General features: G+C 34.7%; 45 protein-coding genes (2 of these 45 running past the window's edge). 22 read left to right on the top strand and 23 right to left on the bottom strand.

What is annotated here, in order from left to right; all coding sequences use genetic code 11:
* Both arsN2 and ACQUQZ_RS06835 read left to right on the top strand, forming a co-directional pair.
* Positions 1-350, top strand: the 3' portion of a protein-coding gene (arsN2, locus tag ACQUQZ_RS06830; protein WP_435354089.1) for an arsenic resistance N-acetyltransferase ArsN2. 88 nt of this gene lie to the left of the window's left edge; the window shows 350 of its 438 coding nt (coding positions 89-438); its start codon lies beyond the left edge, outside the window; the stop codon is at positions 348-350.
* Positions 351-549: 199 nt separating this feature from the next.
* Positions 550-1,059, top strand: coding sequence for a SixA phosphatase family protein (locus ACQUQZ_RS06835; protein WP_435354090.1), 510 nt, complete (start codon positions 550-552; stop codon positions 1,057-1,059).
* A gap of 339 nt (positions 1,060-1,398) precedes the next feature.
* On the opposite strand, the gene ACQUQZ_RS06840 is transcribed toward ACQUQZ_RS06835, so the two are convergent.
* Positions 1,399-1,905, bottom strand: coding sequence for a GbsR/MarR family transcriptional regulator (locus tag ACQUQZ_RS06840; RefSeq protein WP_435354091.1), 507 nt, complete (start codon positions 1,903-1,905; stop codon positions 1,399-1,401).
* 375 nt (positions 1,906-2,280) lie between these two features.
* Between ACQUQZ_RS06840 and ACQUQZ_RS06845 the strand changes: the two genes are divergently transcribed.
* Positions 2,281-3,654, top strand: a complete 1,374-nt coding sequence (locus ACQUQZ_RS06845) for an aminopeptidase P family protein (protein WP_435354092.1) — start codon at positions 2,281-2,283, stop codon at positions 3,652-3,654.
* A 73-nt stretch (positions 3,655-3,727) separates the two neighbouring features.
* Here ACQUQZ_RS06845 and ACQUQZ_RS06850 read toward each other — a convergent pair whose 3' ends face one another.
* Both ACQUQZ_RS06850 and ACQUQZ_RS06855 read right to left on the bottom strand, forming a co-directional pair.
* Positions 3,728-4,210 (bottom strand): Uma2 family endonuclease, encoded by a 483-nt coding sequence (locus tag ACQUQZ_RS06850; RefSeq protein WP_435354094.1) that lies wholly within the window; start codon positions 4,208-4,210, stop codon positions 3,728-3,730.
* Between the two features lie 72 nt (positions 4,211-4,282).
* Positions 4,283-5,335, bottom strand: a complete 1,053-nt coding sequence (locus ACQUQZ_RS06855) for a TolB family protein (protein ID WP_435354095.1) — start codon at positions 5,333-5,335, stop codon at positions 4,283-4,285.
* Positions 5,336-5,561: 226 nt separating this feature from the next.
* On the opposite strand from ACQUQZ_RS06855, the gene ACQUQZ_RS06860 reads away from it, so the two are divergent.
* Positions 5,562-7,820, top strand: coding sequence for a DUF5916 domain-containing protein (locus ACQUQZ_RS06860; protein ID WP_435354096.1), 2,259 nt, complete (start codon positions 5,562-5,564; stop codon positions 7,818-7,820).
* Between the two features lie 176 nt (positions 7,821-7,996).
* On the opposite strand, the gene ACQUQZ_RS06865 is transcribed toward ACQUQZ_RS06860, so the two are convergent.
* The gene (locus ACQUQZ_RS06865) at positions 7,997-9,757 is read right to left on the bottom strand and encodes a hypothetical protein (RefSeq protein WP_435354097.1); all 1,761 of its coding nucleotides are present in this window, start codon (positions 9,755-9,757) and stop codon (positions 7,997-7,999) included.
* A gap of 181 nt (positions 9,758-9,938) precedes the next feature.
* Here ACQUQZ_RS06865 and ACQUQZ_RS06870 point away from each other — a divergent pair, with 181 nt between their 5' ends.
* Both ACQUQZ_RS06870 and ACQUQZ_RS06875 read left to right on the top strand, forming a co-directional pair.
* Entirely contained in the window at positions 9,939-11,720 is a 1,782-nt protein-coding gene (locus tag ACQUQZ_RS06870; RefSeq protein WP_435354099.1) for an ABC transporter ATP-binding protein, read from the top strand.
* 22 nt (positions 11,721-11,742) lie between these two features.
* Positions 11,743-12,990, top strand: coding sequence for an alpha/beta hydrolase family protein (locus ACQUQZ_RS06875; protein ID WP_435354101.1), 1,248 nt, complete (start codon positions 11,743-11,745; stop codon positions 12,988-12,990).
* Positions 12,991-13,159: 169 nt separating this feature from the next.
* Here ACQUQZ_RS06875 and ACQUQZ_RS06880 read toward each other — a convergent pair whose 3' ends face one another.
* On the bottom strand, positions 13,160-14,695 hold the full coding sequence (locus ACQUQZ_RS06880) for a hypothetical protein (RefSeq protein WP_435354103.1): 1,536 nt from the start codon (positions 14,693-14,695) through the stop codon (positions 13,160-13,162).
* Positions 14,696-14,859: 164 nt separating this feature from the next.
* Positions 14,860-16,953, bottom strand: a complete 2,094-nt coding sequence (locus ACQUQZ_RS06885; protein WP_435354104.1) for a prolyl oligopeptidase family serine peptidase — start codon at positions 16,951-16,953, stop codon at positions 14,860-14,862.
* A gap of 126 nt (positions 16,954-17,079) precedes the next feature.
* Here ACQUQZ_RS06885 and fdhD point away from each other — a divergent pair, with 126 nt between their 5' ends.
* Together fdhD and ACQUQZ_RS06895 are read left to right on the top strand one after the other, a co-directional pair.
* Positions 17,080-17,913, top strand: a complete 834-nt coding sequence (gene fdhD, locus ACQUQZ_RS06890; RefSeq protein ID WP_435354106.1) for a formate dehydrogenase accessory sulfurtransferase FdhD — start codon at positions 17,080-17,082, stop codon at positions 17,911-17,913.
* A gap of 23 nt (positions 17,914-17,936) precedes the next feature.
* The gene (locus ACQUQZ_RS06895; RefSeq protein ID WP_435354108.1) at positions 17,937-20,225 is read left to right on the top strand and encodes an FdhF/YdeP family oxidoreductase; all 2,289 of its coding nucleotides are present in this window, start codon (positions 17,937-17,939) and stop codon (positions 20,223-20,225) included.
* 107 nt (positions 20,226-20,332) lie between these two features.
* Here the strand turns inward: ACQUQZ_RS06895 and glmS are convergent, their stop codons facing one another.
* The 7 genes from glmS to ACQUQZ_RS06930 form a co-directional block, all read right to left on the bottom strand.
* Positions 20,333-22,171: a glutamine--fructose-6-phosphate transaminase (isomerizing) gene (glmS, locus tag ACQUQZ_RS06900; protein WP_435354109.1), complete on the bottom strand. Its 1,839-nt coding sequence runs from the start codon at positions 22,169-22,171 to the stop codon at positions 20,333-20,335.
* A 145-nt stretch (positions 22,172-22,316) separates the two neighbouring features.
* A complete protein-coding gene (locus ACQUQZ_RS06905; protein ID WP_435354110.1) occupies positions 22,317-23,666 on the bottom strand; it encodes a DUF4270 family protein in 1,350 nt (449 codons plus the stop codon).
* Positions 23,653-24,465 (bottom strand): glycogen/starch synthase, encoded by an 813-nt coding sequence (locus tag ACQUQZ_RS06910; RefSeq protein ID WP_435354111.1) that lies wholly within the window; start codon positions 24,463-24,465, stop codon positions 23,653-23,655. Before ACQUQZ_RS06910 ends, ACQUQZ_RS06905 begins: the two co-directional genes overlap by 14 nt.
* Positions 24,466-24,885: 420 nt before the next feature.
* Positions 24,886-25,212 (bottom strand): FtsB family cell division protein, encoded by a 327-nt coding sequence (locus ACQUQZ_RS06915; RefSeq protein WP_435354113.1) that lies wholly within the window; start codon positions 25,210-25,212, stop codon positions 24,886-24,888.
* Between the two features lie 181 nt (positions 25,213-25,393).
* Positions 25,394-26,671, bottom strand: a complete 1,278-nt coding sequence (gene eno, locus ACQUQZ_RS06920; protein ID WP_435354116.1) for a phosphopyruvate hydratase — start codon at positions 26,669-26,671, stop codon at positions 25,394-25,396.
* Positions 26,672-26,927: 256 nt separating this feature from the next.
* Positions 26,928-27,812, bottom strand: a complete 885-nt coding sequence (locus ACQUQZ_RS06925; RefSeq protein WP_435357643.1) for a YicC/YloC family endoribonuclease — start codon at positions 27,810-27,812, stop codon at positions 26,928-26,930.
* Positions 27,813-28,086: 274 nt separating this feature from the next.
* The gene (locus ACQUQZ_RS06930) at positions 28,087-29,556 is read right to left on the bottom strand and encodes a hypothetical protein (protein WP_435354118.1); all 1,470 of its coding nucleotides are present in this window, start codon (positions 29,554-29,556) and stop codon (positions 28,087-28,089) included.
* A 153-nt stretch (positions 29,557-29,709) separates the two neighbouring features.
* On the opposite strand from ACQUQZ_RS06930, the gene argS reads away from it, so the two are divergent.
* From argS to ACQUQZ_RS06945, 3 genes are all read left to right on the top strand, one after another.
* Positions 29,710-31,485: an arginine--tRNA ligase gene (gene argS / locus ACQUQZ_RS06935; protein WP_435354119.1), complete on the top strand. Its 1,776-nt coding sequence runs from the start codon at positions 29,710-29,712 to the stop codon at positions 31,483-31,485.
* Positions 31,486-31,490: 5 nt separating this feature from the next.
* The gene (locus tag ACQUQZ_RS06940; protein WP_435354120.1) at positions 31,491-32,099 is read left to right on the top strand and encodes a glutathione peroxidase; all 609 of its coding nucleotides are present in this window, start codon (positions 31,491-31,493) and stop codon (positions 32,097-32,099) included.
* Between the two features lie 81 nt (positions 32,100-32,180).
* The gene (locus tag ACQUQZ_RS06945) at positions 32,181-33,059 is read left to right on the top strand and encodes a 1,4-dihydroxy-2-naphthoate polyprenyltransferase (protein WP_435354122.1); all 879 of its coding nucleotides are present in this window, start codon (positions 32,181-32,183) and stop codon (positions 33,057-33,059) included.
* Between the two features lie 57 nt (positions 33,060-33,116).
* Here ACQUQZ_RS06945 and ACQUQZ_RS06950 read toward each other — a convergent pair whose 3' ends face one another.
* A complete protein-coding gene (locus ACQUQZ_RS06950) occupies positions 33,117-33,719 on the bottom strand; it encodes an OmpA family protein (RefSeq protein WP_435354123.1) in 603 nt (200 codons plus the stop codon).
* Between the two features lie 283 nt (positions 33,720-34,002).
* Between ACQUQZ_RS06950 and ACQUQZ_RS06955 the strand changes: the two genes are divergently transcribed.
* Complete coding sequence (locus tag ACQUQZ_RS06955; protein ID WP_435354125.1) at positions 34,003-35,349, top strand: tetratricopeptide repeat protein; 1,347 nt, start codon at positions 34,003-34,005, stop codon at positions 35,347-35,349.
* Between the two features lie 58 nt (positions 35,350-35,407).
* Here ACQUQZ_RS06955 and ACQUQZ_RS06960 read toward each other — a convergent pair whose 3' ends face one another.
* On the bottom strand, positions 35,408-36,148 hold the full coding sequence (locus ACQUQZ_RS06960) for a response regulator (RefSeq protein WP_435354126.1): 741 nt from the start codon (positions 36,146-36,148) through the stop codon (positions 35,408-35,410).
* A 15-nt stretch (positions 36,149-36,163) separates the two neighbouring features.
* On the bottom strand, positions 36,164-37,888 hold the full coding sequence (locus ACQUQZ_RS06965; protein ID WP_435354128.1) for a sensor histidine kinase: 1,725 nt from the start codon (positions 37,886-37,888) through the stop codon (positions 36,164-36,166).
* 203 nt (positions 37,889-38,091) lie between these two features.
* Between ACQUQZ_RS06965 and ACQUQZ_RS06970 the strand changes: the two genes are divergently transcribed.
* The 4 genes from ACQUQZ_RS06970 to ACQUQZ_RS06985 all read left to right on the top strand — a co-directional run bounded on the left by ACQUQZ_RS06970 (position 38,092) and on the right by ACQUQZ_RS06985 (position 43,449).
* Entirely contained in the window at positions 38,092-38,418 is a 327-nt protein-coding gene (locus ACQUQZ_RS06970) for a LytR/AlgR family response regulator transcription factor (RefSeq protein ID WP_435354129.1), read from the top strand.
* A gap of 31 nt (positions 38,419-38,449) precedes the next feature.
* Positions 38,450-40,699 (top strand): fibronectin type III domain-containing protein, encoded by a 2,250-nt coding sequence (locus tag ACQUQZ_RS06975; RefSeq protein WP_435354130.1) that lies wholly within the window; start codon positions 38,450-38,452, stop codon positions 40,697-40,699.
* Positions 40,700-40,724: 25 nt separating this feature from the next.
* Entirely contained in the window at positions 40,725-41,513 is a 789-nt protein-coding gene (locus tag ACQUQZ_RS06980; protein WP_435354131.1) for a hypothetical protein, read from the top strand.
* A gap of 226 nt (positions 41,514-41,739) precedes the next feature.
* Positions 41,740-43,449 carry a hypothetical protein gene (locus ACQUQZ_RS06985; RefSeq protein WP_435354132.1) on the top strand — a complete coding sequence of 570 codons (1,710 nt, stop codon included), beginning with the start codon at positions 41,740-41,742 and terminating at the stop codon, positions 43,447-43,449.
* A 163-nt stretch (positions 43,450-43,612) separates the two neighbouring features.
* Here ACQUQZ_RS06985 and ACQUQZ_RS06990 read toward each other — a convergent pair whose 3' ends face one another.
* A complete protein-coding gene (locus ACQUQZ_RS06990; RefSeq protein WP_435354133.1) occupies positions 43,613-45,388 on the bottom strand; it encodes a tetratricopeptide repeat-containing sensor histidine kinase in 1,776 nt (591 codons plus the stop codon).
* 44 nt (positions 45,389-45,432) lie between these two features.
* On the opposite strand from ACQUQZ_RS06990, the gene ACQUQZ_RS06995 reads away from it, so the two are divergent.
* From ACQUQZ_RS06995 to ACQUQZ_RS07010, 4 genes are all read left to right on the top strand, one after another.
* Positions 45,433-45,579: a hypothetical protein gene (locus tag ACQUQZ_RS06995; RefSeq protein WP_435354134.1), complete on the top strand. Its 147-nt coding sequence runs from the start codon at positions 45,433-45,435 to the stop codon at positions 45,577-45,579.
* 4 nt (positions 45,580-45,583) lie between these two features.
* Entirely contained in the window at positions 45,584-45,925 is a 342-nt protein-coding gene (locus ACQUQZ_RS07000; RefSeq protein WP_435354136.1) for a LytR/AlgR family response regulator transcription factor, read from the top strand.
* A gap of 78 nt (positions 45,926-46,003) precedes the next feature.
* Complete coding sequence (locus tag ACQUQZ_RS07005) at positions 46,004-47,020, top strand: hypothetical protein (protein ID WP_435354137.1); 1,017 nt, start codon at positions 46,004-46,006, stop codon at positions 47,018-47,020.
* A 9-nt stretch (positions 47,021-47,029) separates the two neighbouring features.
* Positions 47,030-48,727, top strand: coding sequence for a hypothetical protein (locus tag ACQUQZ_RS07010; RefSeq protein ID WP_435354139.1), 1,698 nt, complete (start codon positions 47,030-47,032; stop codon positions 48,725-48,727).
* Positions 48,728-48,770: 43 nt separating this feature from the next.
* Here ACQUQZ_RS07010 and ACQUQZ_RS07015 read toward each other — a convergent pair whose 3' ends face one another.
* From ACQUQZ_RS07015 to ACQUQZ_RS07040, 6 genes are all read right to left on the bottom strand, one after another.
* A complete protein-coding gene (locus ACQUQZ_RS07015) occupies positions 48,771-50,540 on the bottom strand; it encodes a D-alanine--D-alanine ligase family protein (RefSeq protein ID WP_435354141.1) in 1,770 nt (589 codons plus the stop codon).
* Positions 50,541-50,749: 209 nt separating this feature from the next.
* Entirely contained in the window at positions 50,750-50,998 is a 249-nt protein-coding gene (locus ACQUQZ_RS07020) for a NifU family protein (protein WP_435357644.1), read from the bottom strand.
* 196 nt (positions 50,999-51,194) lie between these two features.
* Complete coding sequence (locus tag ACQUQZ_RS07025; protein WP_435354144.1) at positions 51,195-52,298, bottom strand: Mrp/NBP35 family ATP-binding protein; 1,104 nt, start codon at positions 52,296-52,298, stop codon at positions 51,195-51,197.
* Positions 52,299-52,336: 38 nt separating this feature from the next.
* Positions 52,337-53,071 (bottom strand): YqjF family protein, encoded by a 735-nt coding sequence (locus tag ACQUQZ_RS07030; RefSeq protein WP_435354146.1) that lies wholly within the window; start codon positions 53,069-53,071, stop codon positions 52,337-52,339.
* Between the two features lie 84 nt (positions 53,072-53,155).
* Positions 53,156-54,136 (bottom strand): GSCFA domain-containing protein, encoded by a 981-nt coding sequence (locus ACQUQZ_RS07035; protein ID WP_435354148.1) that lies wholly within the window; start codon positions 54,134-54,136, stop codon positions 53,156-53,158.
* A 467-nt stretch (positions 54,137-54,603) separates the two neighbouring features.
* A complete protein-coding gene (locus ACQUQZ_RS07040; protein ID WP_435354150.1) occupies positions 54,604-56,109 on the bottom strand; it encodes a CotH kinase family protein in 1,506 nt (501 codons plus the stop codon).
* A gap of 226 nt (positions 56,110-56,335) precedes the next feature.
* On the opposite strand from ACQUQZ_RS07040, the gene ACQUQZ_RS07045 reads away from it, so the two are divergent.
* Both ACQUQZ_RS07045 and ACQUQZ_RS07050 read left to right on the top strand, forming a co-directional pair.
* Positions 56,336-57,421: a sensor histidine kinase gene (locus ACQUQZ_RS07045; RefSeq protein ID WP_435354151.1), complete on the top strand. Its 1,086-nt coding sequence runs from the start codon at positions 56,336-56,338 to the stop codon at positions 57,419-57,421.
* Positions 57,421-57,671, top strand: partial view of a LytR/AlgR family response regulator transcription factor gene (locus ACQUQZ_RS07050; protein ID WP_435354153.1) — the beginning only. It continues 466 nt past the right edge of the window; only the first 251 of its 717 coding nucleotides appear in the window; it begins with the start codon at positions 57,421-57,423; its stop codon lies off the right edge, out of view. The genes ACQUQZ_RS07045 and ACQUQZ_RS07050 overlap by 1 nt, the downstream gene beginning before the upstream one ends.

The raw sequence follows: 57,671 nt of genomic DNA on the forward strand, positions 1-57,671 counted from the left end.
TTGATGAAAGTGTAAAATTATTTGTTCTTCAAAGCGAGCAAGAAGTTATTGGTACAGGTGGCCTTGAACAGATGAATGATTATGGTTTGCTTCGGTCGGTGAGTGTGAAAGAATCAGAAAAGGGGAGAGGTTTCGGACAAAAAATAACACAATCTATCGAAAATTATGCTAAGTTAATTGGTATCAAAGAGTTGTATTTACTGACCAATACCGCAAAAGATTTCTTTGATAAAAAAGAAAACTACGAAGTTGTTAATCGAGATTTAGTACCAAAGGAGATTCAAGAAAGTACACAATTTGCGGGTATTTGCCCTTCATCAGCTACTGTAATGCGAAAAAAACTTGTGTAGATTTTGGTAATGGTAAAGACTAAAATTTTAAAAAAAATTTTGCTGAAATATTAGATCAGAATTGACTGTTTCTTGGATAAGCGAGCATACACAACAAATGGATTTTTTTGTGATGACCTTTGTTTTTAAGAACTTTTTCAGAAAAAATTAAGTTTTTTGTCAGAATGCGTGTACCTTGCATGCACAAACCATTGAATATATGAAAAAAAACCTTTACTTGATTCGTCATGCAACTGCCGAAGATGGTGGTAATACACCCATGTTTCGAGATTTTGACAGAGATCTTATCTCGTCAGGTATCATTGAAGCTGCAAGAATGGGGAAGTTTTTGGCTGAAAAAAACACGCAATTCGATTTAATTATCAGCAGTGCCGCAGAGCGTGCCAAAGCAACCGCAAAAATCTTCGCCGAGCAATTACATTATGATGCAGATGCTATAATATTAGATGAGGCTTTATATGGGGGAGGTGCAAGAACGTATTTGGCAGCGGTAAACCAATTAGAAGAATCGGTAAAGAATGTTGCTATTTTTGGACATAATCCAGATGTAACCTTTTTTTCTGAATACCTCACACGTGCTGATATTGGCAACTCGATGGAGACTTCTGGGGTTGTTGTTTTAGAATTTGAAGATATTAAATGGGCAGAAGTTTCAAGTAAAATGGCAAAATTTATTGCCCACTATTCACCTAAGATGATTCATTCGTAAAATGATATAAAACAATGGCTGAGAATACTTCTAATAAGCGAAATCGGACTATTTTTAGGATAATATTTTTAATTTTTTTGGCAATCGTGATTTATTTTCTCTACGATTTATCTCGCCAAACTACAGCTCCATGGAATAAGAAAAAACAGTTGGAAAGAGCTTTATAATTGAGAACGAAGAATTGAGAATGATTCGTCGCAATAATTTTAAAAGAAAAATGTATAATTCTTAAAACCTAATTCCTAAACACAAAAAAATGCAGTAACTTTCTATCATTGAGCAAGTTACTGCATGACCCCAAAAACTCCAAAAAATCATGACTGCCAAGAGTCATGGGTACTATTTATTAAAGATTTTCAAAAAATTATTGATCAACCAATTTTCTTCTGATTTGAGCATGGCTGTGAGCGAAGTGTCTGCAAAAACAGTAACTTTGCTAATATCATTCACAATTTTTAAGAATTCTTCTTTTTCGGCCGAATCAGGCTTGATTCCTTCTTTCAAATCTTCCATTGCTTCAATCAAAGGTCCGATTTCTCGGCGTCGTCGCTCTTTAGCAATCTGCTTGGCAACTTTCCAAATATCCTTCTCAGCTATGAAATACTCCTTACGTTCGCCAGGAAGGAGTTGTTTGTAAATCAAGCCCCAATCCATCAAATCTCGCAGGTTCATATTTACATTCCCTCTCGAAATTTGTAAATCAGCCATGATCTCATCAGCATTCATAGACTTTGGCGAAAGCAAAAGCAATGCGTGTATCTGTGCCATCGTGCGGTTGATTCCCCACTGGGTGGCAAGCGTACCCCACGTATGGATAAACTTATCTTTTGCTTCTTTTAATTCCATTACTGACATCTTTGTTTTAACTTTTATAATTTTGCACGTAAGCGTATTTGTACCCCAAAGTAAAATAACCTTTTTGAATTTTCAAAATATTCTGAAAGTTTTTTTATTTTTATTTTTTACCGATTATTTGTAGCTTACAAATGTTAACTCTTTGATTGATAGTTGTTTACCCAAAAAATATGCCATAAAGGATTTTATCCCAGAACTTAAAATAGAAAAATATATATAATTATATTTGTAAAAAATATAATAAAACATTGATTGTTTGGTTTGCAAAATCGGAACATTATTCCATCAACCAATAATTCATTTCATTTTATAATGGAAAATTGGCTTTCTTTTACTTATTTCGTGCTATAAAAAAATCGACAGACAATGTTTTCAGTTCAAACTTATACAGAGCGAAGAAATGCCCTTAAACGCAGCCTCGGGAGTGGCCTTGTATTAATTTTAGGTAATGAAGAATCGCCAATGAATTACCACGATAATACCTATCGTTATCGCCAAGATAGTAATTTTTTGTATTTTTTCGGCATTAGTCATGCTGGACTTTCAGCCATTATTGATATTGATTCGGGCGAAGAAATTATCTTTGGGCATGAGTTTACAATGGACGATATTATTTGGATAGGCCCTCAACCAACGCTCGCTGAACAAGCTCGCAAAGTAGGTGTTTATCGCACCGAAACTCCTGAAAAACTGCCAGAAAGACTCAAAAAAGCCTCAAAAGTGCATTTTACGCCACCGTACCGCTATGATAATATGTTTAAGCTAAGCGAATGGCTAAATATCCCTGTGGCAGGTTTGAAAGAAAACGCTTCGGTTGAACTCATCAAAGCCATTGTGGCTTTGCGTTCAATCAAAACAGATGAAGAAATTGTGCAAATGGAAAATGCGGTCAATATTACCCGTGAAATGCACATCACTGCCATGCAGTTGACAAAAGCTGGGAAAAAAGAATACGAAATTGCAGCAGCGATTCATGCAAAAGCTTTAGAAGGTGGTGGAGATTTATCATATCCAATAATTTTTTCGATTAATGGACAAACATTGCATAACCATTATCACGGGAACACAATGACCGAAGGACGTTTGGTTATCAATGACTCGGGAGCAGAGAATGCCATGTTTTATGCAGGAGACATAACCCGAACCATTCCTGTAAGCAAGAAATTTACTGAAAAACAAAAGGAGATTTATACTATTGTTTTGAAAATGGAATTAGCGGGAATTGCTGCTCTAAAACCAGATATTCAATACAAAAAAATACATTTGTTAACTAATAAAATTTTGTTGGAAGGATTAAGAGATTTGGGTTTATTGCAAGGAAATATTGATGAAATGCTTGCTGAAGGCGTGCAAGGCTTGTTTATGCCACATGGTTTAGGACATGCCATCGGTCTTGATGTGCATGACATGGAAGATTTGGGAGAAAATTATGTGGGTTATCGTGAAGGTTTGGAGCGAAGCACGCAATTAGGCTTAAAATCATTAAGATTGGCAAAGGAGTTGGAGGCAGGGAATGTGCTAACAGTTGAACCAGGCATCTATTTTATTCCCGAATTGATTGATAAATGGAAGGCAGAAAATAAGTTTACAAATTTTGTAAACTATTCAAAATTAGATGCTTACCGAGATTTTGGTGGAGTTAGAATTGAAGATAATTGCTTGGTTACTCCAACAGGCTGTAAAGTGTTGGGGAACCCAATTCCGAAGACAGTTGAGGAAGTGGAGGCTTTGAGAGGATGAAATATATCGCCATTGTCTGTGAGGACACAGACAATGGCTTAGTTTGCTTCGATTTAAAAAAAAGCAGGGAGAATTATTTAAAAACCTCTTCTAAATTTAATCGGATACCTAATTTTTCATCAAAAAGTTCTCCTGTCATATAAGTTTTATACTCGTGCTTTGCATGAAAAATATTAATCATTTTAAAAGTTGGAATAACAATCCAACATGATTGTACCCCCGCACCAAAATAGGTATCTAATTTATCAACCAAATCTTGTGTGCTTTGTTTAGGCGAAACAATTTCAATGACACCAAGTGGCGTGTTTTTAACTCTAATTTCATCTTCCAACCAATCTGATGGTTCAGGTTTAAATAAACAAAGGTCTGGAGTAGCTTTTCCTGTACTTAGTTCAAGACTTAATTCAACAAATGTATCGTAAGTGTTTTCGTAATCTCGGGTCATTAAAAATGATAATCTTGACTCTAATCTTGAATGATTTTTGCTTGGCACAGGCTTTCCACGGTCGAGTAAATATTCAGCTTCAACATCGGTTTGTTCCAAAAATGCTGTCATATCTTTAATTGTTTTTTACAAATATAGTATTTATTCGATAATTCAGTGGTTTGTCAAAAAAATATTGGTGTCTCAATCAACCCAATCTGCAATAAATAAATTTGTATCTCTCGTACCGCCATTATTGCGATTTGAACTGAAAATGATCTTTTTTCCATCATAACTAAACATCGGGAAGGCATTGAAATTGCTCTCGGTTGTGATCTTTTCAAGACCAGTGCCATCAATATTGATCATATATAATTGAAAATCATAGCCTCGTTGTGAATGATGATTTGAAGCAAAAATGATTTTATTTCCTGCATGATTAAAGTATGGAGCCCAGTTGGCTTTGCCCAACTTGGTAATTTGTTTCAAATCAGAGCCATCTGCATTACAAGTAAAAATCTCCATGTTGGTTGGAGCAACCAAGTTTTTCTTCAAATTTTCTTTGTATTCAGTTTTTTCTTCTTCACTTGAAAAACGTGAGGCACGGAAAACCAATTTCTTACTATCAGGCGAGAAAAATGCCCCACCATCATAGCCCAATTCGTGTGTGATTTGCTTTACATTTTTGCCATCAATATCCATTGTGTATAAATCCAAATCCCCATTGCGAGTGCTGGTAAATACAATCTTTTTTCCATCAGGTGAAACAGTTGCTTCTGCATCATAGCCTGGCGAATTGGTCAGTTTTTTCTTTACATTTCCCTTCAAATCAGCCACATAAATATCAAAACTATCATAAATTGCCCAAAGATATTTCTTGCCCATGTCTGGTACTGGTGGACAAGCATGGCCGCCCGCTTCGTGTGTACTTCCGAATAAAATTTGCTTACCGTTTGGCATGAAAAAACTACAAGTTGTACGTCCAAAACTGGTACTAATAAAATCAGGACGAACTTTAGGGTCTTTTAATCCTTTCTCCACATCCATGTAAAAAATTTGGTCGCACGAAAGTCCCCAAGCAGGATTATCAGATTGAAAACTTACATATTTACTATCACGACTAAAATAAGCCTCAGCATTATTGCCACCAAAAGTCAATTGGCGAATGTTTTTAAGGTGCTTTTCTTCGGGAGCTTGAGCGAAAGTCAGTGAATAATGAACAGTTATCAGTAAACAGAGAAGCGAAGTATATTTCATGTAGTAAATATTTTAAATAAGTAAATTTTATTGGTTATTCGTAATATCGTAATTCCAAATTCACAATTCTACGAAATGGTATTTTATTTAGCAAAGGTATAACAGAATAAGTTTTTTTTGAAAAATAATTAAGAATGACTCAAAAATATCAAAATTTATTAAAAATGACACATTAATTGTTGTTAAAACAATTAATTTTGTAGGAAAACTCAACAAACCGTCTGATATGCAAAGACTTCTCCTCTTTTTCGCTTTCTTATTTATTTTTCAAGAAAATTTTGCCCAAACAAATCCAGAAAATACTCCTTTACTGGTAAAGAACACTTCCGAAAAAATAAAAATTGATGGGGTTTTGGACGAACAAGCATGGGGAAAAGCTGAGAAACTACCCACATTTTGGCAGTTTTTCCCAAAAGATAGCGTGAAAGCAAAGTATCAAACGGAGATTTTATTAACCTACGATGATAAAAATATTTACATCGGTGCTAAAATGTATTCGCCAGGAAATGCGTATGTGACCCCATCTTTTCGCCGTGATTTTAGAGCAGGTGGAAATGATAATGTGAGTTTTTTATTCGATACATTCAATGATAAAACCAATAGTTTTTTGTTTGGTATGAATCCTTATGGTGTTATGCGTGAGGCATTGTTGTATAATGGCGGTACAGCCAACGAATATTTTAATATGTATTGGGACAATAAATGGACTGCTATTTCTAAAATGTACGATGGATATTGGATTTGTGAGTTGTCAATTCCTTTTACAACATTACGCTTCAAAGAAGGAAGTAAGCAGTGGAACTTTAAGGCCTATCGCTTTGATACTCAAGCCAATGAACAATCAACTTTGATGAGGATTCCTCAAAATCAGATTATCATGAATTTGGGCTATTCGATGCCTATCGCTTTTGAGAAACCACTGAAAAAATCAGGAGCAAATATTTCAATTATCCCTTATTTATCAGCAGGAATTACACGTGATTTTGAAAATCCAAATAATCCTGCGGCAGGTAATAAAATCAATTTTGGTGGAGATGCTAAAATTGGTATCACTTCTGGCTTGAACTTAGACTTGACCGTTAATCCCGACTTTTCAAATGTTGAAGCCGACCGCCAAGTCGTGAATTTGACTCGTTTTGATGTTAATTTCCCTGAACAAAGGCAATTTTTCTTGGAAAATTCTGATCTTTTCACTGGGTTTGGTAGCTATAATACGAATCCATTTGTACCGCCTTCTGGAACACTCGGGCCAGCGGCTGGCAATCAATTGGTTAGTCCGTTTTTCTCTCGCCAAATTGGCATTAGCCTTGATACAGCCACAGGAACGAATGTGCAGAATCGAATTTTATACGGAGCAAGAATCAGTGGGAAAATAGATGATAATTGGCGTGTAGGTTTACTAAATACTCAGACAGCCGCTGATGCGTTTAAAGGCACGCCAAGCATGAATTATTCAGTGGCAGCATTGCAACGGAAAGTTTTTGGTCGTTCAAATATTGCTTTTATATTTGCCAATAAACAGGTTTTAGGTAGTGAATTGGCACAAGGAATTCATGCTTATAATAGAGTAGGGGGGCTGGAATATAATTTAGCCTCAAAAGATAATCGTTGGAGTGGGAAGGTATTTTATCATCAAGTTTTTAGTCCAATTGATATTACTGGAAAAGGTTCTCATGGGTTTATGCTCAATTATAGTGTTCGTAAACTCATTGCTAAATGGTCGCATGATTGGGTAGGAAAGGGTTTTGATGCTGAAGTTGGATTTGTGCCAAGAAAAAACTTTTTTCATATCAACCCAACGATAGGATTCAACCATTTTCCTAATAGTCATGTACTTAACCGAGTAAGTTATGGTGTAGCTTATGACCAATTTAATCAACCAGGTTTGGGCGTAACTGACCGTCAAGCGGGACCATTTTTGTTGTTAGGATTTCAAAATACCTCAAATGTCCTGATGACATTCAATCAAAATTATACTTATCTATTTGCCGATTTTGATGCTTTACGAAGTAATAAAACGCTTCCATCACTCAAAAAAGGCTCAAGTTATACCTATTATAATTTTTCGGTCAATTATGTTTCAGATTTGCGTAAGAAATTAGCGATTGCTTTTCAACCAGTAGTCGGACAGTATTTCGATGGAAATATTGTTAGTTTAGTCGGAAATGCCTCTTATCGCTTCCAACCTTATGGTTTTTTATCAGTTAATTTTAGCTATAATAATATCAAACTTTCGACTGGTAAAAATCAAGTGTATTTGCTTGGCCCAAAACTTGATTTGACATTTACCAAAAGTATTTTCTGGACAACCTATGTGCAGTATAATAGTCAGTTCAAAAATGTCAATGTCAATTCTCGTTTACAATGGCGATTTGCTCCTGTTTCAGACTTTTTCTTGGTTTACACCGATAACTACAATTCAGAAACTTGGATGCCTAAAAACAGAGCTATTTTAGCAAAAGTTACATATTGGTTAAATCTGTAAAACAATTTTCCAAATTGTTCAGCGGCAATATGTCATTGCCGTCGGTTTTAACCGACGGCATTTTAAATAGTAATTTTAACCCAAACCTCTTCTAAATAGTTTAGGCTAAAGCCAAATATGTTTTATTTATCCATTTATCGTCAGCTAAAGCAGACGGCAATGAAATATCCGAAGAACTATGACAATTTAATCTTATGTACAAACGGAGTGATGCCTGTCAAAAAAACGTGCATACCATCGGTACGTAAACTTCCAAAGTGCGATGTGTACATTTCACCTTCCAGTCCACGCAGTTTATTATGTTTGAATGTACCTTCTCCAAATTTAATCGAATCTTTCCCAAATTGATATTCTCCTATTCCATTTTCTAAGGTATAATTATTGAGAGCATCAAGCTGTTTTAAACCAATGAATTGTCCACCTTCTTTGAAGCAAAATTCAATGGTAACTTTTACATTTTCAGCTCCTTTTACCTGAAAATTCAATTCAGCACTTCCATTTTTCTCTTCAATAGCAATAATGGTTTCGATACTTTTAATATTACTTTGGGGACGATTTTGAAAATCCATTTTATTCCAAAATCTACCATCAGTACTTGGCGAATGCTTATAATTTCCATCAGCTCGCTTGAATTTTTCGGGTAAGGGTTGATAATACGGTGCTTCGATTCGTTGACTAAGTATGTATTTTTTACCTTCTTTTTTCACCTCATCGCTTCTAAAATAGCCTGTACTAAAGAAATCAGTTGAAAAACGCATATATTTCAAGATAGCTTCACCTTTTCTAAAACTAAAGAAATTTGGACTCGTTGAACGTCCCGAGCCAATAATAGTTGGTTTGTCTGTTCCTCCGAAAATTGTCAAAGTCGTATCTTCTCTTCTAATTCTTACCAAATTAGTAGTTTTGAAAAACTGTTCAAAATTGGTATTCAACTTGGCAGGTTTTGGTAATACTTTGCGTAATTCTAGGTCTTCTACAAAAAAAGCAAGCATATCTGGCATTGTTTTCTCCTCAAAACCTTTTGTTGCTTCGATTTGCTTGCTGATAGCTGCAAATGTTGCATTATTGTCATGAAGAGCCATGTGGCGATAATCTAAATAAAAAGGTAGTACATCCATGCCAATAAATTGGTCTTGCCGTCTCGAATCATTGGTTACAATTTCTCCGTTGGGTTCAATATAAAAATATGTCATATTGAGGTTTTTTCGCACATAATCATATAGTTTTGGACGTTTCAACAAGCGAGCCATTGTAATGAGACAATTATTAGTTACCTCTCCATAAATCATGCTTCGCTCTAAATAATGCCCATCGGCATCCATAAAAATGTTTTCTGAGAGCCATTCGTCAATTCTTTTTACATATTTTTTATCAGGATACAAGTCATTGATTCGAGCCAATGCTGCCGAAATCACCCAACGATGATTAGGCGTATGTACACCGCCCGTTCGCATGGCTTCGCCTGATTTCAAGATAAAATCTTTTAGTAAACCCTTTACTTCTGATAAAGATGGCATCGTAAGTTTTCTCAGAATTGCATCAGCTACACAAAGCGGCTCTAAAATAAAAGCAGTATCGGGCGGAGACGCTAAATTGCCGAGGTCGAGTGTACCGTCAGTTTTCTGATATTTTATCAAAAAATGCAAAATTTTGCTCATAAAAGGCACTAAATTTTCTTTTTGATAGAAGTATGAAGTTGGTTCAGCCAAAGCTGCTGAAAGATTGGCAAAATCGAAACCCAAACGGCGACGAATGTCGGTTATGTCAGGTTCTAATGCTTTCAAAAGTTTCTCAACTTCTTGATTATTGGCTTTTACAACTTTTTCAAAAAAATGATCATCATTTTCTGCTGACCAAGCAAAATTTGGAGAAAAAGTAAGTAAAGTACCGATTCCTAAACATTGTTTAAGGAATTTTTGTCGAGTAATATTTTGCATATTTTAAGGTTGGAATTTTGCTTGTAAAAGTAGAAAGCCACTAGATGAGTTACAAATGATTTTATGCCTAAAATTGATGTTTTTTGAAACTAAAATTTTCTGAGTAAACAAATTGAAGTAAATTGTAGGCAGAAATCTTTCTGCATTTTGAAGATGATAAATCACGAAACAAGTAACATAAATGAATTCAAAAAATCCATACATATCTCTCTTACAAACGGCTTGGAAATATGCCAAACATGAGCGTAAGCGTTATTTGCTCATTTATGCACTTTTTGCTTTGGCAAATGTCGTTTTTTCACTTAATCCAATTCTTTTTGGCTGGTTTATCAATAAAATTCAGCAAGATTATCACCATACCCTTAAATATACATTTTGGTATGTATTGGCTTATGTTGGATTAAAGTTTTTGGAATGGACATTTCATGGACCTGCTCGTGTGATGGAGCGGCAATTGGCGTTTAATCTGAGTCGAAATTTCCTGCAAGAAATGTACCATCAGGCTTTACATTTGCCTGTCAAATGGCACCAAGACCATCATAGCGGTTCAACTATTAATCGAATACGAAAAGCTTATGAAGCACTTAAAAACTTCTTCCAAAATGGTTTTATGTTTCTTCATGCTCTCTCGAAATTCATCTTTTCGTTTGGTGCAATGCTATATTTTTCACCACTTTTTGGAGGAATTGGCATTTTGATTGGCATTTTTACGATTTGGGTAATTTTTAAGTTCGATAAGCCATTTATCAAAACACTCGACGAAGTAAACGAGAAAGAACATATTGTTTCTTCTACGCTTTTTGATAGTTTGTCTAATATCATTACTGTTATTACACTCCGTCTCGAAAAAAGCATGGAGTCGGGTTTACTTGGAAAAGTACAAAATATTATGTCACCTTTTCGGCGAAATGTATTGATTAATGAATGGAAATGGTTTACGGCCGATATGCTGGTTGGCTTAACTTATGCCGTTATTACATTTGGCTATGTTTATCAAAATTATGAACCAGATAAAGTTTTTTATGTAGGAGGATTAGTTACACTTTTAGGCTTTGTTAATCAATTTACGAGTGTTTTTCATGATGTGGCGTGGCAATATACCGAAATCGTGCAGTACAATACTGATATTCAAACAGCTCGTTCGGTTAGTGAAGATTATCAAAATAACCATCGCCCAGAATCAGCTATTGCTTTGCCCAATCATTGGCAAAAAATAAACATTGAAAATCTGAGTTTTTCGCACCGAGAACTATACGATGAAGGACATGCTCCGCAGAGTCTGCATGATATTTCGATAAAAATTGAGCGAGGTAAGAAGATTGCATTTATTGGCGAAAGTGGCAGTGGAAAAAGTACGCTACTTGCCTTATTAAGAGGGTTGTATGAGCCAGAAACGAATCTTAAATTTACTGTTGATGGGCAACCTTTTCAAATGGCTACTTTGAACGAAACTGTTACTTTGTTTCCGCAAGAACCTGAGATTTTTGAAAATACGATTCGATATAATATTACGCTTGGTTTACCATTTGACGAAGCCGATGTTTGGAAAGTTTGTGACGAAGCATATTTTACAGATACTGCTAAACAATTGCCCAATGGATTAGAGTCGAATATTCAAGAAAAAGGTGTAAATCTTTCGGGTGGACAAAAGCAACGTTTGGCTTTGGCTCGTGGAATTTTGGCAGCCCAAAGCAGTGAAGTGGTATTGATGGACGAACCAACCAGCAGCGTTGACCCTAAAACCGAAGCCTTGATTTACGAAAAATTGTTTGAGACTTTTGCCGATAAAGCTATCATTTCTTCTCTACATCGACTACATTTACTTCGCTATTTTGACTATGTATATGTGTTGAGTCAAGGGAAAATTATAGCTGAAGGAACTTTTGAAGACTTGAAAAATAACAATTCAGCTTTCCAAGAACTTTGGAAGCATCAAGAAGTAAAGCAACCCGCTTATCAATAAATAACCTGAAACTATTGCTACTATGAAAAAACTAACTGGGTTTCTTATGTTGTTTACCCATCTTTGCTTTGGCCAAGCGGCCAATTACGATGAGTCAAAAATGCCACCATTTACGCTTCCCGATGTTTTGACGGCGGTCGATGGACAGAAAATACAAACTGTACCCCAATGGGAGGCTAATCGCCCTGCTTTGCTTAAATTATTTGCCGAAAATGTTTATGGAACTACGCCAAAACTGGCTCTAAAGCAACATTTTGTTGTGACCAAAACAAAAGAAGTTTTTGCTGGAAAAGCTATTCAGAAGCAGGTTTCGATTGTTTTTGATGATTATCCAAATTTAAATCCGATAAATATTTTGCTTTATGTGCCAAAAGAAGTCAAAAATTCACCAGTTTTTATAGGTTTAAATTTTGAAGGAAATCATTCTTTGATTCTTGATAATGATATTCCGATTACAAAAAATTGGATGCTCGAATACATAAAAGATACCACAAGAGTAAAAGACCACCAAGCATTAGAAGGCTCAAGAGGAACAGCAGGCATAGAAACTTGGCCTTTTGAAGAGATAATTTCGGCAGGATTTGCCGTAGCAACTGCTTATTATGGTGACATCGAACCCGATTATGCAGAAGGATGGAAAACAAGCCTAAGAGGTGTGATTGGCAAGCGAGAAACAAATACTTGGGGAGCAATGGGTGCATGGGCATGGGGACTAAGTCGAATGTTAGATTATGTACAAACTGACAAAGACATTGATGGCAAAAAAGCCATTGTAGTTGGGCATTCGAGATTAGGAAAAGCAGCTTTTTGGGCGGCTGCCCAAGATACTCGTTTTGCCGCTTATATTTCAAATGAATCGGGCGAAGGCGGGGCGGCTTTAGCAAGGCGTTGGTATGGAGAAACAGTGGAGATTATAAATAAAAATTTCCCTCATTGGTTTTGTGAAAAATTCAAAACTTATAACCAAAATGTAAATGCTTTACCAACTGACCAACATCAATTAGTAGCATTGATTGCTCCACGCCCAATATATATATCAAGTGCCAAAAGCGACCAATGGTCTGACCCAACTGGTGAATTTTTATCACTCAAAAATGCCGAACCTGTCTATCAATTATATGGCAAAAATACATTAACAGAAGAAACCAGACCGCCAATAAATCAACCAATTGGCTCATATATTCGCTACCATTACCGCTCTGGAAAACATAATATGACTAATTATGATTGGCAACAATATTTGAAATTTGCGGCAGAGGTGGTGAGGTGAAAAGAAAAAATAGAAACGCAGATTTTTATGATTATTTATGATAAATTTAATATTATGCCTCATCATAATATTTTTTCTTTAAAACTTCGGCACAAAGCCCATATTTCACCAAATAAAGGCATAAATATCGGCAGTTGATTCGAGCTTTTTCTTGGTAGTACTATCAACATCAATATTGACACCCATAATCAAGAATTGTTTGAAATACGGCACCTTTTTCTACTTCAAATCCATTACTTAGTATAAATGCTCTACTGGTTTTATATGCTCGATTTACATTTCCAGTTATTTTCTGTGTAGAGTTTAAATAGTCGAGTGAGCCTTCATTTTGGGAAGAAATGCCGGAAATAGTTCTTTCAGACAAACAATTTGGTTGAAAATACCAAAGTTCGCTCCCATAAATTGGGTGATAAGCAACAAAATATAATCTATTATTAAATGCAATAAAATCAGTTGGCCTCGAACTTTCTGTACCTTGATTTATATCCATCAGCATTTTTGTTCCTGCCGATGTACCGTCAGTAAACCAAACTTCTTCACCTTCATTTTCGGTCGTTCCTAAGAAAAAAATACGATTTTGAAAATTTGAGGGTCTCTTTTCTCCACCATTATATAGATTATAATAACCTGATAGAGTTGTTCTTACATCATAGTTTATTATTTTAGTTCCATTGGCCGTTCCATCAGATGACCATAAACATAAACGTTTCCAGTAATCATCTAAATTTCTTGATTCAAAAATTATTTTTTCGTTCACCTGCCCTAAAATACTTACTTCATTTGTCTGATAATTATTTAATTTAACAATTTTTATAGAGTCATTGGAAATGTAACATAATTGTTCGCCTATATACGGCAGACTGCAAACGAAGTGAACTTTATCTTTAAATGTTGTAAAATCTTTTATCAAGCCCATATAATGGCCTTCATTTGGAATATAGTAATTCAAATTTTTCCAAGTGATATAACCATTGTTATCAATAGTACCCTTATCTAAATAATAAAAATATCCTGAGTAGGATGAGACATACATTTCATTTTCTAAAAAATGAATATCATAAATGTGTGAACGTATCAATTGTACTTGATTATTTCTTATTCTATAAAGATATCGGGTTAAGCTTGGATCATTATAAATAACACCAACAAAATAAATGTCATTCTTATAATAGCAATGTTTCTCAATCCATAGATCATTCGGTGTCGAAAACATAGTTTCAGAAACACCACTTGCTGTTGGAATTATTCTCCAAAATTTATACTTATAAGTGTTGTCTGCATTAATCACATAAAAAGTGTCATTTTTAGCTATTGCATATTGCATTGTTCCATGTTGACTGGAATATACAAAATCATTATCATTCCCAGTTTTAGAAAATGCAAGATTTAAAACATTAGTATTTGATGGAATATTACATTGAAACATCATGTAATTATTTGATGTTGTGACACGATGGATGTTTATATTAGCTAGTTGAGTTGTATTTTGATTATTATCAAATTTCCATAAGTTGGTATTTGAACCATAAATTCCACCAACTCTTCGTTGCATGTACAAATTATCCTTCCAAACAAATAAATTACTTGTTGTAGGAACAAGAGGGTTCCCTTCATAGGAATCTTGAAATAAATTTGGCAGTTGTGCTTGAAGATTCAGGAAATTGAGCAAAAAAGCTGAAGTTAAAATTAAAATGGTCTTTTGCATCGTTTATTTTAGGAGTGTTGGATGATAATGAACTGGTTTGTGTTAATATGAACTATAAGCTATTTTTGCAAGTTTTTGGAATGCGGAGGACGTTGATGTTTCAATCGTAATGGTAAACAAATATTTTGAGGCACATCTGAAAAGATGTGCCTCAAAATATTTTCTTAAAACTTCGGTACAAAACCCATATTCCACCAAATAAACGCATAAATATCGGCAGTCGATTCAAGGTTTTTCTTGGTATTACTTGCTCCGTGACCAGAGTTTGTATCAATTTTAATCAACAAAGGATTTTTGCTACTTTTTGCCCCTTTTTCCTGTAAAGTTGCCGCATATTTGAAAGAATGTGCAGGTACAACTCTATCATCATGGTCGGCAGTTGTAATGAGCGTGGCAGGATAATTGACTCCCTCTTTAATATTATGTAAAGGCGAATAAGCATATTGAGCCTTAAATTCCTCGACATTATCTGATGAGCCATAATCGGCAATCCAATTCCAGCCAATTGTGAATTTTTGGAAACGTAACATATCCATTACGCCTACTTGTGGAATAGCAACTTTTGCTAAATCAGGTCTTTGATTGATAACCGCACCAACCAAAAGTCCACCATTAGACCCACCACGAAGAGCTAAATGAGCATTATCACAATATTTTTGAGCAATCAAATATTCTCCTGCTGCAATGAAATCATCAAAAACATTTTGTTTTTTTAATTTCATACCTTGTTCGTGCCATTTTTCACCATATTCGCCACCACCACGCAAATTTGCCGAAGCATAAACGCCTCCTTGCTCCAAAAATGGAATCAGCAACGGACTAAATGCTGGATTCAAATTAATATTAAAACCGCCATAGCCATAGAGTAAAGTTGGATTTTGTCCATTCAGTTTCAAGCCTTTTTTATAGACAATAAACATAGGGATTTTTGTGCCATCTATACTTGTATAAAATACTTGTTTTGTTTCAAAATCAGTAGCTTTGAAATCTACTTCTGGCGAGCGAAAAACGGTACTTTTTTTTGTAGCAATATCGTATCTGAAAATAGTAGGAGGGTAGTTGAAAGTGCTGAAAGTATAAAAAACAAATTTATCATCTGTCTCGCCACCAAAACCACCAGCCGAACCTAAACTTGGTAGTTGAACTTCATTTTCAAGTTTTCCATTCAAATCATAAACATACGCACGAGTGGTTACATCTTTCAAATAAGTCGCAAACATTTTTCCACCCGCTGTGCCAACACCTTGCAAAGGTTCAGGTTTTTCAGCTAGAATGGTTGTCCAATTACCTGAGGTTATATCATATTTTTCTACTTTATCATTGGGAGCATTTTTATTAGTTTTAATTAAAAATGCTTGCCCAACGTTATCAATCACACCAAAGCTAAAATCAGTAATTTCAGAAACAATTGGTTTGAATTCTTTTTGACCTAAAGCTCTATAATAAAGAGCATTGCCATCTTTGCCTTTCCCACGATCGCTGATGCTCAAAAAAGCAAATTTTTCATCATCACTTGTATAAACACCATTGAAACGTTGTGGATTAGTTTTATCTTCAAAAACCAACTCATCGGTGTCTTGGCTTGTGCCAATTTTATGAAAAAATACTTGATGATTTTCATTTTTTGCTGCCAAAGCACTCCCTTCGGGCTTTGGATAACGGCTATAGTAAAAGCCATTGCCTTGCCAAGCAATCCCCGAAACTTTCACCCATTCGAGTTTATCACTGAGGTTTTGTTTCGTTGCCAAATCCATTATCACAATATCTTGCCAATCAGACCCACCTTTTGAAAGAGCCATTGCACCATATTTTCCATCTTTCGATAATACAAATTGCACCAAACGAGTGGTGCCATCGGTCGAAAGTTTGTTTGGGTCAATGACCAATTCAGGGGTGCCAGTCAATCCTTTTTGGCGATAAAGTACTGATTGATTTTGTAAACCATCATTTTTGTAAAAATAAAACCATTCACCTTTGCGAGAAGGAGACGAATATTTGGCATAATTAAAGATTTTTTCGAGTCTTTTCTGTAAATCTGCTCGGTAAGGAATTTTTTCTAAATAGGCATTCGTCACTTCATTTTCTTGTTTTACCCACGCAGCTGTTTCGGCCGAACGGTCATCTTCAAGCCAGCGGTAAGGATCGGCAACGATGGTGCCATGATAATTGTCGGTGTGGTCTATTTTTTTGGTTACTGGATAATTATACTGAGCCATTGCTAAACTGGGAAATAAGAGAGAAATAAGGAGTTTTTTCATAGTTTGAGATGATTTTTGCTGAATTTCTTTGAGAATTATTTATATGCTACTAAGAATAACGTTTCCAAATTAAAAGAGTTTTGCTAACTTAGCATTGAGTAGATAAATCAACAAAGCTTACAACAAATGTACGGAATAAAATCTTTTGAAATAAAGAAATTCAGGCCAAAAGGCGTGGAAGAAACGCCCGATTTAGTTGTGGTTGAAGAACCTCTGGAGATTCGGTTGGGCTATGGAAGTGAGAATAATCGTCAGCAAAAAAGTGTTTCTGTAACGATGCGAACCCCAACTGGACATGATTTCGAATTGGCTTTAGGTTTTCTGTTTACTGAAAATATTATTCAAACTTTTGATGATGTTTTATCTATTTATTATTGCACTGATACTGGAAAACAAGAGCAACAAAATATTGTGAGAGTTGAGCTTAAACCACATATTTTAGTAAATTTTCAAAGTTTAGAACGCTTTTTTTATTCAACTTCAAGTTGCGGAGTCTGTGGAAAAGCGTCAATCGAAGCTATTCAACAAAAATGCTCAGTTTTACCTAAAAGTGATTTTAAAGTTTCAGTAGCATTCATTCAAAGTTTACCAAAAATATTACTCGAAAAACAAACTTTCTTTCAACATACAGGTGGACTTCATGCTGCTTTGCTGCAAGGCTTTTCTATGTCAATTTTGCGTGAAGATATTGGTCGGCACAATGCCTTGGATAAAGCAATAGGAGCTGCATTTCAGCAAAATCTCATACCTTTATCTAATGTAGTACTCTTGATGAGCAGTCGAGCGAGTTTTGAATTGATTCAAAAAGCTGCAATGGCAGGAATTTCTATGTTGGCTTGCATGGGTTCCCCCTCGAGTATGGCTATTGAAACTGCCAAAGCATTCGGCATGACTTTGATTGGCTTTTTACGGGAAGATAGTTTTAATATTTATTCAGGTGATGAAAGAATTTTTTCATAGATTGGTTTAAAATTCAAAATATTATGTCGAAAATAAACCCTCAACCGCCCCTTGATTTTACAGGAATCGAAACATCAAAACCTGCTGAAGAAGCTGCGGGTTTTACGGCTGTCATTTCATCTGTAAAACATGTTTTTGGTGTTATGCCAATCAAGCGAGGAATCAAGGCATTACTAAATTTGAATCAAAAAGAGGGTGTTGATTGTCCAAGCTGTGCATGGCCCGACCCTGATGGCGAACGCTCAAAAATTGCCGAATACTGCGAAAATGGAGCAAAAGCCATTGCTGAAGAAGCCACAACTCGAAAAGTGACTCCTGTTTTTTTTCAAAAATACTCAGTTGATGAACTTTCTAAAAAGTCAGATTATTGGCTTGGTCAACAAGGACGTTTGACACATCCAATGGTTTTGAAGGAAGGGAAATCGCACTATGAAAAAATTTCTTGGGAGGAAGCCTTTCAAATAATCGGCTCTCATCTCAAAAATTTACCTTCACCCGATGAAGCAATTTTTTATACTTCGGGTAGAACCAGCAATGAAGCGGCTTTTTTATACCAATTATTTGCTCGAATGTATGGTACAAACAATTTGCCTGATTGTTCAAATATGTGCCATGAATCAAGTGGTTCAGCATTAAACGAAACATTGGGTTTAGGAAAAGGTTCGGTAAAATTAGATGATTTCGAAAAAGCCGAAGTGATTATGATTTTAGGTCAAAATCCAGGAACAAATCATCCTCGAATGCTTTCAGCTTTAGAAAAAGCCAAACGTGCTGGAGCTAAAATCATTTCTGTTAATCCTTTGATTGAGGCGGGTTTGGTCAAATTTAAACATCCGCAAGAAATAAGAGATGTGATTTTTGGTGGAGAAAAATTGACTGATATTTATTTACAAATTTGTATCAATGGAGATTTAGCTTTATTAAAAGCCATGAATAAAATTCTGATGGATGCGGAACGGAGGTTGGGTGATGTTTTTGATAAAAACTTTATAATTAGCCAGACTGAAGGCTATGAAGAGTATCTAAAAAGTCTTGAAAATGAAGATTTAGAACAACTTTCAGCAGTTTGTGGTATTCCTTTAATTAAAATTAAAGAAGCTGCAGAATTATTGATTTACCATAATAAAATCATTGTTTGCTGGGCGATGGGTCTTACTCAACACAAAAATTCAGTAGCGACGATTCGAGAAGTAGTCAATCTTTTATTGCTAAAAGGAAGTATTGGAATTGAAGGTGGAGGAACTTGCCCTGTGCGTGGACATTCTAATGTACAAGGCGACCGCACCATGGGTATTTATGAAAAACCAAAGGCTCAGTTTTTAGATAAACTTCAAGAGGTTTTTGCTTTTGAACCTCCTCGTAAGCATGGTTTTGATACGGTTGAGGCTATTAATGCAATGGCCGAAAAGCAAGCCAAAGTTTTTATAGCAATGGGCGGGAATTTTCTCTCAGCAACACCTGATACCGAATTTACGGCAAAAGCTTTACAAAACTGTGATTTGACTGTGCATGTTTCGACAAAACTCAATCGTAGCCATTTAATTCATGGAAAAACTGCTTTGATTTTACCATGTTTTGGAAGAACTGACCTTGATTTTCAAGCTTCAGGAGAGCAGTTTGTAAGTGTCGAAGATTCGATGGGGGTGGTGCATAGTAGTAGAGGTGTATTAGACCCAATTTCGGAGCATTTGATGAGTGAACCAGCCATTATTGCAGGAATGGCAAAAGCTACGCTGTCAAGTACAAAACTTGACTGGGATAAGCTTGTGGCAAATTATGATAATATCAGAGATTTGATTGAGAAAACGATTGTAGGATTTGAAAATTATAATAAAAGAATTAGTGTTGCTGGAGGATTTTATTTGCCTAACGCACCTCGGGAACAAAAATTTTTGACTGATACAGCTAAAGCTAAATTTACAATCAATGAATTAGATACAATCAATCTCCTTGAGAATCAGTATTTGATGATGACAATACGCAGTCATGACCAATTCAATACGACTATTTATGGTTTAGATGACCGTTATCGAGGGATCTATAATGAACGAAGAATCATTATGATGAACGAAACCGATATGAAAGAAGCAAATCTACAAAAATACCAAGTTGTAAACCTTTACAATGATTTTGGTGGGGTAGCACGTGTGGCTGAGAATTTTATTATTGTACCTTATAATATTCCTCGAAAATGCGTAGCAACCTATTTTCCAGAAGCCAACGTATTAGTACCAATTGATAGTTTTGCCGATATTAGTAAAACTCCCACTTCCAAGTCGGTAGTGATTACTATAGCTCCGAAGCATCAGTAGCCCCTGCCACCGATGGGGGGAGCTAGATACTCATTCTTAGAAAAATATTAATTATTTTTTCTTTAGTTTTTAAAGCCCTCCCCATCGGGGAGGGTTGAGAGAGGCTATTATTCAACAGTAACCGACTTAGCTAAGTTACGAGGTTGATCAACATTTCTGCCACGCATAACTGCGATATAATACGAAATTAATTGTAAAGGAATGGAAGTCAACAATGGTAAAAGTAAATCATTCGTACGAGGAACTTCAATGGTAAAATCAACCATTTTTGAAATAAGTGTATCTCCTTCAGTGACAATGGCAATTACACGACCTTTTCGAGCTTTTACTTCCTGAATATTGGATACAATTTTCTCATAAGAACTGTCTTTTGTAGCAATAAATACTACTGGCATATCTTCATCAATCAAGGCGATAGGCCCATGTTTCATTTCAGCAGCAGGGTATCCTTCAGCGTGGATGTATGAAATTTCTTTCAATTTCAAAGCACCTTCCAAGGCTACAGGGAAATTAAGTCCACGACCCAAGAAAATAAAGTTTGAAGCAAAAGTGAAAAGCTTGGCTATATCTTTCACTTTTTCAGCATTTTTTAAAATTTTCTCAACCTTTGCAGGAATAGCATCCAAACCAAAAATCAATTCACGATATAATTCGTGACTAATTGTACCTTTTTTCTGAGCAACTGCAAGAGCAATTAATGTCAAGACAGTTACTTGAGCAGTGAATGCTTTGGTACTTGCTACACCAATCTCCGGTCCAGCATGGGTATAAACGCCTGCATGTGTGATACGAGCAATTGACGAACCAACCACATTACAAACACCAAGAATAATCGCTCCTTTTGATTTGGCTAATTCTAATGCCGCCATTGTATCGGCAGTTTCACCTGACTGAGAAATAGCAATCACAATGTCACCTTCTTTAATAATTGGATTTCGATAGCGGAATTCAGAAGCGTATTCAACCTCAACATTAATACGTGCTAATTCTTCTAATAAATATTCACCAACCAAACCAGCATGCCACGAAGTTCCGCAGGCTACAATCACAATACGCTTGGTCTTAGCTATTTTATCAAGATATGAACCCAAGCCTCCTAAAAGAAGTGTTGCATCTTCTGGATTAATACGTCCACGCATCGAATCAGCAATTGAACGAGGTTGCTCAAAAATTTCTTTGAGCATGAAATGGTCATAACCACCTTTTTCAATTGCTTCCAACTCTAACTCCACAGTTTGGATATAAGGGTCGATGTCTTCGTTAGATAAATTCTTGATTATCAATTCATTATCTTTTACAATGGCAATTTCATAATCATCCAAATAAACTACTTCTTTGGTATATTCGATAATAGGAGTAGCATCTGAGGCAAAGAAATATTCATTTTCACCAACACCAATAACCAACGGACTACCTTTGCGAGCAGCAATTAGTTGGGTTGGGTTTTCAGCATCAATGATTACAATGGCATAAGCCCCAACAACCTCGTGTAAAGCAATACGTACCGCTTCTTCGAGCGAACAATTTTTGTTTTTCTGAATATCTTCTACAAAATTTACTAATACTTCAGTATCAGTTTGACTATGAAAAGTATATCCTTTATTAAGTAAGCTTTGTTTAATTGAAGAATAATTTTCAATAATTCCATTATGAATAATGGCAAATCGGCCACTATTTGAATAATGTGGGTGAGCATTCACATCGTTTGGTTCGCCATGCGTTGCCCAACGAGTATGTCCAATACCAATTTTTGCTAATAATTCTTTATCTTTTATCTCATTTTCAAGGTCAGATACTTTTCCTTTTTTCTTATAAACTTTTAAGCCATGACCATTCAGTAGAGCGATTCCAGCACTATCATACCCACGATATTCCAATCGTTTGAGTCCTTTGATGATTAGCGGAGCAGCTTCACGATGCCCCACATAAGCTACGATTCCACACATAATATATAATAGGTTTTACTGACTATTAAAAGAATAGTACAATATAATTGATTATTAAGAAGCAAATGTATAAAAAAAATCCAATACAAATAAAAAGAGAAGACCTAAATCTTCTCTTTTACTTAATTAGCCTTATGATAATATTTTATTTCTTGGCCGAATAATAGACATTTAATTTAATACTTTTAAAGACAGCTCTTGAAACATTCGTATTATTGATACCAATGGTTGTGGTCGTAAGCACACTTGGAACAAGAACTAATCCATCAGAAGTTTGCTTTTTACTGATTAAATCTTGTAAATAAGAAGTGAAATTAAAAGTATAATTATTGTTAGTAGAACTATAAGCTGCCACGTATTGTGTACCAGAAATGGCATCCAAAGCTACATAGTCAATCACATTGCTGGATGTTTTCTTTAGTCGATTATCTGTACCAATTTGGACTAAAGCAAATTGAGCAGGCGGTCTGAAATTTCCTGTAATTTGGTCTAAATCAGGTTCAATGACCAACTCCGCTTTATTAATTGTTATATCTTTATTTTTTTGCAAAGCTGCCAATGTGGGGAAAATCATCTTAGTCGAAACTCCCGAGCCTGTTTGCATATAGGTTTTGTTGTTAGTCAAATTTGACGGAATGGCTTGTAAAGATTTAATATTCTGTAAGGCAGTTCCCGTTCGATTAGTTTTAATTTGACTAAATCGTTTTGCAAGAAAAGTCAAAGGAATACTTTTTCTATCAGTACTATTGGTGGTATGATAATACAATTGTATAAAACTATTAGAAATAGATAGCCCATAGATAGCTCCTGCATCTTGATTAGCTACAAAAGCAAATCCTTTTACCGCACTGGTAAATTTATCAATCGAAGTTCCAGCATCCTTTCCTACTAAATCATATAATTCTTGACCAAAAGAGTCAGGTAATTTATATCTTAATAAACTATCTTGTGCAGTTGAATAGGCACGTTTCAAATCTTTAAAACTAAATTCTTTACTTGCAATGGGTGTTGGGTTGTAGGCTAAAGCATCATCTTTTGTGTAATTTTGAGCACTCACAAAATCTTCTGTCAAACGATGAACTGAAACAGTAATAGGTTTAGTTGAATCACCATAGACAAAACTATCATTTGCTAAGTAAACATATACAGAATCATAGACCGTCAAACCTGAGTCAGCAGCTGGAAATTTAAGAATAGCAAATGCTTCACTACTGGCTAAATAAGGTAAGGTAATTTGAGCAAATGCTTTTGCTGAAACAGTACCAAATACTGGGTCTTTGTAAGAGCCAATGACACCACTCGATTGCCCAGAGGTAACAGTTGAATCAAGCATGACGGTTGATGATGCCACTTTTACTGTATCAGTAAAAACAGTTACAATTTGGCCACCAGTGCTTGGTGTATCAAGAGCGATACCTATTGGATCTTGACAAGAGAAAAAGAAAGCAGAAAATAGCACTAATGCTAAATTACGCCATATATTATTCAGGGACAAGTTCTGTGTAGAGGTTAAAATAAGTTTCTGTAACATCATCATCTTCGATGTTTGCGTCGATTGTGTTTGCTGCAATTTCATTCAAAAGTTTACTTAAATTTTCATTCATATCCTCATTGGCTTTCACAACTGAGTCGGCATATTGACAACCTATTTTGATAAACCCTTCAAAATCTGCTGAACGCAAATTGGCCAAGTTTTCATCAGAAACATCCATTGACTTTGCTTTTTCTACAATATCTTCATCAAATTTATGCTCAAAGACATTGTTATAAACCGTAAAAACAGACTTTGTATCTTTGAAAACAGGGTCATTTTTATAGGTTGTTTTCAAATACAATGGAATCAAGGCAGTCATCCAATCGGTACAGTGAACAATATCAGGAGCCCAACCTAATTTTTTTACTGTTTCGAGAACTCCTTTGCAAAAGAAGATGGTTCTTTCATCGTTATCGTCGTAGAAACTTCCTTCTTTATCTAAGAAAACGTATTTTCTATTGAAATAGTCTTCATTGTCTAAAAAATAAACTTGAAGTTTAGCACTTGGAATAGAAGCGACTTTGATAATCAAAGGTTTTTCATCTTCACCGACAGTGATGTTAATGCCTGATAATCGAACTACCTCGTGGAGACGATTTTTGCGTTCATTAATAGAACCAAAACGAGGAATCAAAATTCTAATCTCCATGCCTTTCTCTTGCATGGCTTGCGGAAGTTTACGAAGGAAGTCAGCTACTTCTGAAACTTGCAGGAAGGGATTTATCTCACTCGCAACGTATAGAATACGGAGTTTACGCATATCTTAAAAATATTATTAGTGGGAGGTATCTTCCAAAAAAGTACGCAAAGATACGAAAAAAACTAATAAATTATATAAAATCTTTGAAAATGGCAGTAGGAAAGTATGTAAAATGGCTAAAAATTGACTTAATAAGTCAAAAAATGTAGTTATTTTATGTAAGGAAATAGTATTAATAGATTTGTTAAAGAACAAAAAGGGGTTTAAAACACCCTTTTTTGTTCTTTATTATTACTTTTTAATTTGTTTTCTTATTTCACTAAGCGACTGGTCAATTATCAGACGACCATCCTTGAAAACTTCTTTATAATTCGCCTTCTTTTTTTTCTTTCCAAGATTAAGGTGAAAATGCAGTTCAATAATTTCATCAACTACGAAGTTTTTACTTAAAATTTGGGCAAAATAAAAAGAAACAAACTTCTATTCTTCATCTTTCTCCACCGATTGATTGTCTTCATCAACAATCACAAAAACAGTTTCACCAGTTTTTTTCATTAGGTATTTTTCACGAGCAAATTTTTCCATTGATTTTGTATTGCCCATTACTTCTTTTTCTTCTTCTTTTACTTTTTTTAGTTCATCAACATAATATTCTTGTTGCTCTTCTAAGTCAGAGAGTTTTTGCCAAAGTCTGAACTGTGCAATAAGATTGCTACCATCAAAAAAGATTACCCAAACCAATAAACTTGCGAGTGTAAGTACGTAGAAACGGTACTTCATGGCGAATGCAGGAACGTAGATTTTCATAATATAGGAAATTTTATAAGCACGATTGTGATTCAAAAGTAGAAAATCGGTATTTATAAAACAAAAAAAGTCTGCCAAAAATTTTGACAGACTTTTTTTCGAGTCAATAGTTTATGGACGACGGTCGATAGATTTATTTAATTAAATACTATCGTCTGTTGACGGTGGACTATCGACTAAATTAGAACTTCAAACCTGGGAAAGTAGCCGAATCACCCAATTCTTCTTCGATACGAAGCAATTGGTTGTATTTAGCCATACGGTCAGAACGTGAAGCTGAACCAGTTTTGATTTGACCAGTATTCAATGCTACTGCTAAGTCAGCGATTGTTGCATCTTCAGTTTCACCCGAACGGTGCGACATGATGCTCTTATATTTATTTTTATGAGCCAAATTCACTGCGTTGATCGTTTCTGTCAAAGAACCAATTTGGTTTACTTTTACCAAAATCGCATTAGCAATTCCTTTATCAATACCTTCTTGTAAACGTTTTACATTTGTTACAAACAAGTCATCACCTACTAATTGGCATTTACTACCAATCAAGCGAGTTTGTTCTGCCCAACCTGCCCAATCGTCTTCAGCCATACCATCTTCGATTGAGATAATTGGATATTTACCAACCCAGGTTTCCCAATAAGCAGCCATCTCTTGTGAATTTAATTGCTTACCATCTGATTTTTTGAAAGTATAAAGACCAGTTTCGGCATTATAGAATTCTGAAGCAGCAGCATCCATGGCAATAAATACATCTTCACCAGCTTTGAAACCAGCTTTTTCGATTGATTGCAATACGATTTCGATAGCCTCTTCATTCGATTTGATGTTTGGTGCAAAACCACCTTCATCACCTACGTTTGTAGAGTAACCTTTCGATTTCAATACTTTTTTCAAAGTATGGAAAATATCAGTTCCCATTTGCAAAGCATGTGAGAAAGACTCAGCTTTTGCAGGCATTACCATGAATTCTTGGAAATCAATCGAGTTATCAGCGTGCGAGCCACCATTCAAGATATTCATCATTGGAACTGGCAATGTGTTGGCATTGACACCGCCTAAATAGCGATACAATGACAAACCTGCTTCAAAAGCTGCAGCTTTGGCTACTGCCAATGATACACCTAAGATAGCGTTTGCTCCAAGATTTCCTTTGTTTGGAGTGCCATCAAGGTCAATCATGATTTTATCAATCAGATTTTGCTCAAAAACATTTGCTCCTAATATTTCGTTGGCGATGGTATCGTTTACATTTTTAACGGCCTTTAAAACGCCTTTCCCTTGATAAACTTTTGCATCATCATCACGTAATTCAACGGCTTCGTGGATACCAGTTGAAGCACCCGAAGGCACAGCGGCACGTCCTAAATAACCGTTATCTGTCAATACGTCCACCTCGATGGTAGGGTTTCCTCTCGAATCGAGAATTTGTCTGGCGTGTACTCTAACAATTTGGCTCATAAGTTAAACTAAGCTTTTTTGGTTGTAAAAAATATTGGTATCGTGCTTCAACACGATATTTTCTTTGGATATATCATGCAAAAGTACGAATCTTTTAAGGATATGTGAAGGAAATAATTATTAAATTTGTCGATTTGGAAATTTGGAGAATTGATAATTTGGAATTTAGTAAAAATAAATTAATAGTTTTAGGACATTACCAACATTATGAAATTAGCATATTTCTGCATTTCCCGATCTCAAGATTGTTAAATTATTACACAATATTCATGGTCTGTTCTTTAATCTTCTCTAATTCGTCTTTCATTTGTACAACTAAACGCTGAATGACAGAATCATTGGCTTTTGAGCCAATCGTATTTACTTCTCTTCCGATTTCCTGAGCGATGAAATTCAAACGTTTACCATTTGATGCCACTTTTAATTCTTGAACGAAGTATTCTAAGTGATTTTTTAAACGAACTTTTTCTTCGGAAATATCAAATTTCTCTACATAATAAATCAATTCTTGTTCAAAACGATTTTTATCAAAATTTTCGCTTGATGACCATTCGCCCACTGCTTTTTCGATTCGTTCACGCACCACAGGAATACGTTTGGGATCTTGCTCCTCAACACCTTTCAATAAACTTGCAATGCTTGCTATGTATTCTTGGAATTTCAGTTCAGTATTTCTTCCTTCTTGGGTACGAAACTCTTTACATTTTACAATTGCCTGATTGACAGCCATTTTCATCAATTCCCATTCTGCTTTTGAATCTGATTCACTCAAAGAATCAGTATTATAAGCATTGGGCATCATGCTTGCCATTCTGAGCAATTCGGTAGGTGATGGCTCGAAACCAAGCTCATTGGCTGTTGCCTTTAAGTCTTTAAAATAGGCTTTCACTAAAGCACGATTGACAGTAGTTGAAGCTCCTGACTCGTCTTTAGGTGTAACCGACATCATAAATTCGACTTTACCACGTTCCAATTCTTGGGTAAGTATATTTCTGATTTCGATTTCTCGTTCTGAATAACTACGTGGGATTCGACAGTAAATATCAAAAAATTTTGAATTCAACGATTTGACTTCGACAGTTACCGAGATTTTAGCATTTTCGACCGTAGCCGAGCCAAAACCAGTCATTGATTGCAGCATGGAAAAGAGTTCTGAGTTATGAATTCTGAATTCTGAAATTGAACCTATAAGGATTTTGTTTTCAAAATTCATATTGTTATGAAAATAAAAGTTAGGCAAATAACGCAAAAATATGGGAGAGTTCGTGAATTCTGAGTTAAGAGTTCTGAATTCTGAGTAAAAAATAATAATAATTGTACAAAATCAAGATTTTACTTGTAAAAATATCTATCAAATTAAACAAAACAACTCAGAATTCAGAACCGAGCGATGGTCGCTCTAAACTCAGCACTTTTTACATTTTCTCTACAATTTTAATCTTACGCATATATAAAGTAGGGCGGGCAAGGATATTTTTGCGTTCACGCCCCCAAACCAAGAAGTTTTCATCGAACCACGGTGAAAAACCAGTGATTTGTTCATTCCCTAATTCTTCATACATACCTTTAGCAACTACTTCACCAGTGTTTGTATCAAGCAAATTGGTGTAAATGACATTACCAAGCTGGCAGGCTCCCATGACTCTATTTTTATTGACCAAAAAACGCATGGCGGGTTTTACATTCGATTCTAAAATATCAATTTTATTGGATGTTTGTGTACGCAAACGCTGGGTATAAATAAAGTTCGTTAAGCCTTCTAAGGCAATCACTGAATTCCAGACAAAATTTGCCTCACCATCAAGTCGGCAAACCATGCTATAATGGTACTTTACCTTGCCTGTATATTCTTGGTTGGAAATGGAAGCATCAAAAAAATCGAAAACACACATCAACCCATTTTCGAGTGGTTTCAGTTGGTGAACAATGGCATACGGGGGTGTATGTTGCTTTTTATCCAATAAGGCTTTAAATTCAGAAAATTCAGTATATTTGACTTCTTCAGGTGTAAAGTTTTCGTCCAAACAAGCAGCATATAAGCCTCTTACTCGAAAACTTAGTCCTTTTGTATAAGTACCAATCACAAATAATTTCTCGCCAATTCTGATTGTTTTTGCTTCATTGAATTGCTTTTTGTTATTGGGAATCAGATAATTACTCAATTGTTTCCCTTCTTTAGAATACTTTTTTATCAGTAAGCTACCGCCTTTTTGTTGTTTTAAAATAACCGTAAAACTTTCGTTATCAGCATAAAGTGATAAAAATTGGGCATTTTTGTTCAATAAATTAGGTAAAACCTTGAAAGTAGCATCTTCCACATGAAAAACCATCACTACAGGGCGTTCTTTGTATTTACAAGCAAGAAAACAATCTTCATCGACAACTCGGAATGTAAACATTTTTATTCCCTCTGGTAGCGTGCCTTCGATTTTTTGTTGTAAACCAGTTTTGATAGAAGTTTTGAGAAGGGTAATTTTATTTTTTGGTAAAAAACGGTTAAACAATGTATAATGAAAAACTGAATCCGTTTGCTCACCAATGAAATCATATTTAGATTCTATTTTGAAATCATTTTGCCAAATATTTCTCACATTCTTGTCATAGCCTTCGGTATGTACATACGTGAATTTTTCATCCGAATTCAAATTTGACAAGACAGTCCCACTTGTACCCATCGGAATGATATTGTTTTGCTGAATAGGTCTGAAAATATTTTCTTCAATAGGTGTTTGGATGCCTTGTTTGATGTGGCTTTTGGGGATTAAACTATTTTGAGGAGAAAATCTTGCAACCGCAGCAATCGCTTCTTGGGTCGGACTGGCTCTTTGCGAAATAGCAGTAGAATATAAGAAATAGAAGAATATGAATAGTAATTTTTCTTTCATCGGAAATACAGGTTAGCGGTAGTAAAGTTACCTCGAATCATGTCTTATTTCCAAATAAAATAAGGCATTTCTCTTAAAAAAACTGTACTTTTGCAGCTCATTAAGTAGAACAAAAGTCTATTTTGTTTACAAAAGCAAACAGTAATAATTGTTATGAATATTGAATTATCATTAAAGAACGCCATCCAAGAAGCACTTTCGGCATTATTTCAAGTAGAAGAAGAGGTAGTTTTGCAGCCAACCAAGAAGGATTTTGAAGGAAATTATACGTATGTAGTTTTTCCTTTAGTAAAATCATTACGTAAAAATCCAGTCGAAATAGGAAATGCGATTGGGCAGTATTTGCAAGAAAAGAATGATTTTATTGGCGGTTTCAATGTTGTTCAAGGGTTTTTGAATATAGTTTTAACTAACACTGTTTGGGTTGATACTTTAAATAGCATTTTATCAGAAGATAATTTTGGTACTTTCCCTGCCAATGGAAAATCTGTCATGGTTGAGTTTTCCTCACCCAATACCAACAAACCATTGCATTTAGGACATCTACGCAATGATTTTTTAGGTGAATCGGTTGCCAGTATTTTAAAGGCAGGAGGATATGATGTGGTCAAAACTTGCTTGGTCAATGACCGTGGTGTGCATATTTGTAAGTCAATGTTAGCCTATCAAAAATTTGGGAATGGAGAAACGCCCGAATCTTTAGGACTAAAAGGCGACCACTTGGCTGGTAAATATTATGTTGAGTTTGATAAAGCCTATAAAGCTGAAATCGCTCAATTAATGGCTGAAGGCAAAACCGAAGATGAAGCCAAGAAAAATGCTCCATTGATGCTTGAAGCTCAAGAAATGTTGCAAAAATGGGAGCAAGGTGATCCCGAAACGATGGCTTTATGGCGAAAAATGAATGACTGGGTTTTCGCAGGATTTAATGAAACATACAAAAAAATTGGCGTTTCGTTTGATAAAACCTACTATGAGTCAAATACATATTTGCTTGGAAAAGATTTGGTTGAAGAAGGCTTACAAAAAGGAGTTTTCTTTAAAAAAGATAATGGAAGTGTTTGGATTGATTTGAAAGAAGAAGGTCTTGATGAAAAACTCGTACTTCGTTCGGACGGAACCTCGGTGTATATTACACAAGACTTAGGTACGACTGATTTGAAATTCAATGATTATCATAACGATAAATCAATTTGGGTAGTAGGCAATGAGCAAGATTACCATTTTCAAGTACTTTTTGCCATTATGAAAAAACTCGGCCGAGCCTACGCTGATGGCTGTTATCACCTAAGTTATGGCATGGTGGATTTGCCTTCAGGGAAAATGAAATCTCGTGAAGGAACGGTCGTTGATGCCGATGAATTGGTAGCTGAAATGATTGAAACGGCAACTGAAACTACTCGTGAACGTGGAAAAATTGACGATTTTAGTAAAGAAGAAGCAGAAAAATTATTTCAAATGCTTGCTTTGGGAGCGTTGAAATATTTCTTATTGAAAGTTGAGCCTAAGAAAAGAATGCTATTCAATCCAGCTGAATCAATCGATTTTCAAGGAAATACAGGACCTTTTATTCAATATACACATGCACGTATTTGCTCGATTCTACGTAAAGCGGCATCTATGAATATCCCTGTAAATCAGCAAGTTAAAGCAATCGAATTGACAAAAGTAGAAGCAGAATTAATATTTGTTTTAAGTGAATATCCAACTGCTGTTAATAAAGCAGGAGATGAATATTCGCCTGCAGTTGTAGCAAGTTATGTCTATGAATTAGCTAAAACATTCAATCAATTTTATGCCGAAGTTTCCATTATGAATGAAACTGATGCTGACAAACAACAATTTAGACTTTCACTCATAAAAGTGATTGCTGAAACAATTGCGAAGGCAACTGCGTTATTAGGAATAGATGTACCAAACCGAATGTAAAAACTATGAAAAAGAAAGTAATTTTAGGTGTATTAACTATTGTAACACTCGCAGGAACTATGAGTTTTCGTATCATCAAACACCTCTTTTCTGATAAGAAAATGGTATCTGTTAAACCAAGCAATGTCATGGCAAAAGGATCTTTTTATGATTATAGCTTAAAATCACTTGATGGCAAAGAAACTATCAGTTTTGCCAAATATAAAGGTAAAAAAGTGGTAATTTTGAATACTGCATCGGAGTGTGGCTATACGCCTCAATATGCAGATTGGCAAAAATTCCATGAAAAATATGGTGATAAAATTGTAGTTTTAGGTTGCCCTGCCAATAACTTTGGCGGACAAGAACCTGGTTCAAACAAAGAAATTGCTACTTTTTGTCAGAAAAACTATGGTGTAACATTCCAAATGCTTGAAAAAATTAGCGTTGTTGGAAGTGACCAACATCCATTATATAAATGGTTGAGCAAAAAAGATTTGAATGGTTGGAACGATAAAGAACCAACTTGGAATTTCTGTAAATATGTTGTCAATGAGAAGGGAGAAGTTTCGCATTTTTTTGCATCAGGTGTAAAACCAGATTCTCCTGAATTTTTAAAGGCAGTAGGAATTTAATATTTAATGATAGAATGAGTGAATGATAGAAAAGTAAAAATATTCAATTCATTCATTCTATCATTCACTCATTCTATTATTATGAAAAGTTGGCTTTCAGCAGCTCGACCACGTACCTTACCTTTGGCTTTGGCGAGTATTTTTATGGGAAGTTTTTTAGCAGCATTTGCTGGGAAATTCGATTGGCTCATTTTTGCTTTGTGTTGTCTGACAACCATTGCGTTACAAGTACTTTCTAATTTTGCCAATGACTATGGAGATACACAAAATGGAGCAGATTTGGTAGGAAGAGTTGGCCCAGAGCGAGCCGTCCAATCAGGTGCGATTTCGCCAAAACAAATGTTCAATGGGATTATTTTCCTTGCGATTCTTTGTTTAATTTTTGGTATTTCACTCTTATATTTTGCTTTTAGAGATGCTTCCTCTACAATTTTTTGGTACTTTTTAGGTCTTGGCTTGCTTTCAATGTTAGCGGCCTACACTTATACCGCAGGTAAAAAACCTTATGGCTATGCAGGTTTGGGCGATATTTCTGTTTTGATTTTTTTTGGTTTAGTTGGCGTTTTAGGGAGTAATTTTTTGTTTACCAAAACCTTCGATTGGCTCAATTTTTTACCAGCACTCAGTTGTGGACTCTTTGCTACTGGCGTATTAAATATTAATAATATCAGAGATATTGAATCAGATACAAGAGCAGGAAAAAAAACAATCCCCGCCCGATTAGGCAGGGACAAGGCAGTGATTTATCATTGGATTTTATTGATACTCGGAATGAGCAGTATCCTTATATTTAGTATTTTACAAGGAAAAAACAACTTTCAATACATCCTTTGTTTTCCATTGTTTTTTATGAATGGTTTCAAAGTTTCTCGATTACAAAACCCCGACCCAATGCTCAAACAAATGGCACTTTCTACTTTAGCTTTTGTTATCTTATTTGGAGTCGGACAGTTGCTTTAAATAACGAGTTGGGAATGACGATTTACAAATAAACAATCGTAAATCGTCATTTATAAATCAATTTGTTCCTGCTACTTGGGTTTGTGTAGCCAAGAATTTTTGTTCATTGGCTCGTATTTTAACCAAAACTCTTCGATTCTTACGGCGGCCTTCAGGGGTTGCATTACTAACAAGCGGTCGAGTTGCTCCATAGCCAGCAATGGCCATTCGCTCGGCTACTACACCTTGAGATTTCAAATATAAAGCAACAGTCTTAGCTCTTGTTTCTGAGAGTTTTTTGTTATTGAGTTGATTGCCAGTACTATCGGCATGTCCTTCAATAAAAATCTCAGTATATGGATATCGATTCAAAACACCTGAAATATCATTTAATACATTAGTGGCTTCAGAAGTCAATTTTTCTGAGCTTGACTCAAAATAAAAGTCGGGCTGAAAAGTAATATTAATGCCATCAGATGTACGAATGATATCAGCTTTGCCAGTTGTTGCATTGATCAAGTCAGTTGCTAATCTATCAAGCATCTCACCAATTTTACGAGCAGCATCAGCTGCCACAGGATCTTTTTTACGATTTGATGAAGCTGTTTTTTTTGAAGAATTACAAGCAGCAAACATAGCTATAACCATAGCCAGGCTTGCAAATTGACGCAAAAATTTCATGGAATTAGGATGTTTTTAAGCAACGTAAGTAAATAATTCTGCCTAAGGCAAAATAAATGTTACGTAAAATTGGTGATTTTTTTTTAAGATTGGCAAACTATTTGGTAAAAAAGTTATTATTAGGTAGCAAATTACACAATTAACTAAAACTTTTTATCAAAAAGCATTGAGGAAACAGGCATAAAATTTATCTTTGCTTTTCCATTACTTACTAAATTAAACCCAAAAAAAAGCTTCATAATTACATAGTACCACTATGTCTTTTTAATTTTTAAATAATCATATGAAAAAAGTATTTCCTTCTCTATTGGCTTTTTGCCTAACTATTTTTACAGTACAGACTAAAGCACAACAAACTGCTTCTGAATTTTTTGATATTGGTGTAAATAAAAGTAAAGCAGGCGATTATATTGGTGCTTCACAAGCATACAGTACAGCTATTGCGATGAACCCTGAAAATTCAACAAGCTATTATAATCGTGGCTTGGCAAAACAGCAACTAAAAGACCATCGTGGAGCAATCTTAGATTTTGACCGTACGATTGACCTTGATCCTAAAAATGCTTTAGCATATTTGTATCGTGGAAAAAGTAAAAGTGACCAAGATGACCATCGTTCAGCTTTACAAGATTATAACCGTACAATCGAACTAAATCCAGAAGATGCTTTGGCATATTTGTACCGTGGTATGACAAGAGCTAAATTATTAGACTATCGCCGTGCCATTCAAGATTTTACAAAAGTAGTTGATTTGAATACTGAAGATGACAAGAAATATCAAGCATTTTATTCTCGTGGAGCTTGTAAATCTCGTTTAGATGACTTTCAAGGAAGTATTTCAGATTTTACAAAAGCAATTGATATGAACCCTAAGCGTTCACAATCATTTGCAAGTAGAGGTTTTAGTCGCTTAAAAATCAATGATTATGCTGGCTCAATCAAAGATTTTGATGAAGCTGTTAAACTAAATCCAGAAGATAGCGAATCATATTTTAATCGTGGATTTGCTAAAACAAAAATCGAGGATTTTCGTGGAGCAATGAATGATTATGATAAGGCGATTCAGCTTGACCCACAAAATGTTCGTGCATTTTATGGTAGAGGGTTTTGCAATAGCAAATTAGGCAGCCAAAAAGATGCCGTCAATGACTTGACCAAAGCAATTGAGATTAACAATGTAAATATTGACTCAAAAGTTTATTATACAGGTCGTATGACTAAAAATACATTAGACGACTTGAGAAATGTTGTTCAGGAAAGAAGCAAGATTAATGAGTTTTCTGACGATCGTTCGGAAGCATATTATAGTCGAGGAATTTCTAAGTTTAAAACGGGTGATGGCAAAGGTGCTATCATTGATTTAAATAAATCAATTGAATTAAATCCTACTTATGCCGAGGCTTATTTTTCTCGTGGGTTGGTGCGTTCATCAATGGGAGCTCAAAAAGAAGCCTTACAAGACTGCTCTAATGCCATTAAACTAAACCCTAAATACGGTGAGGCTTATTACGTAAGAGGTATTATTAAGCATGCTTTAGGTGACGAAAATGCAGGATGTTATGACCTAAGTCGTGCTGGAGAATTAGGATATTCAGCAGCCTATAATGTTATTCGTGAATATTGTAATTAATATTTTTGTATAAGATTTCAAAAAAATCTCCGTCAATACGACGGAGATTTTTTTTGTTTTAAGGTGTTTTGATTACTGCAAGCTTTTTGACTAATTCTGACCTTCGATTTTGTGGCAAAGGAATTTTTCCCTCATACTCATTTAAATAAATATTTTCGGTGTCAAATCTATTGAGATAATCAAGATTGATTAAGTAAGAACGTGAAATTTGATAAAAGTTAGGAGTCGTAAAATATTGAGTTAGATAACCTAAATTCATTGAAAAAAGAAAGGGACTTTTTTGATTTTTGACATAAACATTAACGTAAGCCCCTTCTGCCTTTAAAAATAAAACATCTTCTTTGACTATTTTTTGATGCCCTTTTTCAAGAGGAAGAAAGATATTGTCTGCCTTAATGGGATTATTATCTAACTTTTTATTAGCCATGTAATGATTGTATGCTAATTCAATTTGAAATGCCAACTCTCGGTGGCGGAAGGGTTTGAGCAAATATGCAGAAGGATTAAGAGCTTTAGCACGCTCGAAGGTTTGTGCTTCTGAATGTGCAGTAAGAAATACAAATGGGATGTGATATTCTTTGATAATTTCTTGGGCTGTTTCGATACCGTCAAATGATGAGTTTCTAAGGCGAATATCAATAATCATCAAATCTGGTATCAGTTTGTCAATGGCTAAAATCGCTTCAGCATAATTTTTTGCGATAGCGATAATTTTATGATTGTATTTTTCTAAGGTTTCTTTTAAGTCTGTTGCAGTAATAATTTCGTCTTCAATGATTAAGATTTTTAGTGAATTCATGTTTATAAGCAAAAGTTAAAGTTTACATTTAATTAAAAATTCCATTCCATGATCAAATTTATTTTCTATTGTACCATCAAGCTGAACCGTCATCATATTTATCAACTTCAAACCAAAAGAAGTTGAATGTGTTTTTAGATTTGTAGTTTTTTTGAAACCATTATCTTTTACTTTTAATATAAGTTCTTCGGCATATTCGCTAAAATTAATAATTAAAATCGGATTTGGATGATTTTTGAAAGCATGTTTACAAGCATTTGAAATTAATTCATTTAGCATCAAACCAAAGAAAATAGCTTTATCAGCAGGCATTTCGTGAATGGTGATGTCAAAATCTGTTTCAATATCATTTAAACCATAAGATTGAAAAATAATTTCAGAAAGTTCGCTAATAAAAACGGCCATATCAATCTTATCTAATTGGTCAGTATCATATAATTGACGATGAAGAATTGCCATCGCTTCGATTCTTAATTGACTTTCATCTACGGCTTGTTTTGCCTCTTTATCTTCAAGCATATTTGCCTGTAAATTCAATAAACTCGAAATAACTTGTAGGTTATTCTTTACTCGATGGTTCTGTTCTTGAATTAATATAGCATTTCGCTTACTAATTAATTGGTTTTTTTTGAATAATTTGAAAAGAATACTACTTAATATAATTGTAAAAAGAAGCGAAGTGCCAACCACCCAAAGTAAACGCTTTTGAATAGTCAGGTTTTCATCTTTTAATTGGAGTTCGAGTTGTTGTTGTCCTAATTGAGTTTCTTTCTTTTTGGTATCAAATTCAATATTTAAGCGACTTACAGCACCTTCACGGTCAGCAAGTAGAATTTTAGCGTGATAGATTTCTTTTCTTTCATTGTATTCAAATGCTTTTTCCCAATCCCCTTTTTTTTGATAATAGAGAGAAAACACTTCCTCTAAGTGCATTTGAGTTTTAAAATCTCCAATAAAACTTTTATTGATCAAAGCATCCGATTCTTTCAATAAAACCAAAGCTTTATCTAATTGATTGAAGGCCATATAAGCATTTGCTAAATCTAACATGCAATGAACCTTCAAACTTTGTTGCTCATTATCTTGATAGACAGATAGCGACCCCTTTAGATAATCTATTGAGCGAATATCATTTAAGGTTGATAGACACCTGCCCAACGAGTGTCGTACTTCTGCAAGTCCAAGTATTTCATCTTCACCTAATTTGATTGCTAAACTTTCTGCTTTTCGGTAATAAAACAAAGCACTATCGACTTTTATGTTCACAAATGTAGGTGAGCCAATCAGTCCCCAAGCCCTTGCATGGGCATCCCCAATCTGTAAATATGCCCTCATGATACCTCTTTCCGCATTTTTTGTCTTTTGAAAAATTGGTAAAGCAGAACGTATGAGCTGTACACAGTTATGATAATGATCTTGTTTGTACTCGTTATCAGATAGTCGTAAATAAAGACGCCCTAATTCATAAGAATTGCCTTTTTTTTCGATAATACTTAAAGACTTATAAAACCATTCACTCGATTTTTTATAATTATGCTTCGCATTTTCAATCTTTCCAAATAAATAGTAGGCTTCTGCCAGCAGCGATGTATCGTTATCTGCTGTGGCTCTACTGAATACTAATTTTGCATAAGCCAATTTTTCTTCTTCAATCTGAGTTTGTCCCAACCCTTTATTACTAATCAAACTTATACTCAGAAATATTAGCCCAAAAAGTAATTTTTGTCGAGAATCGTTCATGTGCTGATGTTCAGTTATTCTAAAATCAAAAATAGGAAAATGACAAGAAGAATGAAAGCTTATTGTGCTTATTAAAGAGAATTTGATTTTTCGTAAAGAATACAGTAGGATTGGTAAAGATATGGTTTTAAAGTTAATCTCTATTGACGACATTGAGTCAGATTTTAATAAGTTAACATCTTTTGCTATAAATTATAAAAACTATGAAGATTACTGAAAAGATAAGCCTCAATTCACAAGATGTCACTTGGCTTGAATCAGTGATAAATTATACCAAAATTTACTTCGTTGATGGCAGTTTTTTGTTAGTATCCTACACTTTAAAGACGATTGAAGATAGAATAAAATCGCACAAAAACTTCATTAGAATCCATCGTTCCTATATGGTTAATCAATCATATATCAATTCCATTACTATACAAGACAAAGAAACTTTTGTCAGACTTACCGATAATCTTGAATTATTAGTTTCAAGAAGAAAACGTAATATTTTAAAAGGAATTACCCAAAATAATTTTACTGTACTATAAAAATGTGATACACAAAACCCTTTATACAACTATGAAAAAACGTCTCCTTTGGATTTTATTTGTAGGGCTTTCATTTTGTTTAAAAGCCCAAGATTTTACTGAACGACTTAATAGTGAGAGTAACACTCAAAAGAGTGTATTCGGTCTAACAAGTAACTTGAACACTAATTTTGTATGTGCAGACCCTTGTTGTTTGGGGGCGTCTGATATTCGCTCAACAACTGTTAGACTTGGGTGGGGAGTATCTGAGCAAAATGCTTTATCGGAAGTTCAATACAAACCAGTGACTGGTTCAACTTGGACAACAGTTACAAACATAATAGATAGGTACATTAATTTGGAAAGCTTAATGCCAAATACAACTTATCAGTGGAAGGTTAAAACTATATGTGACGGAAATGTAAGTTCAAATTTTGTTACAGGGAATAATTTTACAACAGAATGTCCCGCTCCTTGTTGTTTAGGTGTTGGTGATATACGATCAACGTCAGTAAAACTTACATGGGGGGTATTTGAACAAAATGCTTTATCAGAAGTCCAATATAAACCAGTGGCAGGCTCAACATGGACAACAATTACAAATATATTAGAGAGAGAACTGATATTGAATGGTTTGTCTCCGAATACAGTTTATCAATTTAAGGTTAGGGTTTTATGTCCTACAGGTAACCCATCAAATTTTGTTACAGGGAATAATTTTACAACAGAATGTCCCGCTCCTTGTTGTTTAGGTGTTGGTGATATACGATCAACGTCAGTAAAACTTACATGGGGGGTATTTGAACAAAATGCTTTATCAGAAGTCCAATATAAACCAGTGGCAGGCTCAACATGGACAACAATTACAAATATATTAGAGAGAGAACTGATATTGAATGGTTTGTCTCCGAATACAGTTTATCAATTTAAGGTTAGGGTTTTATGTCCTACAGGTAACCCATCAAATTTTGTTACAGGGAATAATTTTACAACAGAATGTCCCGCTCCTTGTTGTTTAGGTGTTGGTGATATACGATCAACGTCAGTAAAACTTACATGGGGGGTATTTGAACAAAATGCTTTATCAGAAGTCCAATATAAACCAGTGGCAGGCTCAACATGGACAACAATTACAAATATATTAGAGAGAGAACTGATATTAAATGGTTTGTCTCCGAATACAGTTTATCAATTTAAGGTTAGGGTTTTATGTCCTACAGGTAACCCATCAAATTTTGTAATAGGAAATAATTTCACAACTCTCTGTACTGCCCCCACAGGCTTAGGTAATGGAAATGTTACACTTACAAGTGCAGACCTTATTTGGTTAAGTGTCAGTGGAGGTATCAGCTATGAAGTGCGTTATCGCGTACAAGGAAGTAATACAGCTTGGACAACCCAAACAGTCAATGCACCAACTGTCACACCAAACTCAACGGTTATTTATGGTATAACGGGGCTTTCACCACAAACCTCTTATGAGTGGCAGGTGCGTACAATCTGTGCTCCACTCAATACAGCTTTTAGTACGTTGGCTACATTTATGACATCTTGCCCTTTGCCCACCAGCCTAAATACTACTGATATAACAACCAATAGTGCAAAACTAAACTGGACACTTGGTTTGCCAGGAGCAACCTATGATTTACAATGGCGGTTGGTTGGAGCAAATACATGGACAACTGTTGCAGGTATCGCTACCAATTTTTATACACTTACGGGTTTATCAGTAGGGGGGAATTATCAGTGGCAGGTTCGTTCAAACTGTTCGCCAACTGTCAGTTCAGCTTATGCTACACCTATTTCTTTTACGGCATCTTGCCCATTACCAACCAATTTATCAGTGGCTAATTTACTTCCTGGATCTGTGCAGCTCAATTGGTCGGGTGGCTATGCTGGAGGTACATATTCCGTTCAATGGAGGCAACAAGGCACCAGTACTTGGACAACAATCAATAATATTTCATCGCTACCATATACATTAACAGGCTTAACAGCAGGAACAATTTATGAGTGGCAAGTGAAACTATTGTGTACGCCATCTGTTACGACCATTTATGCTGGGCCAAGTACTTTTACAACTCCAACTACTTGTGCGAGCATGTACACAATAAAAAATGGTTCTTGGAACGATGCTACGGTATGGTCTTGCAACCGAATACCCAATACTACTGATGTTGTTTTGATCAAGCATATTATCACAGTACCTACGGGTTATACAGCACAAGCACAACAGATTACGTATGACCAAGGGCCAACAGTAAAGTTTCAACAAACAGCACAATTAAATTTCTTACACTAAAACCTTAATTTTTAATACTACTGATATGAAAAATATACTGATAACTTCGCTATTCTCAATGCTCATGTTTAGCACAATGGCACAAATCATTGAAACTCCAAGCAATAGTATTCTAACAGTGAAGAGTGGCATCACGATTCCAGACACAAGTGCTTATCGAATCAACGGAGCGGCGATACTTAAACTGAAAAGTTCAACAAATCTTTTTTTAGGTTTAAATGTGGGTAATATGATTGCTGCTGGTCAAAATAATGTGTTTTTAGGAAGTAATTCAAATGGGACATTACCAACGATTACCAATTCAGTAGCTATTGGGACCAATGCAAAAGTAGCCATCAATGATGCGATTATTTTGGGAGATACTGTAAATACTAATATAAAAGTAGGCATCGGCACAGCATGGCCCAAATATAGATTAGATGTAAAGGGAATCGTAAATATGCGAGTAGCATTCAATTCACCATCCATAAAAATAAATGACCGTGATTTTTTAGCATTAGACTCGGAAGGGAAGTTTTTGGTGACAAATTTCAAGATTAAATATGATGACCAAAAGGATTGGTCAGATAAAGTTTTTGATGAAAATTATAAGCTGATGGACATTGTAGATGTAATGAAATTTGCCAAAGAAAATAAACACTTACCCAATATTCCATCGGCAAAACAAGTGGTTGAAAGTGGGGTAGAAATCAATCAAATTGTTTCAAAATTGCTTGAAAAGATTGAAGAGTTGACTATTTATAATGCAAAACAATCAGAAGAAATAAGCGAATTGAAGAAAAGAATGGTGCTATGGGAGAGTAACAAAAAATAGGAAATAAGACTTACCTTTTCAATATTTCTTGAAAAGGTAAGTCTTGTTCGAGTTTAATAGAATAATAGACTGAGAAATTAGGAGTAAATATTTAGTTTATAGAAGTAATAATAAGATCTGATTTTATAATATATAAGTAATTGCTTTAGATTTATTTCAAAAAGAAATAAATCATCATAAAAAGTTAGTATAAAACTATCATTAAACACTCAAAATAATTATTGTGATGAAAAAAACATTTATCTTTTTATTACTGAATATTTGTAATTATTATTCTTTTGGGCAAGCTGTTCAAACTTCACCAAGTGGGACATTGATTTCGAATCAAAGTGGCAATGCTGTTATGCCAACTTCTGCTATTATGGAGCTTCGTTCTTCTAACAAAGGTATGTTGCCTCCTCGGATGACAACAGTACTGATTGATGCAATTGGCTCACCTGTTAAAGGTTTAATGGTTTATGATACTGACTTAAATTGCTTAAAAGCTTATAATGGGACTAAATGGGAATGTACTGGAGCAAATCTTGTTGCTGCTACACCTTTGAGTTCATCTTTTGCTTTTCAGTCTGTTGCAGAAAATACTGTTAACGCTAAATCAATCTCAGCTGATAATTTAGGTAATACTATCTCAGTCGGTTCTTTTAGAGGTGCGGTTACTTTTGGGAAAAATATTAATAGTATGACATTGACTTCTGCAGGGGAATTTGATGGATTTATCGTAAAACATGATGCTGATGGAAACCTAATTTGGGCTACCCAAATAGCTGGGAGTTCAAATGACCAAGAGATTTTAGATGTAGATGTTGATGCTTCCGGAAATATTGCAATCGTAGGTTATTTAAAAGGTAGTACAATTTTTTACTCAACCAATGGTTCGTCAAGTTCCTTCACTACTAGTAGTAACTATTATTCACAAATTTTTGTCGCCAAATATAATTCTTCAGGAGTATTGCAATGGTTCAAAACAGCAGGATCGTCAGGTACTTATCATTGTGAAGGAAAAGGTGTGTCATTTGATGGAACTGGGAACGTATTTTTTACTGGTTTTTTTACTGGTGGGGTGTCGTTTGATGGAACAACTTATAACTCCTTAAGTTCAACAAATGACATTTTTATTGCTAAATTAAATAGTTCAGGTGTGTATTCATGGGTCAAAACTGCTGGAGGAACAAGTAATAATGAATCGGGATATAGATTGGTTTGTGATAACTCAACAAATGTTTATCTGTATGGATATTACCAAACTACTGCTACCTTTGGCGAGAATACTGCTGCTATAAGCTATACATCTCGAGGTGATGGAGATAATTTCCTTGCAAAATATGATATTAATGGAGCATTAAGTTGGGCAAAAACACTAGGAAGTACCTATGATGATAATTTAGGTGGACTAGCCTATTCATCGGTCTCGAACGCATTATATATATGTGGTAGTTACAGATCAACAATAACTTTTGGTCCAGGTTTAGGAACAAATCCATTGGCACCGGTTGGTTCTGTCGGTTATAATAATTCTTTTCTCGCTAAATATGATTTAAATGGAAATATACAGTGGTCTGTTCGGAATGGTTCAACCAATAGTGAACATAATTACGCAAATGATGTTTCAACTGACAATTCTGGTAATCCATATATCACAGGGACACTACAATACGATACTAATTTTTATTCATTTAATTTAGCTACAATTTTTTATTTAAGAGGTGTCCAATATGGCGACCCATATTTAGCAAAATATAACACAGCAGGTGCTTTACAATGGGCGATTGTTGCACCCGATGGTTACGATGATTCTTGTAGAGGATTAGTAGTCAAAAATAATATTGCATATATTATAGGTAATTTTAAAGAAACAATAAACTTTGGCTATCAACAATTAACTTCCACAACTAATAGCTACAATGGCAATCTTTTTATTTGGCGTTATACTGAATAATTGAAACAAATATAGTAAGTCTGCTATTTTTTCAGTCCATAAAATAATAGTTCTTGTACTTTTTGTTATCGAAATGCATAGATTCAAATTGAAATGGGCTTGACCATTTTTAGATGGCTAAGGATTCTTTAAATCATTTAAAAGAATTCAAACAAGTAATAGTTTAATGACCAGAGAAATTATTGAGAGGCGTAAATTTCATCGTAAACTTAACACCATTATTATATTCAAAATGATAAGACCCATTTAATTGAGCAACCTGCATCTGAATGAGCCTTATACCGAAGGTTTTAGATGTTTCGATGGGGTCAAGAGTCAAATCTGAATTCTCAAAACCCATACCATTATCGACTACCTTTATAACCAACTCATTTTTTTCTGAAAAGCAAGTAATATTAAGGCTCGGATTCAGCCGATCGGGAAAAGCATATTTGCAAGAATTAGTAACTAATTCATTGATTATCAAGCCAATAGGTAGTGCTTGGTCAGCAGATAATTGAATTTTTGGCATTGAATAGGTAGGTTCAATCTCTCCAAATCCAAAGCTATTAAGGACACTTTCAACCAATTCAATGATAAAATTGGATAGATTTACCACAGTTAATTCGTCGCCATCATATAGCTTTCTGTGTAGAATAGCCATCGCTTCAATTCGAAGCATGCTTTCTTCTACGGCTTGTTTGGCAACTAAATCAGTGAGACGGTTTGATTGTAAGCTCAATAAACTTGAAATTACTTGTAAATTATTCTTTACACGATGATTTTGCTCTTTTACCAATACAATATTCCAATGACTAATTCGCTTATTTTTTCGGTATAATTGATAAAAAACAAAGCTTAGTCCAATAGTTATTATGAGTAATGAAGCAAAGGCAATTAAGAATTGTTGTTGAATACGAAAGTTTTGAGCTTGTAAAATAAGTTCCTCTTTTTGCTTTAGTAAAAGAACTTCTTTCTTCTTGGTTTCATATTCTACATTCAAACGGCTGACAGCTCCCTCATGATCAGCCAAGATTTGCCTTTTGTCTAACTTATTCGCATTCTCCAAATGTTTGAAAGCTTGCTCCCAATTACCTACTGTCCGAAAGTAAGTTACATATAAGTTTGCCAGATGATGTTGCGAATCATACTCATTTAAAAGCTCTTCGTTATATAATTTTTGTGCTTGCAGAATAAGCTTGTAAGCTTTTTTGGGTTGATTGAAAGCTAAATAAGCACCTGCTAAATCAAGCATCGTATGTAATGATTCACTTTTTTTATTTTTACTTGAAAAAATATCTAAAGCAGTTTGATAATATGCTATAGTGTTTGGATTTTTTTTTATTTGAGCCAAGCCTCCAAAAGCAATCTGTAGATAAGCTAAACTGAGCGTGTCCTTTATTTTTATTGTATGGGCTTCTGCTTTTTTAAAGTAATAAAAAGCACTGTCATAATCAGGCTTAATAAAAGATGGTTTCTTAGAAAACTCATCATTCAAACTCGTTGAAGGAATATAAAAACGAGCCAAAGCAGTATAAGCATGACTCAAACCGAGATCTGATTTTACTCGCTGAAAAATATTTAGTGCGATTCTTACATATTTCAAGCCATCTTCATAATGGCCTTGACCAAGACTATTTTCGTGTAATCGTATATATAACCGCCCCAACTTATAAGAATCTCCATACAGTTCTTGAATACTTAGAGATTTTAAAAACAAATTTTGTGAAGTAAGATAATTACCTGTATTTGCTTCAATCTTGCCCAACAAATAATAGGCTTCAGCTATTTGCAGAGAATCTTTTTTTGCAATACCTTCTTTTAAAACTTTATTGGCATATCTTATTTTTCCAAGCTGAATACTTGAATAGGTATATTTTTGGGCAAAAATAGGTTGTAATGTCAAAATTGTCACTAACAACACTTTTCCTAAAATATTGACATAAGTAGAAGTAATCATTTATACTTACTTGTTTATACAAAACCCAAAGCTAAAGAAAAGTTATGAAATGTTCTTATTTTTTTTCTCGTTTGGGAAATGACCTATTTGGCAAAGTAAATGCCTTGATTCATAAAGTGCAGATTGACATTGGTTGGCTTATTGATGTAATTTATATGAGTTTAAAAAACATTAAAACCTACAACCACTAAAGCTGTGAATAAACAATTACCTACTACTATGATAGCTCTTAATAAAAGAACCCACGTGAATGCTCACGAAGTAACTCTTTTGGAAGGCAACATTAATTATACTACTATTCATTTTGCAAAGGGAAATCCATTGGTGATAGCCACTACATTGAAAAAGATAGAACCTCTTCTAAAAGACTATGATTTTCTTCGGATACACAAAAAATTTGTCCTAAACCTAAATTATGCAAACGATTCTCTTTTAAATAAAAATATTGTGACACTTCAAAATAATGTAGAAATTAAGGTATCACGAAGAAAAAGAGTTGAATTAAAGAGAAAGATGGTTATGTCAAAGCTGTATTGAATTGATTTTTTCCCGTTAACCCAAAACATTGCTGAAATTTTAAAACATTGAATCTTTATTATTACCCCTTCTGAACCTATGAAAAAAACTTTATTTCTTTTGCTTTTTACCATTGGCAATCTACAAGCTCAAATTGTGAGAATTACAGCTGGTACAGACCTCCAAGCGGCCATTGATAATGCTACTGCTGGTACTACATTTTTAGTGGAAGGGGGTAATTATAATAGCTTAACTATTAGTAAAAGAATAGGATTAATAGGAACTGGCTATTTATTAGGAGCAAATGGAACGAACACACAAGCGAGTCCGAATGTTGCTACTATACAAAACCTTTCATTTAATCCTGGCTCTCAAAATTCAATTATTTCAGGATTTCAATTGAGTTCAATTATGGTATCTACTCATAACATAATAATTCAACGGAACTTAGTTGGGGGAATTTTATCACAAAATGCAGATAATACACTCATCAAACAAAACTTTATTGAAAATTATCTTTCATTTTCTAATTCAACAGGCTTCATTGTTAAAAACAATATAATTGGTGATAATATTACTTTTTCAAGTTCATCCGTTCCATTAATGGCAGGTCAAATTATTAATAATACTTTAAATGCTCGATATGTAAAGTGTGCAGATTCTACTACTACAACAGGAAATTTTTTCAATTTTCTGACAAATATAAATATAATAAAAAATAATATATTTATTGGAAAAGTTTTTGTTGGAAATAATTGTTCAACTCCACAGATTCTGTCGGTACAGAACTTTTATAGTTTTGACAATAATGTGGCGGGAGGAGTCACTTTTGCAAATATTTCAAATAAAGTCACCACTAACTTTGCCAATATGTTTGTAGGCTACCCTAATAACCCAAATGGCTTGCCCAAAGATGCAAGATTTCAATTACCTACTAACTCACCAGCCAAAGGTGCAGGAGAAAACTTAAGTGATGCGGGAGCTTTTGGTGGAGACGAACCTTATGTGCTTTCAGGAATTCCTATTGGGCCAGTGGTGTATGACTTGCAAGTACCCACTTCTACGGCAGTAGGGCAGACAATTCAAGTTCAAATAAAAGCAAAAGTTCAAAACTAAATTTTGCTAATGAAAAAAGTAATAACTTTTTATTTGAGCTTACTTTTGGTTTTTAATTTACAAGCTCAAATTACAGCATTTGAATATTTTTATGATAATGACCCAGGTTATGGAAACGCTACAACTGTTAATTCTTTTGTTGCTAGCAATAACCTTAATTTGTCATTATCGCTCAATTCAAATAATCTTTCTGCTGGTTTGCATACCTTATTTATTCGAGCAAAAACTAACTCGGTTACTAATCCATGGTCAATTACAGCTAATCGCTTGATTTTTGCCGTACCATTGGCTTCAAGTACCTATACTAACCAAGTTAGAAAAATTGAATATTTTTTTGATAAAGACCCTGATTACGGAAATGGCTTTTCAGCAGTAGTTAACGCTACAGACTCCCTTTGTATTTTTCCTATTCCAACTGTTTGTTTACCCCGATTCAACACAATTCTTGCAAATATTCATATTCCAGATACACTTAGGACTGGCTTAAGAACTTTTAATGTGCGTTATCAGCGAATGGATGGTAGATGGACTCTTTCACACCATCAGCCAATTATTGTTCAACCAAATTCTGGTAGTGGAAATAAAAGTGCAATTACAAAAGCAGAGTATTTTTTTGATAAAGACCCAGGATTTGGACATGGATTTCAGGTTGCTATCGCACCAGCAAATAATCAAGTGGTAGCACCATTGTTGATTCCTGACACTTTGCATACAGGTTTGAGAACCATTTTCTTAAGGACACAAGATGGGACAGGGAATTGGTCATTGAGTCAAAAGCAATCTATTTTAGTATTTCCATTAACTGGCAATGGAAGTATTAGTAATATTACGCATGTTGAGTACTTTTTTGATAATGATCCAGGTATAGGATTAGCTTCTCAAGTGTCTGTTTCACCTACCAATAATCAAAGTACAATAAGTATTCCAATATCTAATGCTATGCCTATTGGCTTACATACGCTCTATATTCGTACACAAGATGGAAGTGGAAGATGGACATTAGGTTCTTCAAAACAGATTTTAGTTTGGCAAACTGCAACTTTACAGCAAGCAACGCTTACAAAAGCTGAATATTTTCTTGATAATGATCCTGGCTATGGAAATGCCACAAGTATCAATTTTGCCACCAATAATAATAACCTTACTTTCAATGTTGGGAATGTGCCAGCTGGACTACATACGCTTTATGCAAGAGTAAGATTAGCTAATGGACAATGGTCTCAAACGGTGTCCAAACTTATTTTGGTTTATGATGTGAGTAGCACACCAATTGTTCAAATGGAATATTTTGTTGATACTGACCCTGGAAAAGGACTTGCAACTCAACTATTATTTACCCCTAACCCAACAAATAATTTGATAGCTACTTTTAATATTGCACCTAATAATTTGGAGTATGGCAATCATATCTTTTTTGTTAGGGTAAAAAATAGTAGTGGGCAATGGTCGGCATTAAAAGCAGTAGTTTTTAACTATACATGCCCAGATGGTGTAATTATGTTTAGTGTCAAATCGGGTAATTGGCATGACTCGGATACTTGGGAATGTAAACGTGTTCCAACTATAGCAGATAAAGTATATATTAAAATAAATAATAAGGTGAATGTTACAGTAGGGCAAACCGCACAAGCAAAAACAATAAATAACGATAAGGGAGGTATATTAGATGTACCTATTGGAGCTAAAATGAATATTAAACCCAATTGATATAAAAGTCCAAGATGGAATTCAATCCATCTTGGACTTTTTTTTATAATTCAACTAAAGTATTCGAATCACATTGGAAAATAAATTGAACAGTCTCTGCTAAATCGGCTTCAGAAATCTTCTTTACTTGCCAGTCGAATCCTCCTGCATATTTTTGTGTAATTTTCTCAGTTTTTCTGATAATCTCGGCAATAAATGGGTGTTTGGGTTTGCCAATATTTTGACCAAAATCTTGGATATCAGCCTTAAACATTAGATTTACCGGAATTTTGTACATTTGCCCATTTCTGGCTGCACAAATGGGCACTGGCTCGTAAGTTGGCGAAGATGCATATTCACCCAATTTCTTTTGAGCAATTTTATACTCTTCGTCGGTTTCTCCAAAAATGATAGCGACTTTCTTGCGGTGAGATTTTAAACGTTCTTCAATGTCATTATCTAATCTTTCCAGCAATTGACGCAGAACTACTGTATTTTTCCCATTTCTGATTCTTTCACGAATAGACTGGCGAATAAAGTAAGTAATAGACTGAGTGACAGTAAGTCCGATTTCTGCCATTTGCTTGAAAATCAACGAAGCAGGAGACATTCCTGGAATAGTGTTCGGATCATGAAGCAATACTCTACCATCAGGAGTTAAGAAGCCATCTGTACGTGTAACAACCGAGAAACCTAAATTATTGAAAGCTTTAAGTAGATTATCTTGAATTTTGTTCAAATTTTCTAAGCTTGTTTCTACTGGAATACGCTTTTTGGTTACATTAGATTTATACTTAGATTTGAAATCAAATGTCTGAATTTCACCGTAGATTTCAGTAGGAGGGAGGGCAACTGCTGTGCCATCGTCATGTTGAATTACACCACAAGAAAATTCTTGTCCAACCACAAATTCTTCTATCATTACATGATCTTCAGCATTTGCCGATATGGCAGTAACACTATCTAATGTAAAGAGCTGTGCATCCAATTCTTCCATCAATTCTACTGGATGAAAGAGCATTTTACCATTCACTATCAGAGGGAAACCTATACCTTCATCCAAATTTGATGTTTTTTCCATCAAATGGCGTTTCTGGCGGTCTGTCATTTTTTCCCATTCACGTTTCAAAAATGTTGTTTCAAAAAAGCATTGTTGAACCGACTTTGTAAACTCTTCGAGGCTTCTTTTACGAACAATCGCTACACCAATAGATGAGCCTTGGTGCGGAGCTTTTACAACAAATGGAAAACCTATATTATTGATTAAATCAGTAAACATTTTTGAACGGTCAGCCACTTGCCATTCTTCACGAGTAAAGGTGACCATTTTCTTTTTCTGGCCTGTTACAAGAGAAATAAGCTTGTTTTGCATTGGCTTGTCGATTCCAACTGATGAACCCATCAAACCAGGGCCAACGTAAGGTATTCCATACCATTCCAATAAACCTTGAATCGCTCCATCTTCAGCTTGAGGGCCGTGCATGATGGTAAAAGCAAAATCCATGATTTGAGAAAAGTCAGCTGGTTGTATTTGCTTCCCAACTTTATAAATGAGTTTATAAAGTTGAGTTTCGTTCAACTCACCTAATGATTCGATATACACACGAAATCCACGATTAAGGTTTTTTGAAGGAAAAAAATCACGAATAGATTCTTCGTAAAGCAACTCAGGATTTATCTGAATAAAATGCCCCAAACTATCGACAAAGATAGGAATAGGTTCAAAAATTGCCTTATCAATATGCTCAAAGGCAGTCTTTCCGCCTAAATAAGAAATTTCTCGTTCACGTGCTTGTCCGCCGAAGAAAATACCGATTCTAATTTTATTTGCCATTTTATTTTGTTCACAGTCTTTGGTCTGCAAATAGGATGCTACTATGGTTTAAAGAAAGGAGATTCATGAATCAAGAAACAGTATTTTTCTTTCCATTGCATGCTTCTATAGCCATCTCACATTCCGATTGCAAGTTAATAAAAAAAGCCACTTGTTGCTGCAAGTGGCTTCGTTTTTTAAGCGAAATTCTCCTCAAACTAAATAACCTATTAGAAAATTGGAACTAAGTTGAGGGCTTCTACTTTTCGTATTTCAGGAACAGATTTTAAGATGGCTTCTTCCAAACCAGCCTTGAAGGTCATAGAAGACATAGGACAGTTGCCGCAAGCTCCTAATAATTCAAGCCTTACTGTGAAATCATCAGTAATTTCCACGACTTTTACATTACCCCCATCGGTTACTAAATATGGTCGAACGCTATCTAAAGCAGCTTCTACCCTTTGTATTAAATCTTCCATTGAATAGTAAACATTTATCAATAAATAGTTATTTGTGAATGATAACTTTTTTCACACAATTCTATTAAATACATCTATAAAAGTACAAAAAAACAAGAAAAGTTCGGCAAGATTATAAAGATTTTTAGATTTCAAGATTATATCATTGAATCTATAAATCAATCATTGTTCTTATTTAAACAAGTATTTTGCCTATTTACCGAATCTCAACTCTAACAGTTTTTTCGCCAGAAGCATTACGAATGGCAACTTGCTGTGCCAACGCCTCAGCAGTTGCTTTGAAAGCTTCGCTTGTGATTGATTCATTGTCCATCATCGCTGGTCGTCCTTCATCACCTCCCTCTCTGATGCTTTGCACAATTGGAATCTGTCCTAACAATGGAACTCCATACTTTTCAGCCAAGTTTTTTCCACCATCTTTTCCAAAAAGATAATATTTATTGTCAGGTAGCTCGGCAGGAGTGAAATATGCCATGTTTTCAACAACACCAAGAATCGGTACATTTATTTGTGGTTGACGAAACATCGCTAAGCCTTTAGTAGCATCTGCTAAAGCAACTTTTTGTGGAGTAGTAACCACCACCGCACCTGTAAGAGGAACTGTTTGTACCAAAGTAAGGTGAATATCGCTTGTGCCAGGTGGTAAATCAATCAGAATATAATCTAAATCACCCCAATCGACATCACCAAAAAATTGACGTAAAGCTTGGCTTGCCATTGGACCACGCCAAACTACTGCACTATCCGCAGGTGTTAAGAAACCAATCGAAATCATTTTGATGCCATATTGCATGATTGGTGTAATCATGTTTTTGCCATCTTTTTGGGTTATGAGTGGTTGCATGTTTTCTGCCCCAAACATCAATGGAATCGAAGGCCCAGAAATATCGGCATCAATGATACCTACTTTTGCTCCAGATTTTTTGAGAGCCATCGCCAAATTGACAGTAACTGTCGATTTACCAACTCCACCTTTACCCGACGATATTGCAATGATGTTTTTTACCCCTGCCAAAACTGGTGCATTGCTACGTATTGATGTAACATCAGCAGTCATGTGGATGCTTACTTTTATATCTTGACTGAGATGTTTATGAATCGCATCGGTACAGTTTTTCTTTATCAATTCTTTCAACGGGCAAGCTGGTGTAGTGAGCATGACCGTAAATGAAACTTGATTGACACCTACCTCAATATCACGAATCATATTGAGTGTAACAAGGTCTTTTTTTAAATCTGGCTCTTCAACAGTGCTGAGGGCTTGCAGTACTTTTTCTTTGGTTATTGTTAATTCTCCCATTATGTTTTGTAAATCAAACAAGTTAGAAACCTGTTGTACTAAATAATTACTTTTCCTTTAAAAACTGATACTTCTGAGCCTTGGGCAAGTAAAACCGAGGTAGGTTTTGTATCTTTTAAAAAAGCGAATTCGCTTCCGTAAAGTTCCTTAAAATCACATTTGATATCGTAGTTATTCACTTGGTGAACATTCCAACGAGGGTGTTGTACTTGATACTCATTTGTTTTTTCAGAAGAATATCTTGCATAGCCCCAATAATGTTCGGTAATAAATTCTTCTTCGCTTCCAACTGCTATCGGCTTTGTATCCAAATCAGCATTTACCTGAATATGGTTCCAAATAGCTTCATGTTTCCAAGAATATTTTACAAATATCGCATCTTCTTTTCCTTGATTATCACTGATTTGTATGTCGTGTTTGCAAGGATGTGTTGCGTATTTTTCGTTGTAAAGCGTATTAGCAACGAAAGTAATCATGAATTTCGGAACAATCTCTTTAATAAAAACAACCCCGCGTTTCCATTCGCCGTTGTCGTTGTAACGAACATAAAAGCGTAAATTTACTTCATCAAAATTTGTATGAAATGGAAATTTGATACCTAAAACTTTGGTTTCTAAAAACTGAAAACCTACTAAGCTTACATAACAGCGATTATTCCAAAAATCTAATGCTGTTTTATAGGGCAGGTATGGCTGCAAAATTGCTGGCGGAACCTCATAGTTTGCCATCACGAGGTTTTTCCAATGAGCATCAAGAAACTTATTTCCAAACATGAGGACTTGTTTTTTATACTAAAAAAACTGATGTATTCTTACGCAAAGATACATCAGTTTTAAGTATTATCTGTAAAGTATTTTCTATGCTGCGATGAGTTTAGAACGTACTTCAGCTATTTCGTTAGAAACATCAATTTTATGACTTAAACCATCGAGTTTTGCTAATAAATCATTCAAAAACTTTTGGTGAGCAGGAGTATCCGTTTGAATTGGTCGGTGATTCAGCGACATTTTTAATTTATTCCACTCTTTCAAAAAAACATTTAGGTCTTCGGTGAAGTATGTTTCAGCAAATTTCTCGAAAATATATTGTTCAGCTTGCTCATTTGGATGAATCAAATCTGCTTTATAGAAACGATAATCACGCAAATCATCCATCATGATTTCATAACTTGGGAAATAATGTACATCATTGAAATCTTGCTCTAAATGATAACAAGCGGTACGAAGAATACTTTTACTGACAGAATTAAGTTGTAAAGTCTCACGTGTGTGTCTAACAGGACTAACCGTAAGTAAAATTTTTATACGATTATTCTGCATTTTCAAAGCTTCATACATCGAACGAAAGCGAAGCTGTATTTCTTTGACAGTCAACATTTCTTTTTTGAATTTGTCGGCTGGGGTTTTATGACAATTCGCAACAATTTGACTGTTTTCTTTGAGTTGATAAACAATAGAAGTGCCAAGAGTGATGATCAAAAAATTAGCTTTTCGCAAAAACTGATGGACTTTTTTGTGTGTTTGATTCAAATCTTTTTCTAAGTCTTCACGAGAAGAACCATAAAACTTTGAATGAAAATCGTAATGTTGCCAAATACCGTTATTTTCGAGCATAAGATGCTTAAAAACAGGTTGGTTTTGTAAACTGTGATTGACTAATTTGAATATAGAGGATGGATTGAAAACAGTACCATAGGGGTTACATAAACATTGCAGTTTGTTATCAGCCAACTGACTTCCAATGACCTCGGAAAAACATGAGCCGACAGTCATAATTTTTGAGTCAGTGCTGATATTGAAGCGAGCAGGAGCTACTTCAATTTCAGTACGAAATTCCATTTTTTTTGTTTTTTAGGGGTTAGTTATAGGAGTCCGTTAAATGACTGATTATCAACGGTTTGCGAAGGTAGATTTTACAATTTGTTCTTGCAAGTTATTTCGCAAAAAATTAATTAATTTAATAAAAGCTTGCAAAAGTTTGCAGAAAATTGGTATAATAGACTAAAAAAACTGGATTTTTTTTAGGTGTTTTGCTATTTGTAAATCACATCATATTGATTTAAATGATTATAAAATTTACATTTGAAGATGCTTTTTATAGTTTTCACAAAACTGATTTTAAAATAAACTATGCTATTTTTTTAACTTTTTTTTAAAATTGAGGAAACTCTAAAAAGCTACCCACCAAACCAAAATGTCGAGTGGATAGCGTTTTTTTGAAATAGCAAAAACAGATAATATTCAGGTAGTTTTGGTTTTTAAAAATTAATCTTAATTACAAATTCTCATAGAATTTATGCCGTTTTTTATTTCAAAAAAGCTTCTACTGCTTCATTTCTAATTATAACATGTTGTTTCAGAACATCAAGTTCTTTGACGAAATCTTCACTGTTTTTGAGATGAGAGTAAGGGTTTTCTTCTTTTATTTTTCCAATCACAAAAGGTGCAATTAATTGATGATTTTGCTCAAAAAGTTGGTTCATCTTGGCAGGAGTGAACACATTTTCAGTGAAATTTTTTACATATTGTTTGTATTTAGCATAGTAAAAAATATCATCGGCAATGTAGCGAATCAATGGCCAATTTTTGCCAACCTCCTTTAATGAAAGGGAAACGCCACGACCCATTGCTCCACCCATTGGTGGACCGAAACCCGCTGGTGGTTTAAACCCGTCGGCTAATTTCAATCCATCAGGTTGATTAAAAGTTTCTGGTGGAGAGCCGCCACGTGGAAATCCCGTAGGCATTTCCATTTTTACACCCAACGATAAATCATGGTCCCATGAAATCCAAGTAAGTTTTTGAGTAGGGGAGTGATAGAGATAATAATTATGTGGCAATGCTCCGTAAGTGTCCCAATTAACGATGGTATTATTAATCGCTAACCATTTGATGAAATGGTCAATGTTGAAGGTGTTTTCTAAATTTGTTCGCCATTCAATGGGCTTTTTAATCCGACTTGAATCATTCAAAATCTTGATAAATGCTTCAATATCACTCCAGTCTGCTTGTTTTTTGTTGTTCTTTTTCTCAAATTGTTCTTTTTTGAACTTCGTAAAATTTGACTCAGGTTTATAAATATTACCTGATTCTTCTCCAAATTGGGCTTTAATCATGGTATCTTCAATGACTTCCACGAGTGTATAAATACCACAATATTTTTTTCCTTCTCCAAAATCAATATAGATCCGATAAAAGGCTGTTTGTGAAGCAGGAATGCCCGCTTCACGTAAAATATCAGAAGTTACTTTTTCACGAATCAATGCCTTGTCGCTCATGGCTGGTGAAAAAGATAGCTTTTCAAAACCATAAAGTTTATTTTTTTTCTTATCTTTTTCAAACTCGTTGAAATCCAATCGAAAAGGCAATTTATAAATACCTTTTCCCCAAGTTTGCATTAAACTTGAATTCCCTTTTAATCGAAAACCTACTTTTGGATAGACTTTACCTTTGAATTTTACAGAAACTGAGAAATAATTTGGTTCGCCTTTGCCAAAATTCATCATGCCACCACCATCGGCAAAATTGGGTGGTGGCATTGGCGGCATTCCATTGGGTGGCATTTTACCCATTCCAGGAAAGCCACTTTTGCCAAAATCATTACCAAATTTATCCTTCATGTCAATTCTGATGCTGTCCCATTGGCTTTTTGCCATGCTTATTTCAAGAATATTGACTTTTTTTTGCGAAAAAACAACAGTATAATTAGGCTTTTGCCTCTTTTTTGAAATAGGCTTTGTCGCAAAAGAAGGCAGTGAAATATAGCATAACAATGCGATTAGGTTTATAAATCTAAGCGATGAAGGTTTCATTTTTACCAATTTTTGTTTGATTTTTTAAGTAAAGAATGAGAATTTTTATTGGAAAAATATGCAGTGTAGAAGATTAGTTTAGATGTGTAGATACAGAAATGCTTTTAATTGTTTTTGCCAATATTCTACACAATTGCAGCATTCCTATACACAAATCCTTAGCTTTTTAGCTTAACAAACAATAATTTTGTTATTTGTCGTTTGTAAATTTCAACAACGCTTACCAATGAAAATAGTTGAACGGTATTCTATTTTACTTCATATTATCGGCTGGATCGTTTTTATAACTATCCCAATTTTGACTTTGCCTGTAAGCAACGTTTTTAGTCAACCTAACTTTAACATCTTTGTACTTCCTCAGATTTTTAGCACTACTTTATTGATAGCTATTTTTTACCTAAACCTCAATTATTTTACACCTAATTTACTTATCAAGAAAAACACTAAAACATTTGTTTTCTACCTATTTGCAGGGCTTATTGTATTAGCTATATTGAATTCGGTAATTTTTGAATTGGTATTTAAACCAAATTTTCCGAAATTTCCTATGCCAAAAAGACCGCCACCTCCACCATCGTTTCAAAGACAAGGTTCGCCAGTGATGTTTTGGATATTCCGTTTTTTTGCCACGGGTATTTCTTATGTTTTAGTCATTTTTGCAAGTTCTATGCTCGCACTTGTCCGTGAACGGATTCGTAGCCATGACGAAAAGCAGCAGATAATTTTAGAAAAAACGGCTGCCGAATTAGCTGTTTTGAAACTACAAATAAGCCCACATTTTTTGTTTAATACGCTCAATAATATTCGATGGTTGGCAAGGCAAAAATCAGAGAGAACTGAGGATTCGGTAGTGAAATTGTCTCAATTATTGCGTTATATGATTTATCAATCATCCAATGATAAAGTGTCATTGGAGCAAGAAATTGAGCATTTACACCATTATATTGACCTTCAAAAAATGCGTTTGACCGATAAACACACAGTTGAGTTTGTTTGTGAAGGCCATACAAATGGGATTTTGATTGAACCCCTTTTGTTTATTCCATTTGTCGAAAATGCTTTTAAATATGGATTGCATCATCAAGAAAAAAGCTTGATTCGGATTGAAATAAAAGCAATCGAAAATACGCTTTGTTTTTATTCAGAAAATGATATTTTTGAAAGCAATATGCCCGAAGAAACAGGTGATTCTGGCATCGGGATTCAGAATGTAAAGCGGCGTTTGATATTGCATTATCCTGCATTGCATGAATTAAATATTAATAGTAATAATTGTAAATTTATAATAGACCTAAAAATACAAGTAGCCTGATGCTTAAACTCAACTGTATTGCGATAGATGATGAGCCTTTTGCTTTAGAAATGATGGCCGATGATATTCAAAAAATACCTTTTTTGAATATCATCGGTACCTTTTCTAATCCATTAGATGCTTGGCAGCTGATTAAACAAGGCAAAGTTGACTTGATTTTTTTGGACATTCAGATGCCTACATTAACAGGGACGCAATTTTTGAGAACTTTGCCTACACCTCCGATGGTTATTTTTACTACGGCCTATCA

This window comes from Emticicia sp. SJ17W-69, from assembly GCF_051209875.1.
Taxonomy (GTDB): Bacteria; Bacteroidota; Bacteroidia; order Cytophagales; family Spirosomataceae; genus Emticicia.

Bases quoted from the DNA above. Each gene is read 5' to 3' on its own strand.
- ACQUQZ_RS06835 (WP_435354090.1), top strand. From the start codon at position 550: ATGAAAAAAAACCTTTACTTGATTCGTCATGCAACTGCCGAAGATGGT.
- ACQUQZ_RS06840 (WP_435354091.1), bottom strand. From the start codon at position 1,905: ATGGAATTAAAAGAAGCAAAAGATAAGTTTATCCATACGTGGGGTACG.
- ACQUQZ_RS06845 (WP_435354092.1), top strand. From the start codon at position 2,281: ATGTTTTCAGTTCAAACTTATACAGAGCGAAGAAATGCCCTTAAACGC.
- ACQUQZ_RS06850 (WP_435354094.1), bottom strand. From the start codon at position 4,210: ATGACAGCATTTTTGGAACAAACCGATGTTGAAGCTGAATATTTACTC.
- ACQUQZ_RS06855 (WP_435354095.1), bottom strand. From the start codon at position 5,335: ATGAAATATACTTCGCTTCTCTGTTTACTGATAACTGTTCATTATTCA.
- ACQUQZ_RS06860 (WP_435354096.1), top strand. From the start codon at position 5,562: ATGCAAAGACTTCTCCTCTTTTTCGCTTTCTTATTTATTTTTCAAGAA.
- ACQUQZ_RS06865 (WP_435354097.1), bottom strand. From the start codon at position 9,757: ATGCAAAATATTACTCGACAAAAATTCCTTAAACAATGTTTAGGAATC.
- ACQUQZ_RS06870 (WP_435354099.1), top strand. From the start codon at position 9,939: ATGAATTCAAAAAATCCATACATATCTCTCTTACAAACGGCTTGGAAA.
- ACQUQZ_RS06875 (WP_435354101.1), top strand. From the start codon at position 11,743: ATGAAAAAACTAACTGGGTTTCTTATGTTGTTTACCCATCTTTGCTTT.
- ACQUQZ_RS06880 (WP_435354103.1), bottom strand. From the start codon at position 14,695: ATGCAAAAGACCATTTTAATTTTAACTTCAGCTTTTTTGCTCAATTTC.
- ACQUQZ_RS06885 (WP_435354104.1), bottom strand. From the start codon at position 16,953: ATGAAAAAACTCCTTATTTCTCTCTTATTTCCCAGTTTAGCAATGGCT.
- fdhD (WP_435354106.1), top strand. From the start codon at position 17,080: ATGTACGGAATAAAATCTTTTGAAATAAAGAAATTCAGGCCAAAAGGC.
- ACQUQZ_RS06895 (WP_435354108.1), top strand. From the start codon at position 17,937: ATGTCGAAAATAAACCCTCAACCGCCCCTTGATTTTACAGGAATCGAA.
- glmS (WP_435354109.1), bottom strand. From the start codon at position 22,171: ATGTGTGGAATCGTAGCTTATGTGGGGCATCGTGAAGCTGCTCCGCTA.
- ACQUQZ_RS06910 (WP_435354111.1), bottom strand. From the start codon at position 24,465: ATGCGTAAACTCCGTATTCTATACGTTGCGAGTGAGATAAATCCCTTC.
- ACQUQZ_RS06915 (WP_435354113.1), bottom strand. From the start codon at position 25,212: ATGAAAATCTACGTTCCTGCATTCGCCATGAAGTACCGTTTCTACGTA.
- eno (WP_435354116.1), bottom strand. From the start codon at position 26,671: ATGAGCCAAATTGTTAGAGTACACGCCAGACAAATTCTCGATTCGAGA.
- ACQUQZ_RS06925 (WP_435357643.1), bottom strand. From the start codon at position 27,812: ATGCTGCAATCAATGACTGGTTTTGGCTCGGCTACGGTCGAAAATGCT.
- ACQUQZ_RS06930 (WP_435354118.1), bottom strand. From the start codon at position 29,556: ATGAAAGAAAAATTACTATTCATATTCTTCTATTTCTTATATTCTACT.
- argS (WP_435354119.1), top strand. From the start codon at position 29,710: ATGAATATTGAATTATCATTAAAGAACGCCATCCAAGAAGCACTTTCG.
- ACQUQZ_RS06940 (WP_435354120.1), top strand. From the start codon at position 31,491: ATGAAAAAGAAAGTAATTTTAGGTGTATTAACTATTGTAACACTCGCA.
- ACQUQZ_RS06945 (WP_435354122.1), top strand. From the start codon at position 32,181: ATGAAAAGTTGGCTTTCAGCAGCTCGACCACGTACCTTACCTTTGGCT.
- ACQUQZ_RS06950 (WP_435354123.1), bottom strand. From the start codon at position 33,719: ATGAAATTTTTGCGTCAATTTGCAAGCCTGGCTATGGTTATAGCTATG.
- ACQUQZ_RS06955 (WP_435354125.1), top strand. From the start codon at position 34,003: ATGAAAAAAGTATTTCCTTCTCTATTGGCTTTTTGCCTAACTATTTTT.
- ACQUQZ_RS06960 (WP_435354126.1), bottom strand. From the start codon at position 36,148: ATGAATTCACTAAAAATCTTAATCATTGAAGACGAAATTATTACTGCA.
- ACQUQZ_RS06965 (WP_435354128.1), bottom strand. From the start codon at position 37,888: ATGAACGATTCTCGACAAAAATTACTTTTTGGGCTAATATTTCTGAGT.
- ACQUQZ_RS06970 (WP_435354129.1), top strand. From the start codon at position 38,092: ATGAAGATTACTGAAAAGATAAGCCTCAATTCACAAGATGTCACTTGG.
- ACQUQZ_RS06975 (WP_435354130.1), top strand. From the start codon at position 38,450: ATGAAAAAACGTCTCCTTTGGATTTTATTTGTAGGGCTTTCATTTTGT.
- ACQUQZ_RS06980 (WP_435354131.1), top strand. From the start codon at position 40,725: ATGAAAAATATACTGATAACTTCGCTATTCTCAATGCTCATGTTTAGC.
- ACQUQZ_RS06985 (WP_435354132.1), top strand. From the start codon at position 41,740: ATGAAAAAAACATTTATCTTTTTATTACTGAATATTTGTAATTATTAT.
- ACQUQZ_RS06990 (WP_435354133.1), bottom strand. From the start codon at position 45,388: ATGATTACTTCTACTTATGTCAATATTTTAGGAAAAGTGTTGTTAGTG.
- ACQUQZ_RS06995 (WP_435354134.1), top strand. From the start codon at position 45,433: ATGAAATGTTCTTATTTTTTTTCTCGTTTGGGAAATGACCTATTTGGC.
- ACQUQZ_RS07005 (WP_435354137.1), top strand. From the start codon at position 46,004: ATGAAAAAAACTTTATTTCTTTTGCTTTTTACCATTGGCAATCTACAA.
- ACQUQZ_RS07010 (WP_435354139.1), top strand. From the start codon at position 47,030: ATGAAAAAAGTAATAACTTTTTATTTGAGCTTACTTTTGGTTTTTAAT.
- ACQUQZ_RS07015 (WP_435354141.1), bottom strand. From the start codon at position 50,540: ATGGCAAATAAAATTAGAATCGGTATTTTCTTCGGCGGACAAGCACGT.
- ACQUQZ_RS07020 (WP_435357644.1), bottom strand. From the start codon at position 50,998: ATGGAAGATTTAATACAAAGGGTAGAAGCTGCTTTAGATAGCGTTCGA.
- ACQUQZ_RS07025 (WP_435354144.1), bottom strand. From the start codon at position 52,298: ATGGGAGAATTAACAATAACCAAAGAAAAAGTACTGCAAGCCCTCAGC.
- ACQUQZ_RS07030 (WP_435354146.1), bottom strand. From the start codon at position 53,071: ATGTTTGGAAATAAGTTTCTTGATGCTCATTGGAAAAACCTCGTGATG.
- ACQUQZ_RS07035 (WP_435354148.1), bottom strand. From the start codon at position 54,136: ATGGAATTTCGTACTGAAATTGAAGTAGCTCCTGCTCGCTTCAATATC.
- ACQUQZ_RS07040 (WP_435354150.1), bottom strand. From the start codon at position 56,109: ATGAAACCTTCATCGCTTAGATTTATAAACCTAATCGCATTGTTATGC.
- ACQUQZ_RS07045 (WP_435354151.1), top strand. From the start codon at position 56,336: ATGAAAATAGTTGAACGGTATTCTATTTTACTTCATATTATCGGCTGG.